We start from the raw sequence: 55,498 nt of genomic DNA on the forward strand, positions 1-55,498 counted from the left end.
TTCTGGCGGGCGGGGCGTTGGTTGTCCCCCCTGGGGCCCCCCGTCGACCACGTGTGCCCGCCCGGGCCGGGCCCCCCGGGGGGGGGGGGGGGGGGGGGGGCCCCCCCGCCCCCGCCCCTCCCCTTTCCCGGGCCTGATCAGGTGGTGTAGTCCGCGTTGATGCGGATGTACCCCTCCGTCAGGTCGCAGCCGTAGGCGGTGAACCCGCCCCCGGCGATCCCCAGGTCCACCGAGATCACCACCTCGTCGCCCTTCATGTGCTCGGCCGCCCGCGCCAGCACCTCGTCGGTCGACTCCGCGGGGTAGGTCTCCACGTCGCCGAAGAGGATGCGGGTGTTCTCCGGCAGGATGTCGGTCTCGTCCGAGCACTTGCCGACGGCCATCGCCACCCGGCCCCAGTTGGGGTCGGCGCCGTGCACGGCCGTCTTGACCAGGGGCGAGTTGACGACCGCCTTGGCGACCCGCTTGGCCTGCGCGTCGTCGCGGGCCCCGGTCACCCGCACCTCCAACAGCTTGCTCGCCCCCTCGCCGTCGGAGGCGATCATCCGGACCAGCCGCAGGGCCACCTCGAACAGCGCCGCCTCGAAGTCGGCGAGGTCCACCGGCCCCGCCAGGCCGTTGGCGAACAGCGCCGCGGAGTCGCTGGTGGAGGTGTCGCTGTCGATGCTCAGGGCGTTGAAGGTGCGGTCCACCACCCGGCGGAACACCTCGTCCAGCACCGGCCGCTCGATCTCGGCGTCGGTGAAGAACCACGCCAGCATCGTCGCCATGTCCGGCTCGATCATGCCCACGCCCTTGGCGATCCCGGTCAGGGTCGCGTTCCCCACCCGCGCCGAGGCGATCTTGGGGTGGGTGTCGGTGGTCATCATCGCCGCCGCCGCCCGGTCCAGGTCGGCGGGCGGGAACTCCTCGGGCAGCCCGTCCAGGTGGGCGCGGACCTTCTCCATCGGGTACGGGCGGCCGATCACGCCGGTGGACGCCACCAGGATCTCGTCGGCCGGCACCCCGGCCGCCGCCGCCACCCGCTCCTGGAGCTCGCGCGCGTTCTCCTCGCCCACGCCCCCGGTGGCCACGTTGGCGTTGCGGGCGATCACCGTGACGCCCCGCGCCCGCCCGTCGGCCGCCGCGCGACGGCTGAGCACCACGCTGGGCCCCGCGAACCGGGACCGCGTGAAAACGGCCGACACGTGCGCGGGCACCTCGGACACCACCGCGAAGAAGTCGTCGTTGGGGTCCTTGATCCCGATGTTCCCGGCGACACCGCGGAAACCGGCGGGAACGGGGGTCTTGCTGCTCAATCGTCCTCCTCGGGGTCGTGGGCGCCAGACTACTCCGCCCGGGAGCAAGGCCCTGATTACGGCCCTGACCTGCGAGGGTTTCGTCCTGCGCGGAGTCCGGAACGGTGTGACAACGAGCAGATAACGGGGTATCCGCGGGAGTGAGTGGAGAACATCGGGGGGAGGCGTGTGGTGCGTGACGGAGACTGGCTCACCGAGACGGGGGCGCGGATACGCGGTGTCCTGAAGGTGATGGTGGACGCGGGCTGGCTGCCCGGCGGCGCCGCCGTCATCGGCACCGGGGGCATGTGGGAGTTCGTCGCGGTCGGCCGGATCGACGAGGACAACGACACCGCCCCCGACGTCGCCTACGACGTCGCGAGCCTGACGAAGGTGATGGCGACGTGGCCGCTGGTCGGCCAGGCGGTCGTCGAGGGAATGCTGGATCTGGACGCCCCGATGTCCGAATACCTCCTCGCGGACGGGCTGCCAGGAGCGGCCGTCACCACCCGGCAGATCCTCACCCACACCAGCCGCCTCAACCAGGTGACCTGGCTGGAGAGGTACGTGGGCACCGACCAGGACCTGGCCGAGGCGATCCTGGCCGATCCGCTGGAGGAGCCCGGGTACCGGTACATCGACCGGGGGTTCATCCTGCTCGGCCTGGTGCTGGAGCGGCTGTACGGGACGGGGCTGGACCGGCTGGCCGCGGACCTGTGGGACGAGCTGGGCATGCGGTCCACGGCGTTCGGACCGCTGGCGCGCTCGCCCGGGGTGGCGCCCACCGAGCGCCGGCTGCCCGGCGCCGCCCCCGCCTGGGGTGTGGTGCACGACGAGGCGGCGGCGCTGATGGGCGGGGTGGCCGGTCACGCGGGCGCGTTCACGACCGCCATCGACCTGGGCGCTTTCGCCCGGGAGCTGCTGCGCATCCACGAGGGCGGGGACGGGCCGGTGCCCTCGCCGTTCGTGCGGGAGAGCTGGCGGCCCCACGTGGACGCTGGGCAGCGGCTGTGGCGCGGGCTGGGGTGGCTGGTGACCCTGGAGGGGGTGGTCTACCACAACGGGTTCACCGGGACGAGCCTGTTCATGCACCCCGAGACCAGCAGGTACGTGGGAGTGCTGACCAACGCGGTCTACTACGGCCGCGCCCGCACGGGCCTGGCGGACCTGCGCTCGGCGGCCCGGTCGGCGGTGTCGCCGCAGGCGCACGACTCCACCCCGTAGGCCGGGGCGGCCATCCGGTGCGCGGTGCGGCCCCGCTTCAGGGCCGGGCCAGGGCCCGGGCGAGCGACCCGAGGAACTCCGCCAGTCCGGCCGGGCCCGGCACCACCAGGTCGGCGGCCTCGACGACCCTGGCGGCCTCGCTGGAGGCCGCGCAGACGGTCAGCCCGGGGAGCCCGTCCGCGCGCAGCCGCGCCACGGCGTCGAAGGCGGGCAGGTCGCCCAGGTCGTCGCCCGCGTACAGGACGGAGCCGGCGGCACGCTCGGCCACCAGCGCGGACAGGGCCGCGCCCTTGTCCACGCCCGCGGGGCGCAGTTCGATGACCATGCGGCCGGGCTCCACCCGGAGCCCGGCCCGCTCCGCCAGCGCGGACAGGTGCGGGGCGAGCAGCGCCAGCGCGGCGTCCGGTTCGGCGGTGCGGCGGGTGTGCACCGCCAGCGAGCGGCCCTTGTCCTCGATCCAGGTGCCCTCGGGCGCGTGGAGGGAGTCGATCAGGCCGGGCAGTTCGGCGCGGACCAGGGCCACCCCCGGCGGCGGGTCGGCGGCCAGTACGCGGCCGTCCGCCCAGCGTTCGGCGCCGTAGTGGCCCAGCACGATGATGCCCGGGACGCGGTCCAGCCCGCCCAGGCCGACGGCGGTGGCGGCCGGGCGCCCGGTGACGACCGCGACCGTGCCCAGCCGCCCGGCCAGCTCCGCGAGCAGTTCCACGATCCCCGGCTGGGGGGCGGAGGTGCGCGGGTCGTCGACGATGGGGGCCAGGGTCCCGTCGAAGTCGAAGGCGACCAGGGCCTTGGCGGGGTCGGTCAGCAGGGCGTCGAGCGCGGTGCGCCCCTCGGCCGTGCTCGGTTCGGGCGGCTGCATGGCGGACCTTTCCGGACGGGCGGCGCCTCCAACCTACCCGGGACGGACAGGGGGAGTCCGAGGACGTCGCGGAACCGGCGTCCGATGTCCGTGCCGTGTTCGGCCGCCGTTCACCGGTGCCGGTGCACGATGGGGATTCGTGTGGGATGAGAGAGGCGGGTGCGCACCTGAGGGTGCGCACCCGCCTTGTTGTCTGGTTTCGGACCTGCGGTCGCGTCCGTGGTTCTTCGGGCAGAGAGCGACCGAAAAGGGGCCTCAGAGTCGGATGCCCAGCCGCCGCGCGTTGCGTTGGCGCTGGCGGTCGGCGCGCACCCGGCGCAGCCGCTTGACCGTCATGGGGTCGAAGGCCAGCGCCTCGGGGCGGTCGACCAGCCCGTTCAGCAACTGGTAGTACCGCGTGGCGGAGAACCCGAACTCGTCGCGGATCGCCTGCTCCTTGGAGCCCTCGAACTTCCACCACTGGCGCTCGAAGGCCAGGATGCGCTGATCGCGTTCGGCCAGTGCCGACTGACCGTCTTCGGTCCGACCGATATTCGGCATGGGACACCCCCTGGGCGGGAAATTGGTTTGTCCGGATCGGCCCGACTCATGCTAGCGACTCGACATGCCGGATGCGGAGCGGAAAACCCAGGACTGGCAGCGGGGATACAGTTACCTTTCCTACCCCCGCGGCCACTTGTCCACGCCGGAAACCTGTGCTCATGACAGAATTACGGTGGTACAGGGGAGCAACATTAGGGAGCCTGTCGTGCTCGGGGGCATCAGCCGTCACAGGGAACACACCGGGATCGTCGCCATCGCCGCGACCGTCGTCCTCGGTCTGGCCGCCGCCCCCGCGGCGGCCGACGGGGTCCCCGATTTCCGCCCCGAACAATGGGGACTCCAGTCGATCAACGCCCAGGAATTGTGGCCGGAAACACAGGGCCAGGGCATCACCGTGGCCCTGCCCGGGGCCTCCGTCCACGCCGACCACCCGGACCTGGTCGACAACCTGACCGTCGACGAGGAGTTCGGCGGCAACGACGGCGACGCCGATACGGGCACCGCCGCGGCCGCTTTGGTGGCGGGCCACGGGCACGGGATGGACGCCGACGGCGGCGTGCTGGGCGTGGCCCCCGACGCCGGGCTGCTGGTCCTCCCCACCGGGGACCGGCTGGCCGGCGCGGTGCGCCACGCGGTCGACGCCGGGGCGCAGGTCGTCCTGCTGCCCGAGATCCCCGACGGGACCGACCTCACCGGGGCCACCCGCGACGCCGTCGCCGCCGGGGTCCTGGTGGTCGGCCCGGCCGACAACCCGGCCGACCCCAACGTGCTGGCCGTCGGCGGGATGGACGAGAACGCCGAGCTGATCCCCGGATCGCCCGACGCCGGGGCGATCGAGCTGGTCGCACCCGGCGCCGACCTGGAGACGGCCGGGCCCGACATGGGGCAGGTCCAGGTCACCGGCACCGAGTACGCGGCGGCGATGGCCGCCGGGGCCGCCGCGCTGCTGCGCTCGGCCCACCCGCAGCTGCGCCCCGAGCAGATCCGCGAGGCACTGGTGGAGGGCGGTCAGCAGGGGCCGGACGGGCTGCCGAGCCTGCACCTGACCGGCGCCGAGGCGCTGGCCTCCGGGACCGCCCAGGACGTCCCGCTCTTCGACGAGGAGCTGGCCGACCGGGCCGACGAGGGCCCCGCGGTGCCGGTGTGGGTGTGGTTCGCGCTGGTCGGCCTGGTCCTGGTGCTGGGTGTGGCGCTGGTCGTGGTGTGGGTGCGCCGCTCCTCCGCCGACCCCTACGGGGTCAAGGCCGAACGCGCCCTGGAGGAGGCGGAGATCGCCGAGCAGCGCGCCGCCGAGGCGCCGCCCGCCTCCCGCCGGAAGAAGGGCGGCCGCCGCCGCAAGGGCTGACCGCGCCCGGGCGCCGGGCGGCGGGAACCGTCCGGCACCGGGCGGGCGCGGCCGCGCCGGGGGAGCGGTGGCGGGCGGGGCCGCGACGGGCTATACAGGGGGCCGGATTCCCGCGACCCCTGGAGGGACCGTGCCACGCATGTCCGACGGCAGTGCCGGTGACGCCGACTACGCCGTGATCTCCCGCTCCTACACCGACCACCGGGTTCCCGAACCCCGGATCGCGCGGATCGTGCACGAGGCCCTGGGCGGCGCCCGGACCGTTCTCAACGTCGGCGCCGGGGCGGGCTCCTACGAGCCCGCCGACCGCGAGGTGACCCCCGTGGAGCCCTCGGCGTCGATGCGCGCGGCGCGGCCGGCCCACCTGCCCGCGGCGGTGGACGCGGTCGCCGAGGACCTGCCGTTCGCCGACGGCGCGTTCGACGCCGCGATGACGACCTTCAGCGTCCACCAGTGGGGCGACCTCCCCGCCGGCCTGGCCGAGCTGCGGCGGGTGACCGCCGGACCGGTCGCGGTCCTCACCTGCGACCCCGGCCTGGTGCGCGACTTCTGGCTGTACGAGTACGCGCCCGAGGTCCTGGACACCGAGGCCCGCCGCTACCCGTCCCCGAAGTCCCTGGCGGAAGGGCTGGGCGGGAACGTGCGGACCATTCCCGTGCCCATTCCCCTGGACTGCTCCGACGGATTCAACGAGGCGTACTACGGCCGCCCGGAGCGGCTGCTGGACGAGGGGGCGCGGCTGTCCTGCTCGGCCTGGAGTTTCGTGGGGGAGGAGGTCGAGCGGCGTTTCGTCGAACACCTGTCCCGCGACCTCGCCGACGGCACCTGGGACCGGCGGCACGGGCGGCTGCGCGCACTGCCCGAGCTGGTCGGATCCCTGGTCCTGGTGGTCTCTTCGCCGGAGTGAGGGGTTTCGGAAGGAAAGATACGCGCAAAAGGGAGAATCCGAAGAAAAAGGAGCACGAATTCTCTCCATGTGTATCTGCGGTGTTGCTCTCCGTGGCGATTCGTCCCTTGGTGGTGTTACGAATACACGTGCATATGTAAGCGACGCCGGATGCTCTTGACGCGGGCGGGTCAACGGAGAAATCTTTGTGGAATGTCTCCCCTCGAAGCATCACCGTTGCCCTCCCGCGGGGAAACGCGGATCGATCCGGCCCCCCAGCACCGCAACCTCATCAACGGTCGGGTCCACATCCTGGACTACGACCCCAAGTGGCCCTACCTGTTCGAGCGCGAGGCCGACCGGGTGCGCGGCATCCTCGGCGACCGCGTCCTGCTCTTCGAGCACGTGGGCTCCACCGCGGTCCCCGGCCTGCCCGCCAAGGCCTGCGTCGACCTGCTGCTGGTCGTCGCGGACTCCGCGGACGAGGACTCCTACCTCCCCGACCTCGCCAGGGCGGGGTACACACTGGTCATCCGCGAACCCGACTGGTACGAGCACCGCGTGTTCAAGGGCCCCGACGTCAACCTCAACCTGCACGTCTTCAGCGAGGGCTGCGAGGAGATCGAGCGGATGCGCCGGTTCCGCGACCACCTCATCGCGAACCCCGGGGCCCGCGAACGCTACGTCAGGGTCAAGCGGGAGCTGGCCGAACGCACCTGGGAGAGGATCCAGGACTACGCCGACGCCAAGAGCGCGGTGGTGCGCGAGATCCTCGCGGAGGCCGGGGCGCCGCTGCCCGAGGACTGACCGGGGCCGCTCAGCCGCGGGCCCGGGCCAGGCCCACCAGCACCTTCGCGGACAGGGCCGCCCACACCAGGCAGTACAGGCCGAAGACGGTACCGCCGGACCCCTCGGCCAGGTCCCGGTAGACCATGCCGACCGCTCCCGCCAGCGCCATGAGCGCCACCGCCCCCAGCGGCGGCAGGGACAGCCACCGGGGCACCCGACGGGCGACGGGCAGGGCCGCCAGGAGGAAGAGCAGGGCCACGGCCAGCCCGACCCCGGCGTTGGCCCACTGGGCGGCGGCCACCCCGCCGGGGCCGAACCCGGCGTAGGAGTCGGCCGGGACCGCGGGGCCGCCGGTCACCCCCAGCCGGCCGGCCAGGGCGTACTGGACCTTGGAAGCGACGTAGAGCAGGGACCACAGCGCCGCGGCCACCGCCCAACGGGCGGTGTGGTGCGGTGGCCGGGCGGTGGAGGGGTGCGGGGTCCGGATGTCCATGGGCCCAGCATCGCGCACGGCGCGGCCGCGCCCCTCCCCCGTGCAGGGGAGCCGGCTCCCCCGGCGGTGGGGTTCCGCCGGGGGGAGGAGCGGGCCCCGGGCCGGGGCCAGGGATCAGCCCAGGGAGCGCAGCTGGTCCTGGAACCACCGGCGCGGCGGCAGCGCCACCGCCGCCTCCGCCAGGCGCTCCCGCCGGGCCCGGCGCTCGGCCGCGGGCATCGACAGCGCCCGGTGCAGCGCCTCCGCCGTCTCCACGGTGTCGTAGGGGTTGACGGTCAGGGCGTCCCCGCCCAGCTCGTCGGCGGCCCCCGCCTCCCGCGACAGCACCAGCACCGAGTCCCGCTCCGACAGCACCGGGCCCTCCTTGGCGACCAGGTTCATGCCGTCCCGGATGGGGTTCACCAGCAGCACGTCGGCCAGCTGGAACGAGGCCAGCGAACGCGGGTAGTCGTCGTTGACCTCCAGGACCAGCGGCGTCCAGTCGGCCGTCGCGAACTCCTCGTTGATCTCCTTGGCCACCCGCAGCACCGTGTCGGTGTACTCACGGTACTCGGGCACGTCGCCGCGGCTCGGGTAGGCGAACGCCAGGTGGGTCACCCGCCCGCGCCATTCGGGGTGCGCGTGCAGCAGCTCGCGGTACGCCTCCAGGCCCCGCACGATGTTCTTGGACAGCTCGGTCCGGTCCACCCGGACGATGAGCCTGGTGTCCCCGACCAGCTCCTCCAGGGTCTCCCGGCGGACCGCCACCAGCGGATCGGCGGCGCTCTCGCGCAGCCCCTCCTCGTCGGCGCCCAGCGCGTGCACGCCCACCCCGACCACCCGGCCGCCGTACTCCACGGTCCGGTTGCGGAAGTCCACGTCCGCGCGCAGGATCTCCGCGCAGCAGCGCAGGAAGGCATCGGCCCAGCGCGGGCTGAGGAAGCCCAGCCGGTCGGCGCCGAGCATCCCCGACAGCAGCTCCCGGGCGATGTCGTCGGGCAGCATCCGGAAGTACTCCGGCGGGGCCCACGGGGTGTGCGAGAAGTGCGCGATGCGCAGATCGGGACGGCGGGCCCGCAGGATGCGCGGCACCAGCGCCAGGTGGTAGTCCTGCACCGCCACCCGGGCGTTGTCCGCGGCACCCGCCACCAGCGCCTCGGCGAAGGCGTTGTTGTAGGCGGTGTAGTCCTCCCACCGCCGCCGGAACCCCGAGCCGAAGGACGGCTTGTTCGGGGTGTCGTACATCATGTGCTGGAGGAACCACAGCGTCGAGTTCGCGACCCCGGTGTAGGCCCCCTGGAAGGTCTCCTCGGGGATGTCCAGCATGTGCACACGCATGCCGCCCAGGTCGTGGTCGCGGTCCAGACGGGCCCCCGGGGCCTCGGCTGCGGCCCGCCGGTCCCCCTCGGACAGGGCGGCGCACACCCAGATGCTGTCGATCTCGGTGGCCACCGAGATCATGCCGGAGACCAGGCCGCCGCCGCCGCGGCGGTGTTCCAGGGAGCCGTCCTCGTTGATCGAGAAGGACACCGGTCCTCGGTTGGAGGCGATGAGGATCTGTGCCTTGTCCACGTGGTCTCGTCCTCTCGGGTGCGCGGGATCCGGTCGAGCGCAGGATACGGAAACGGCCCCCGTGGCCGGTGCCGACCCGGTGCGGAAGGGACGGAGGGCGGAGGGCGCACCCTAGGTCTCGCCGGTCGGCGTACGCCCCAAACCCGCCCCAGGTCACGGGCGCACGATGTCACGCGGTGGAAACAGGGCACACGCGCGCGGCCGCCCCCGACCTGTGCCGTCTCACCATGTGAGTCGGTTCGTGTTACCCGGATCACGCCCCGTGGAAAACCGGCCGACACGTCCGTTACAGTGACCTTGCCGGTTCCGGGAGGAGCCGGCGGCCACACCACGACAACTTCATATTGCTCATCCAGAGGGGTGGAGGGACCGGCCCTGCGAAGCCCCGGCAACCATCTCGGCGTACATCGCTCGCGGACACGCGAGGCGGCCGGGACAGGTGCCAACTCCGGCCTGGGGACAAGGTGTCCGCCAGGGAAGATGAGGGGAGACGCCTCGCCATGGCGATTGCCGCCACCGAACCCACCTCCGTCCGCGCCTTCGGCCCCGCCGCCGCGCTGTCCTGTCGCGAATGCGGTGAGCGCTACGACCTCACCCCCCGGTTCGCCTGCGAGTTCTGCTTCGGCCCGCTGGAAGTGGCCTACGACTTCGGCGCCGTCACCCGGGCCGACATCGAGAGCGGCCCCGCCAACATCTGGCGCTACCGGCACCTGCTCCCGGTCCCGGAGAACGTGGCCGAGCTGCCCAACATGAACCCCGGCCTCACCCCCCTGGTCAAGGCCGACCGCCTCGCCGCCGAACTGGGCCTGGCCTCCCTGCACATCAAGGACGACTCCGGCAACCCCACCCACTCCTTCAAGGACCGGGTGGTGGCCATCGCCGTCGAGGCGGCCCGCAACTTCGGCTTCACCACGCTCTCCTGCTCCTCTACCGGCAACCTGGCGGGCGCCGTCGGCGCCGCGGCGGCCCGCGCGGGGTTCCAGTCCTGCGTGTTCATCCCCGCCGGGCTGGAGGAGGCCAAGGTCGTCATGGCCGCGGTCTACGGCGGCCAGGTCGTGGCCATCGACGGCAACTACGACGACGTCAACCGGTTCTGCTCCGAGCTCATCGGGGACCCGGCGGGCGAGGGCTGGGGCTTCGTCAACGTCAACCTGCGCCCCTACTACGGCGAGGGCTCCAAGACGCTGGCCTACGAGATCGCCGAGCAGCTCGGCTGGCGGCTGCCCGAGCAGATCGTCATCCCGATCGCCTCCGGCTCCCAGCTCACCAAGATCGACAAGGGCTTCCAGGAGCTGATCAAGCTGGGGCTGGTCGAGGACCGGCCGTACAAGGTCTTCGGCGCGCAGGCCACCGGCTGCTCCCCGGTGGCGCAGGCGTGGGACAAGGGCCTGGACGTCATCCAGCCGGTCAAGCCCGACACCATCGCCAAGTCGCTGGCCATCGGCAACCCGGCGGACGGCCCCTACGTGCTCGACATCGCCCGCCGCACCGGCGGCTCGGTGGAGCACGTGGGGGACGACGAGGTCGTCGAGGCGATCTCGCTGCTGGCCCGGACCGAGGGGATCTTCGCCGAGACCGCGGGCGGCGTCACCACCGGCGTGCTGCGCAAGCTGGTCCGCGAGGGGCGGCTCGACCCCGGGGCCGAGACCGTCGTCCTCAACACCGGTGACGGGCTCAAGACCCTGAACGCCGTGAGCGCCGGGGTGACGGCCACCATCAAGCCGTCCCTGAAGGCGTTCGCCGAGGCCGGACTGGCCTGACCCCGCTCCCCGGGGCGGCGCCACGCCCCGGGGCCCACTCCCTCCACGACCACCACCACGGAAGAAGGACGCCATGAGCGCCAGCGTTCGCGTGCCCACCATCCTGCGCACCTACACCGACGACGCCGCGGAGGTCACCGCGCAGGGCGGTACCCTCGCCGAGATCCTCGACGACCTGGAGGCCAACCACCCGGGCATCCGGGCGCGCATCCTCGACGAGAACGGGAAGGTGCGGCGCTTCGTGAACGTGTACGTCGGCGACGAGGACGTGCGCTTCGCCCAGGGGCTGCAGACCGAGGTCGCCGAGGGTGCGCAGGTCTCGATCATCCCGGCGGTCGCGGGCGGCTGCTGACGGCCCCCGTACCGCACGACCCCCCGAACCCCGCCGGCCCACGAGGCCGGCGGCTCCCCGGCCCCGCGTCCACCGGACGCGGGGCCGCCCTCGTTCCCGCGCCGCCGCGGCCGCCCCGGGCCCACCGCGGGGGGCGGTAAAGCCTTTGTCCGGGCGCGGAGCGGCTGAGTACGGTTCCGGTATGGGTATCGAGATCAGGGATTTCCGGGACGGCGACCGCGAAGCGGTGCTGGAGCTGTCGCTGCGGGCCTGGGAGCCGGTGCACGCGTCGCTGCGGCGGGTGCTGGGCGGGCGCATCTACGACCGGATGATCCCGGATTGGCGGGAGAGCCAGCGGACGGAGGTCGGCGGCGCGCTCGACGACGCGGACACCACCGTGCGGGTGGCCGTCCGGGACGGCGCGGTCGCCGGGTTCTACGCCGTGGTGATCCGGCCCAAGGACGACACCGGCGAGGTCACTCTGCTGGCCGTGCACCCCGGCCACCAGCGGGCCGGGGTGGGGGAGGCGCTCACCCGGCACGCGGTGGACTGGATCCGCGGCCAGGGCATGGGCATGGCCGTCGTCGAGACCGGCGGGGACGAGGGGCACGCCCCGGCCCGGCGCACCTACGAGAAGGCGGGCCTGACCGAGCTGCCGGTCTCCCGCTACTTCCAGGCCCTGTGACGGCTGCGGCCGGGCCGGGTGCCGCGCGCCCGACACCCGGCCCCCGGCGGCGGCCGAGGGCGCGCGGACACGGGCCGTAACCTGGAGTCCCACCGGGGGCGGTCCCCGGGGAGCTCCGGATGAGGCGGCGATGTCGGCGACGCGGTTGTTGGTGCTGGGTGTGGTGCGCATCTCGGGGCGCGCCCACGGGTATCGGGTCGGCCGCGAGCTGATGGACTGGGGCGCCTCGGAGTGGGCCAACGTCAAGTGGGGGTCCATCTACCACGCGCTGCGCAAGCTCACCGCGGAGGGCAGGCTGCGGGAGGTGGAGGCCGAGGGCGACGATGTGGTGGAGCGCGTCTCCTACGAGATCACCGGGGAGGGCGAGGCCGAGTTCCACCGGCTGCTGCGCAAGGCGCTCTCCCACGCCGGCGACGACCACGCGCTGCTGTGCGCCGGGGTCACCCTGATGACGGCGCTGCCGCGGGCCGAGGTGGTCGAACTGCTCCGGAGCCGGATCGCCGACCTGGAGAAGAGCAGCGCCCAGGCGCTGGAGATCGCCCGGCTGAGCACCGAGGAGTGGGACAAGCCCGAGCACGTGCGCCCGCTCTTCACCCTGTGGGAGCTGACCGTGGGGGCGGCCGTCGAGTGGACCCGAAGGCTCATCCGCGAACTGGAGGAGGGGCGCTACACCATGGCCGACGACGGACCGCAGGCCTTCGGCCTGCCGCCCGCGGGGGCCCCGCGCGGGTAGGCGCGCGGAGCGGAGCCGGTGCCCGCACGCCCTCGTATTAAAACTTGAATATGAAGCGGAGGTGGGGCAGACTCTCCATATTCAACTTTGAATAAGGAGTCGCGGATGATCCGTACCCGGGATCTCACCAAGCACTTCCGCGTCGGCAGGGAGACCGTCGAGGCGGTCCGGGGCATCGACATCGACGTCGCCGCAGGCGAACTCGTCGCCCTGCTCGGTCCCAACGGCGCGGGCAAGTCCACCACCCTGCGCATGCTCACCACCCTGCTCGAACCCACCTCCGGCACCGCAGTGGTCGCCGGGCGCGACGTGCGCGCCGAGCCGGCCGAGGTGCGGCGCCGCATCGGGTTTGTCGGCCAGGGCCACGGCGCGGGCGAGGACCAGCGCGCCGGGGAGGAGCTCTACACCCAGGGCCTGCTCTACGGGCTGGACCGGGCGACGGCCGGGGCGCGCACCGCCGAGCTGCTCGACATGCTCGAACTGTCGGGGGCCGCGGACCGGGAGGTCACCAAGCTGTCCGGCGGGCAGCGGCGCCGCCTCGACATCGCGATGGGGCTCATCCACCGGCCGCCGCTGCTGTTCCTCGACGAGCCGTCCACCGGCCTGGACCCGCACAGCCGCGCCAACCTGTGGGACCACATCGCCCGCCTGCGGGCGGAGTTCGGCACCACCATCGTCCTGACCACCCACTACCTCGACGAGGCAGACGAGGCGGCCGAGCGGGTCCTGGTCATCGACCACGGGCGGGTCATCGCCGACGGCACCGCCGACGAGCTCAAGGGCGGGGTCTCCGGCGACCTCGTCACCTTCACCGTCGCCGACGCGGAGGCCGCGGCCGCCGGCGCCGCGATCGCGGAGAAGCTGCCCACCGCCCGGGAGGTCGAGGTCGTCCCCGGCCGCGAGGCCGGGGTGCGGCTGCGGATCGAGCGCGGCGACGCCGTCCTGCCCGAGCTGCTGCGCTCCCTGGACGGCTCCGGGATCGCCCTGACCACCGTGCGGGTGCAGCGCCCCACCCTCGACGACGTCTTCCTGACCCTCACCGGCCGCAGCCTGCGGGAGGAGAACCCGTGACCACCGAGACCACGACAGCCGACACCGCCGCCGACACGTACGGCACCGCCGCCGCGCGGCCCTCGTCCCTGGCCAGGGACACCTGGCTGATGTTCGTCCGCCAGTTCCGCCCGCTGCTGCACCGGCCGGCCTTCCTGCTGTTCGGCATGCTCCAGCCGGTCCTGTACCTGGTGCTGTTCGCGCCGCTGCTCACCGGGCTGGCCGGGGCCCAGGGGGAGAACCCCTGGCAGTGGTTCGTGCCGGGGCTGCTGGTCATGCTCGCCCTGTTCACCGCGGGCTTCGCCGGGTTCGGGCTGCTGCCGGAGATCTCCTCGGGGGCGCACGAGCGCCTGATGGCGACCCCGGCCTCCCGGGTGGCCCTGCTGCTGGGGCGGGTGCTGCGCGACGTGGCCGTCATGGCGCTGCAGATGGCGCTCATCGTCGTCCTGGTCGTGCCGTTCGGGTTCCGCCTCCCGGTGGCCGGCTTCGCCGCCGGCCTGCTGCTGCTCATCGTGCTGGGCGTCGGCCTGTCGTCGCTGTCGTACCTGGTCGCCCTCAAGGTCCGGCAGACCTACGTGTTCGCGCCCATCGTGCAGACCGCCGTGATGCCGCTGATGCTGCTGTCGGGCGTGCTGCTGCCGATGGACCTGGCGCCGGACTGGCTGTACGCGCTGTCCCGGGCCAACCCCGTCGCCTACGTGGTGGACGCGGAGCGGGCGCTGTTCGCGGGCGAGTGGAACGCGGCCGTGGGCATCGGCTGGGCGGTGGCCCTGGCGACCACCCTGCTGGTCCTGGGACTGGGGTCGCGGGCGATGCGCCGGATCTCCGCCTGACCCCCGCCCGCGCTCGGCCGGTCTCGTCTGCCGCGAGCGGAAAAACCCGTCACATGGGGGGTTTGCGCAGGTGAACGCGTGTCGAAGAGGTGGTGGAATCGTGACCGCATCGTTTGCACTCTCCCATGCCGAGTGCTAAAAAGGGATCTGGTTAGCACTCGCCCCGACTGAGTGCTAAACCGGATCGAGGCTGCGAGACCGCGGCCGCCGGCAACAGGGTCGCCGGCGGATCCGCGGTCGTCCGTCGCGGGCGCACGCCTCGTCCCACCGCGTATCAGCCCGGTCACGGGAGGACAAGAACTCAATGGCAGCCAAACTGATCGCGTTCGACGAGGAGGCCCGTCGCGGCCTCGAGCGCGGCATGAACCAGCTTGCGGACGCCGTCAAGGTGACGCTCGGCCCCAAGGGCCGCAACGTCGTCCTGGAGAAGAAGTGGGGCGCCCCCACCATCACCAACGATGGTGTCTCCATCGCCAAGGAGATCGAGCTCGAGGACCCGTGGGAGAAGATCGGGGCCGAGCTGGTCAAGGAGGTCGCCAAGAAGACCGACGACGTCGCGGGTGACGGCACCACCACCGCCACCGTCCTGGCCCAGGCGCTCGTGCGCGAGGGCCTGCGCAACGTCGCCGCCGGCGCCAACCCGATCAGCCTCAAGCGGGGCATCGAGGCCGCCGTCTCCCGCATCAGCGAGGAGCTGGGCAACCTCTCCAAGGAGATCGAGACCAAGGAGCAGATCGCCTCCACCGCCTCCATCTCCGCCGGCGACACCCAGATCGGCGAGACCATCGCCGAGGCGATGGACAAGGTCGGCAAGGAAGGCGTCATCACCGTCGAGGAGGGGCAGACCTTCGGGCTCGAGCTGGAGCTCGCCGAGGGCATGCGCTTCGACAAGGGCTACATCTCGCCCTACTTCGCCACCGACCTGGAGCGCATGGAGACGGTCCTGGAGGACCCGTACATCCTCATCGCGAACCAGAAGATCTCCAACAACAACGAGTTCCTCCCCATCGTGGAGAAGGTGCTCCAGGCCGGCCGTCCGCTGGTCGTCATCGCGGAGGACGTCGAGCAGGGCGCGCTGCAGACCCTGGTCGTCAACAAGATCCGCGGCACCTTCAAGTCCGTCGCCGTCAAGGCCCCGGGCTTCGGTGACCGCCGCAAGGCCCAGCTCGGCGACATCGCCGTGCTGACCGGCGGCCAGGTCATCACCGAGGAGGTCGGCCTCAAGCTGGAGAACACCGAGCTCGACATGCTCGGCCGCGCCCGCAAGATCGTCGTCACCAAGGACGAGACCACCATCGTCGACGGTGCCGGCGACGCCACCGCCATCGCCGGTCGCGTCAACGAGATCCGCAACGAGATCGAGCGCACCGACTCCGACTACGACCGCGAGAAGCTCCAGGAGCGCCTCGCCCGCCTGGCCGGCGGCGTCGCGGTCATCAAGGCCGGTGCCGCCACCGAGGTGGAGCTCAAGGAGCGCAAGCACCGCATCGAGGACGCCGTCCGCAACGCCAAGGCCGCGGTCGAGGAGGGCATCCTCCCCGGCGGTGGTGTGGCGCTGCTGCAGGCCAGCGTCCCGGCGTTCGAGAAGCTGGAGCTGGAGGGCGACGAGGCCATCGGTGCCGACATCGTCCGCCGCGCCATCGCCGAGCCGCTGAAGCAGATCGCCGTGAACGCCGGCCTCGAGGGCGGCGTCGTGGCGGACAAGGTCCGCAACCTGGAGCCCGGGTTCGGCCTCAACGCCGCCACCGGTGAGTACACCGACCTGTTCAAGGACGGCGTCATCGACCCGACCAAGGTCACCCGTTCCGCTCTGCAGAACGCGGCCTCCATCGCCGGTCTGTTCCTGACCACCGAGGCCGTCATCGCCGAGAAGCCGGAGAAGGCGGCCCCCGCGGCCGACCCGACCGGTGGCATGGGCGGCATGGACTTCTAGTCCCCAGGAGTTCGGGGTCGGGATACGCGACCTCAACCCGCGACGACCGGGCGGCCCCCTCGGGGCCGCCCGGTTCCGCTTTCCGGGCACCCGTTCCCGAACAGCCGGTCCCGAGGGCGTCAGTCCCAGGAGATGAGCGAGAGGTCGACCGCCGCGCGCACCGCCGCGGTGCGGGTCTCCACGCCGAGCTTGGCGTAGATGCGCTGCAGGTGGGTCTTGACCGTCGCCTCGGTGACGAACAGGGTCCGGGCGATCTCCCGGTTGCCCGCCCCCTTCGCCAGCAGGCGGAGGATCTCCAGCTCGCGCGGGGTCACCGCGGGCCGCGGGTCGCGCACCCGCCGCACCAGCCGGGCCGCCACGTGCGGCGACAGCACCGTCTCCCCGCGGGCCGCCGCCCGCACCGCCTCGAAGAGCCGCTCCGGCGGGCTGTCCTTGAGCAGGTACCCGGAGGCGCCCGCGTCCAGCGCCCGCATGATGTCCCCGTCGTTCTCGTAGGTGGTGAGCACCAGCACCCGCGGAGGGGCGGGCAGCGCCAGCACCCGCTCGGTCACGGCCACGCCGTCCAGGCCGCCCTCCAGGCGCAGGTCCATCAGCACCACGTCGGGCGAGCGCAGCCCGATCAGGCGCACCGCGTCGGTCCCGTCGGCGGCCTCGCCGACGATCTCGATGTCCTCCTCGCCCTCGAACAGGGCGGACAGCCCCGCCCGCACGATCGGGTGGTCGTCCACCAGGAACAGTTTCACGCGTCCTCCCGTACGGGGATCGAGACCGACAGCCCGGTGCCCTCGCCGGGCGCGCTCTCCACGGTCACCTCGCCGCCCAGCCCGGCCACCCGGGCGCGCACCGCCTCCAGGCCGAACCCGCGCCCGCCGCCCGGCCCCGGGGCGCCGGGGTCGAACCCGCGCCCGTCGTCGCGCACGTCCAGGGTGACCCGGTCGCCGATCCGGGCCAGGGACACCGCCGCCCGGTCCGCCCCCGAATGCTCGCGCACGTTGGCCAGAGCCCCCTGGGCGACCCGCAGCAGCGCGGCCTCCACCTCGCCCGGCAGGCCGTCCAGCTCGCCGTCGCAGGTCAGGGCGGCCTCGATCCCGGTCTCCTCGGACAGCGACCGGCACAGGTCCGCCAGCGCCCGGCGCAGCGTGCCCCGGCTCAGCGGGGCGGGCGCGCCGCCCTGCACGAAGGCCCGCGCCTCCGCCAGGTTCTCGTGCACCCCCTCGGCGGCCCGGCGCACCAGGTTGCGGGACCGCTCCGGGTCCGACTCCCACGACAGGTCGGCGGCGCGCAGCAGCATCCCGGTGCTGGACAGGCCCTGGGCCACGGTGTCGTGGATCTCCCGCGCCAGCCGCTCCCGCTCCTCCAGCACCCCGGTGCGGCGGTGGGACTCGGCCAGCGCGTCCCGGGTGCGCAGCAGGTCGGCGATGACCCGCTTGCGGCGGTCGCCCTCCCGGCGCAGCTCCACCACGGTGCCGACCACCATCGCCGCCAGCGCGGGCGGCACCACGAACGCCATCGGGTCGCCGAACCCGGTCAGCACGCCCCAGGCCGCCGCGGTGGCGGCGGTCAGCACCGCGGCGACCGCGACCACCGCCGCCACCGGCAGCAGCCGCAGCGCGACGAACAGCAGGGGGATTCCGGCGAACCCGAACGACGGGGCGGCCCACACCAGCGCGACCCAGCACACGATCACCCCGGCCAGCCAGCCGAAGAGCACCGGCCGGGGAGCCCGGTTCCACAGCAGCACGCCCGCGGAGTACAGCAGGCCGACCACGGCGGCCAGCTCCAGGGCGGCCACGGTCCCCTCGTCGAGTTCGTGCCGGATGAGCAGCCGCACGGCGGACGCGGCCAGCAGTACCAGGAAGCCGACGTGCATCACCGCGTTGAGCAGCGGTCCGCCCAGGCCGTCGTCGCGCGTTCGTGTCCCCATATCCCTCCCATGGTGCCCCCGCGCGCCCCGGCCGCCGTCATCCGATCGGATGACACGGCGCGTCGTCCCTTCGCATCCGCCGGTTCGTCCGGGAGCCCGACGCCGGGACGGGCCTTCCCGGCGAGAGTGGAGGACGTCGGAACGGACATCCACGAACGGAGTCGCACCATGAAGCGCAACCACCTCATCTCCACCATCGCCGGCGCCGGGCTGGGCCTGGCCGTGGTCGGCGGCGTCGCCGCCACCACCCTGCTGCCCGCCGACACCCCGGGCGGGCCGAGCACCGCCGCCGCGGCGGTCGCCCCGCAGGCCGTCGCCCAGCGCGACGTCCTGAGCGCCGACGCCCTGGTCGCCGCCGCAGAGGCGGGCCTGGCCGAGGCCCAGGACCAGGGCCAGCAGGTCACCATCGCGATCGTCGACCGCTCGGGCGCCACCCGCCTGGTCCTCAAGACCGACAACGCCGGCCCGCAGACCCAGGAGTCGGCGGAGCAGAAGGCCTACACCTCCGCGGCCATGGGGCAGCCCACCGGCGCCCTGGCCGAGAACGCCACCGGGGACGGGCCCACCATCGCGGACCTGCCGGGCACCCTCTTCCTCGCGGGCGGCGTCCCGGTCCTGTCGGGCGAGACCCCGATCGCGGGCATCGGCGTGGGCGGCGCGCCCTCCGGCGACATCGACGAGGAGATCGCCCAGGCCGCCCTGGAGGCCCTGGAGAACTTCGAGGAGTAGCCCGCCCCGCACCGGACCGGCCGGGCGCACCACAGGGAGCGGCCCGGCCGCCGCCGTTCCCGGGACCCGGGCCGGGTCAGGAGTCGCCGTGCCAGGCGTGCCAGAGGGCGGAGTAGGAGCCCCCGGCGGCGAGCAGTTCGTCGTGGGAGCCCAGCTCGGAGATGCGGCCGTCCTCGACCACCGCGACGCGGTCGGCGTCGTGGGCGGTGTGGAGGCGGTGGGCGATCGCGACCACCGTGCGCCCCGCGAGCACGCCCGCCAGGGAACGCTCCAGGTGGCGGGCCGAGCCCGGGTCCATCAGCGAGGTCGCCTCGTCCAGCACCAGCACCTCCGGGTCGGCGAGCACCACACGGGCCAGGGCCAGCTGCTGCACGTGGGCCGGGTCCAGGGCCAGGTGCCCCGAGCCGACCCTGGTGTCCAGGCCGTCGGGCAGGGAGCGCACCCAGTCGTCGGCGTCCACCGCGGCCAGCGCCCGCCACAGGGCGTCGTGGTCGACCTCGTCGCGGTCCAGGGCCAGCGCCAGGTTCTCGGCGACGGTCCCGCGGAACACGTGGCTCTCCTGGCTGAGCAGGATCGCCTTCTCCCGGCGGTCCTGCGGGGCGAGCCCCGTCAGGTCCTCGCCGCCCACCCGGACGGCACCGGAGGCGGGCGTGTGGATGCCCGCGATGAGCTTGCCCAGCGTGGACTTGCCCGCCCCGCTGGGGCCCACCACGGCCAGCCGCTCGCCCGGGGCCAGGGACAGGTCGACCCCGTGCAGGACCTCGGTGCCGGTGTAGCCGAAGCGCAGCCCGGAGATCTCCACGGTGCCCGGCGTCCCCGGGGCGTCGGACGGGGGCCTGTCGGCGGAGTCCTCGACCAGCTCCACGCCGATCAGGCGGCGCAGGCTCGTGAACCCCATCATCAGGCTGTCCACCTGGTCGATGAGCAGGTCCACCGGCCGCACCACCTGCACGGTCAGGAACACCGCCGTGGCGATCTGCCCGACCGTCAGCTCCCCCTGGGCGTGCAGGTACGCCGCGGTCAGGAACGTCACCGCGGTCGGCAGCAGGTAGGAGAACTCCAGGGTCGGGTACCACACGGTGCGCAGCCACAGCGTGTACCGCTCGGCCAGGTAGGCGCGACCGATCCGCTCGTCGGTGCGCCGCCGCTGGCGGTCCTGGCGGCCCAGCGCCTCCAGGGTGTGCGCCCCCTCGACGGTGTCGGTCACCCCCTGGGTGAGCTCGGAGTAGGTGTCCAGCTCGCGCAGGTAGCCGCCCGGAGCGCGGCGGGCGTACCAGCGGGTGGACAGCCAGACGATCGCCGCCGACGGAAGCCACGCGAGCAGCAGCACGGGGTGCAGCACGGTGAGCGCGCCGAAGATGACCACCACCGTCACCCCGCTCACCACCATCACCGGGATCGAGTGGCGCACCGTGTGGCTGAGGTGGCCGACGTCGCGGCCGGTGCGCGCCATCAGGTCGCCGCTGCCCGCGCGCTCCACGGTGCCCAGCGGCAGGCGCAGCACGGCCCGCACGAAGCCCTCGCGCAGCTCGGCCAGGACCGCCTCGCCGAACCGGATGGACAGCGCCACCGATACCAGGGTGAGCACGGCGTGGCAGACCAGGGCGCCGACCACGATGACCGCCATCGTGTCGATCCGCTCCGGGGCCGCCGACGCGCGCACCGCGTCGATGATCCGGCCCAGCATCCACGGCGGGGCCAGCGCCGCCAGCGCCGCCAGCCCGTACAGGCCGACCACCGCTGCCAGGACGCCGCCGTGGCTGCGCAGCAGGCCGGACAGCCGGTTCCACACCATCGGGGACGGGGCGACCGGCAGCAGGCCCCGGCGTTCGTCGGTCGGGATCACGGCTGTTCCTCCAGCACGGTGCGCAGAACGGTGGCGGCGTAACCGGGCTCGGACGCCAGAAGGTCGTGGTGGGAGCCCTCGGCGACCACCCGGCCGTCGCGGACGAACCGTACGTGGTCGGTGCGGTCCAGCAGCAGCGGGCTGGTGGTGACCAGCACCGTGGTGCGGCCCGAGCGCTCGGCCGCCAGCCGGGCGCCGATGGCGGCCTCGGAGTGGGCGTCCACGGCGGAGGCGGGCTCCACCAGCACCAGGACGTCGGGGTCGTGGGCCAGCGCCCGGGCCAGCCGCAGCCGCTGCTGCTGGCCGCCGGAGTACTCGCGGCCGCGCTCGGTGAGCAGCGCGTCCCATCCGTCCGGGGACTGGCGGACCACGTCCTCGGCGGCGGCGACCCGCACCACCTCGGCCAGCCGCTCCTCGGACAGGCCGCCGTCGGGCGAAAGCTCGTCGCGCAGCGGCCCGGAGAACAGGTGGGCGTCGTTGGCGGCGACCAGGACGCGGCGGCGCACCTCGCGCAGCGGCAGGTCGGACAGCGGGACCGAGCGGCCGGTGGCCTCCTCCACCAGGTGCCCGCCCTCGGCGTAGCGGCCCAGCCGGGCGGAGATCGCGGTGGCGTCCGCGGTGTCCGCGCACACCACGGCGGTGAGCAGCCCGGCCGGGACGCGTACCCCGCTGACCGGGTCGTGCAGGCCGCAGGGGCCGGTCGGCGCCTCGGCGGGCGACTCCGGGTCGGGGTGGTCGTGGGCCAGGGACAGCACCCGGGCCACCCGACCGGCGGCGACCCGCGCGGAGATGTACAGGGTCACGCTCTGCATCAGGTGGCGGACGGCCACCGCCAGGTTGGTGGTGAACCCGTAGAACGCCACCAGCTGTCCGACGGTGATCTCCCCGTTCAGGGCCAGGCGTGCGCCGTACCAGACGATCCCGACCAGCAGCAGTCCCGGGTACAGCTCGCGCAGGGCCTGGAGGGCGGCGTCCATCCAGCCCACCCGCACCCCGGCGGCCCGCACCTCCTGGGACTCCTCCCGGTAGCGCTCGCCGACGGTGCGCTCGCCGCCCACACCGCGCAGCACGCGCAGCCCCGCGACCAGGTCGGAGGCCCGGGTGGTGAGCTCCGCCTTGCGGGTGCGCTGGTGTTCCTGGCGCCGGGCCAGGGGGCGCAGCACCGGGGCGATGCCGAGCATGATGAGCGGGACCGCGACCAGCACGATGAGCCCGAAGGTCAGGTGGGAGGTGAGCATGAGGACGGCCACGACCACCATGGACACGAGGGAGGCGACGAGCATCGCCGACCGCTCCCAGAAGTCGCCGATCTGCTCGATGTCCTCGGTGCCCACCGCGATGACCTCGCCGGAGGGCAGCCGCCGCGTCAGGGTGGGGCCCAGGTCGGCCGCCCGCGAGCAGATGACCTGCACGGTGCGGTAGGCGGAGGCGTACCAGTTGAAGCATTCGGCCCGGTGCCCCAGCGGGATGAACACGGTGCAGGCGACGATGACGGCGGCCAGGACCCCGGCCCAGTACAGCACCGACCGGGTGTCCAGCCCGGAGTCCAGTGCCGCGCCGATGACGGCGGACAGCAGGACGGAACCGGCGCTGTACGCGCTCGCGAGGACCCCCGCCCACAGCAGTGGCCGCCACTCCTTCCGCGCCATCCACAGGAGGAAGCGGTCGGCGGAGCGGTGGTCGGGATCGCCCGGAGGCTGGGGAAGGTCGCGCACACACGGACTGTAATCACGAGCCCGGCGCCGGGGCCACTCATTTTTCGGCGGCGAACGCGCTGCTCAGCGCACCGCCCCGGCGGCGTGCAGCCGCTCGATCAGGCGCTGGGTCGCGGGTGCGCAGCGGCCCCGGTCGGCGTGGCCGACCCAGGCGATCTCGGAGACCTCGGCGCTGGGGCGCGGCTCGCCCTCGTGGTCGGCGGCGTAGCAGGCCATCCGCACACGGGTGCCGGGCGCCTGGTCGTGGGCGACCTCGTCGACGACGGTGACGAGGCGGAAGGTGCCGGGGACGAGGGTGACGCCGACCTCCTCGCGGGCCTCGCGGGCCACGGCCTGCTCGTCGGTCTCCCCGGGCTCGCGCTTGCCGCCGGGGGAGTAGAGGACGTCGCGCCCGCGGGAGCGGACGCACAGGACCCGGCCGTCGCGGACGTGGACCCAGGCCAGGGCGTCGATGACGGCGGGCGGTGTGGTGGAGGCGGACATGGGTCCCAGGGTAGGCGGACCGGGGAGCCGGCGACGCGGCGCGGGCCGGAACGGGGCGGGGACCAGGGCCGCGGGCCGCCGGGCGGGCGGGCGCCGGGGCGGGCCGAGGTAACCATTGGGAAACGCCGCCGTTGCACCCCTGTGCGGGCGCGGTGGCCCCGGGTTACGTTACGTCCGGACTGGGAGCGCTCCCAGGTGGTGGGGACCATCCGAAGAACGAGCCGTCCGAGGAACACACATGTCCCGCACAACCCGCTTGCGCGCGGCGCTGGGCGCCGCGGCCGGATCCGTCGCGGTCCTGGCCGCCGCGGTCGCGTTCGCCGCGGCCGGAACCGTCGCCCCGGCCGCCGCCGACACCGGCTTCTACGTCAACCCCGACACCTCCGCCGCCCGCTGGGCGGCCGACAACCCCTCCGACCCCCGGGCCGCCGTCATCGAGGAGCGCATCGCCTCGGTCGCCCAGGGGACCTGGTTCACCCGGCACAACCCCGCGACCGTCCGCGGCGAGGTGGACGCGCTGGTCGGCGCCGCCGACGCGGTGGGCCAGGTGCCCATCATGGTCGTCTACAACATCCCGGGCCGCGACTGCGGCAACCACAGCGGAGGCGGGGCGCCCTCGCACGAGGCGTACCGCCAGTGGGTGGACGAGGTCGCCGCCGGGCTCGGCGGCCGTCCCGCCTACATCATCCTCGAACCCGACGCCCTGCCCCTGGTGAGCGGGTGCAGCGAGCCGGAGGACACGCAGGCGCTGCTGGACTCCATGGCCTACGCCGGCAGGGCGCTCAAGGCCGGGTCCTCCCAGGCCCGGGTCTACTTCGACATCGGCCACTCGGACTGGCTCACCCCGTCCCGGGCCGCCGAGCTGCTCAACGGGGCCGACGTCGCCGGCAGCGCGGACGGGATCTCCACCAACACCTCCAACTACCGGCGCACCGAGGACGAGGCCGCCTTCGCCAGGTCCGTCATCGCCGCCACCGGGGTGCCGGGGCTGGGCGCCGTGATCGACACCAGCCGCAACGGCAACGGCCCCGCCCCCGACGACGAGTGGTGCGACCCGCCGGGGCGCGCACTGGGCACCCCGAGCACCACGGACACCGGCGACCCGGCCATCGACGCGTTCCTGTGGGTCAAGCTCCCCGGCGAGGCCGACGGCTGCGCCGGGCCCGCCGGGTCGTTCGTCCCCGACCTCGCCTACGAGATGGCCCTCAACGCCGGAGAGCCCTCGGAGGAGCCCACCGAGGGGCCGACCGAGGTGCCCTCGGGCGAGCCCTCCGAGCCGCCCGCCGACGGCGACTGCACCGCGGCCTACCGCGTCGACAACGACTGGGGCAGCGGGTTCCAGGCGACCGTCACCGTCACCGCGCACGTGCCGGTGGACGGCTGGCGGGTCGAGTGGGAGTTCGCCGACGGCCAGACCGTCACCCAGGCGTGGAACGCCCGGGTGACCTCCTCCGGGGGCGCGGTCACCGCGCTGAACCCGGAGTGGGGAGGCGCCCTCGGGCAGGGCGCCACCGCCGAGTTCGGGTTCACCGGATCCCGCACGGGCGCCAACACGGTGCCCGAGGTGACCTGCTCGGCGACCTGATCCCGCGGTCCGGGCGGACACCCCCCGCCGCCCGGCCCGCGGCCCCCTGAGGACACGGATCCCGAGGACACGGGTCCGTGAGGTTCCCGGGATCCGTGCGTCCCCTGAGGCGCACGGGTCTCCCGGGGCCGCACGGCGTCCGGTACCGGCCGCCGAAACCGCCCACCGGCTCCGCGGGGACGCACTACGATCACCCTGTGTCAGCGGTAGCGGGGCCGCCACGGGCCCCGGAAGGGTGACGACATGGCGACGGACACGACCCCGGCCCCCGGGGCGCTCGAACCCGGGGCGGCGGCCCCGGCCGCGGAGCCCCGCACGGCCTCCACGGCCTCTCCCCTCCTCGCGGAGAGCCCCACGGGAGGCGTCCCCCCGCAGACCGCGGACCTGCGGCTGGCCCGGGAACGCGCCTACAACCTGTTCAGCGCCGCCATCGGCGCCTGCACGGCCCGGGGCCTGCGCGACCGGGCCGCCGACCTGCTGGCGCGGGAGGCCCGGCTGCCCTTCCTCTCCCCGGACGAGCTCGAACGCACCGCCGACGAGCTCGCCCGGACCCTGGCCGGGCTGCGCGCCGACCCGGTCCCGGACACCGGCGACGAGGTGCGCCCGCTCTCCGGGGCCGACGCCGCCGACCTCTTCGACCTGGGGCTGCGCGACCGCCTCACCGGGAAGGCCCGCGAGCACCCGCGGCTGCTGCTGTTCGGCGGCCAGCCGGGATCGGGCAAGTCCACCCTCCAGCGGCTGCTGCTGCCGGTGCTGCCCGAGGGCACCGTGAGCTACGACGGCGACGACCTGATGCGGCTGTCCCCGGACTACGAGAGGGCGATGCGCCGCGACGACCGGGCGGCCTCGCACACGGTCGCCGCGCAGGTCGGGGTGCTGCACGCCCCCGCCATGGAGCACATCCGCTCCGGGCGGGCGGACGTGCTGTGCAGCCACCCGCTGGGGCGCGCCGACTGGGCGGCCGAATGGGTGCGGGGCTTCCGCGGGGCGGGCTACCGGGTGGAGGTCGCGTTCCTGGCCGTCCACGCCTCCGCCAGCGGGTTCGCGCTCGCGGACCGCTACCGCCGCTCCCGCGAACAGCAGGGGTTCGGCCGCTGGCTGCCCGAGCACCTGCACGACCGCTTCTACCAGGGCGTGCCCAACACGGTCGAGTTCCTGGAGACCCACCGGCTCGTGGACTCCCTCTACGTCCTCTCCCGCGAGGGAGAGGTCCTCTACGCCAACCACCTGGACGCCGGCGGCGACTGGCGCGCGGAGCCCTTCGGGCGGATCGCCCTGGAGGCGCAGCGCGGCCGCCGCGAGCTCTGGCACGAGGAGGACCCGGTGCCTCAGGGAGCCCCGTAGAGCCCGGCGAGCTCCGCGGCCAGCTCCGCGAGCCGCCGCCGGGCCGCCTCCGGGGCCAGGACCTCCACCCGGGCGCCCAGCCCGGCCAGCTGCGCCGCCACCACCTCGGGCGAGGGGCCGTCGGCCTCGAACCGCGTCCACCCGTCGCCGTCGCGCTCCCCCAGGCGCAGCCGGCCGCCGAGGAGCCGGTCCAGCAGGGCGGCCGTCCCCGGCGCGGCCCGGCCCCGGACGGTCGCCGCCGCCATGCGCTCCTCCATCGGCCTGGCCAGCCCGCGCCAGGCGGCGGCGAGGTCGAACCCGGCGGGGGGCTCGAAGGCCTCCCCGGTCCGCTCGACCGAGGTGACGCGGGAGACCCGGAAGGTGCGCAGCCCCCCGTCGGTGTCCGCCACGAGGTAGCGGGCGCCCGCCTTGGACACCAGCCCCAGCGGGTCCACCGCGCGCACGCGCGCCGCCCCGCCCGGGGAGGCGTACCCCAGCCGCAGCCGGGCCCGGTCCAGCACCGCCCGCTCCAGGTCGGCCAGGTGCGGACCGCCCTCCGCGGCGCGCGCCCAGTCCGTGCCGTCGTCCAGGCCCACCCGGGACGCGGCCTCGGCGTCCGTCCGCAGCGTCGAGGGCAGCGCCCGGACCAGTTTGCGCAGTGCCGTACGCATCCGCGGTGTGTCCGACACCGGCCCCAGCAGCACGAACAGGGAGCGGATCTCCTCGGCGGTCAGCCCGGTCAGGTTCGTCCGGGCCCCGCCGACCAGCGTCCAGCCGCCGCCCCGGCCCTGACGCGAGTACACGGGGACGCCGGCGGCCATGAGCGCCTCCAGGTCACGGCGCGCGGTGCGCTCGGACACCTCCAGTTCGGCGGCCACCTCGGCGGAGGTCACCCGCCCGCGCTCCTGGAGGAACAGAAGGGTCGCCACCAGGCGATCGGCTCTCATGTCTTCGATTCTCCTCCGGAAACCGGTCAGGAGGTGACCGGTTAGGCGACCACGATGGTCTTCGACCGCGGCGGCGCACTTGCGCCGGAGCCACCGGCCGGCCGCCGCGGAACAGGGGGGACACATCATGATCGTTGTGACGGGAGCCACCGGGAACGTCGGCCGTCCGCTGGTCCGGGCGCTGGTCCGTGAGGGCGAGCAGGTGACGGCGGTGGCCCGCCGCCTCCCCGGCGCCGACCGGGTGGCGGGCGCGCGGTACCTGTCGGCCGACCTGGCCGACCCGGAGGGGCTGGCCCCGGCCCTGGAGGGCGCTCACGCGCTGTACCTGCTGGTCTCGGGGGCCGGGGAGGGCCTCGACCCCGACCGGATCCTCAAGGCGGCGGCCGGGGCGGGGGTCGGCCGGGTGGTCCTCCAGTCCTCCCAGGCCGCCCGGACCCGGCCGGACTCGCCCTCACACGACCACCTCAGGGTGTTCGAGGAGGCGCTGCGGGGCTCGGGCCTGGAATGGACGGTCCTGCGGCCGGGCGGGTTCGCCTCCAACGCCTTCGCCTGGGCGGGCCCGGTCCGCGAACGCCGCGAGGTCCGCTCCCCGTTCGGGGACGTGGGGCTGCCGGTCGTCGACCCGGTGGACATCGCCGAGGTGGCGGCCCGGGTGCTGCGGGACGGCGCCCACTCCGGGCGGGCCCTGGAGCTGACCGGCCCGGCGGCGGTGACCCCGCGCGAGCGGGCCGCGGCCATCGCGGACGCCATCGGCGCACCGGTGCGCTTCGTGGAGCAGACCCGGGAGGAGGCCCGGGCGGCGCTGCTGGAGTTCATGCCCGAGGTGGTCGCCGACGGCACGCTCGCCATCCTGGGCGAGCCCTCGCAGGACGAGCGGAGGGTGAGCCCCGACGTGGAGCGGGTGCTCGGCCGCGCGCCGCGCGCCTTCGCCGAGTGGGCGCGGGACAACGCCGCCGCGTTCGGGGGCCCGGCGGGGGATTGACCGGTTCCGGTCCCGCCCGGACCGGGCGGGACCGGAACGTACGCCCTAAAGTGCCCGCATGGACTTCTTCTCCGCGAACCCCCTGCTGGTGAGGCAGCCGAAACGCTTCCTCGTCGACGAGTCCGAGTACCACTGCTTCGACGGGCACGGCCGGCAGCTGGCGCACGTCCGGGAGGAGGGCCTGGACACCGGCAGGCGGATCGCCCGCCACCTGGCCGCGTCCTACGGGGTCTCCTCCAACCGCCGGGTCGTCGTCCACGACGGCCGCGGCCCGCGCCTGGTCATCGAGAAGCAGTGGTCGTGGATGACCGCCACGACCACCGTGCAGTGGCCGGACGGGCGGCCGGTCGGCAGCATCGAGCAGGACGTGGCCTTCTTCAAGGCCAAGTTCGGCCTGCTGGACCCGTGGAAGCGGCCGCTGGGGTCGATCGAGGGGGACTTCTTCGCCCGCGACTTCCGGATCAACGACACCGGCGGCCACGAGGTGGCCCGGGTGGACCGGCGCGTCCCCGACCTGGGCGAGCTGTTCACCTCGGCCGACTCCTACGCCCTGCACCACCGCTACCCGGCGCTGCCCGAACCGCTGCGCACCATGGTGGTCGCCTCGGGCATCGCCATCGACCTGGTGCTGCTGGAGGGGCGCTGACCGCGGGGCCGGGCCCCCGCCCTCACAGCCTCTCCATCGCCGCCCGGTCCTCCTCGCCGAACTCCTCCTCCAGGCGTTCGGGGGAGGCGTCCAGGTCGATCCGCGCCACGGGCACTCCGCGGGCGGACTCGATGGCGCCCAGGCGTCGCAGCGCCCGGTCGGAGGCGTAGCGCACCAGCTCGCCCGGGGGCAGCTCGTACCTCGCGCTCTCGGGGGTGGCCTCCGATGCGCTCTCGCCCCGCTCGACGGTGGACATCACGTGCGGCAGCAGCTCCTCCAGGCGCTCGCTCACCACCGCCCAGTTGGAGTCGTCGGCGGCCACGTGCCGGCGGCAGGTGAACGTCCCCCACGCCATGTGGCGGCGCTCGTCGTCGCCGATCCGGCGCACGATCTCCCGCATCCCGGGGAAGATGTCGCGCACGGTGCAGATGTGGTTCCAGGCGTAGTACCCGGTGAGCGCCAGGGAGCCCTCGACGATGTGGTTGTAGGTGACCGAGGCGCGCACCTGGTTGCGCGGGCTCGGGTCGTCCAGCAGCGCCTCCAGGGAGGAGGGCAGCTCCTCGTAGAACAGCGCCCGGTAGCCCGGGTTCTCCTCCACGTACCCGTGCAGGTCGTCGTACACGCCGACGGCGTCCAGCCACAGCCGGAACGCCTGGACGTGCTTGGCCTCCTCGAACGCGAACTGGGTCAGGTACATCTCGTCGCCCAGCCGCCCCTCGGCGGCCATCGCGCGCAGGAACGGCTGGAGGTCCTCGGTGACGGCCTCCTCGCCCGCGGCGAAGAACGCGCACAGCCGCAGGATGCGCTTCTGGGCGGCCTCGCCGATGGTCTTCCAGTCCTCGGCGTCCCTGCTCAGGTCGATGGAGGCGGGGTCCCAGAACCTGGCGTTGCCCTTGACGAACAGCTTCAGGGGCAGCGAGTCCCAGTTCAGGCCGCCGTTGCTCAGGGAGTGGAAGCCGGTGCGGTCGGACACGGGTGGACCTCCGAGGGGGTGCCGGGGGGCTCTCCCGCCCATGATTGGACACGAAGCGGGTTCGTGTAAAGAGGGGTGGTGGTCCAGATCACGAAAATCGCGCACCCCGGATACGGTCGGCATGGACCGGTCTGGGGTCTCCGCCGAAACGGTACGGTCGGGGTGTCCCGTCCGCACTGAACGATCCGATCGGGGTACGACGTGTTCTGTGGTGATCCCGGCACCTCCGGCTACACCGCCTGTGCCGCCCAGACCCAGCTCTTCTCGCTGGCCTCCGCGATCCCCGCACTGCTCGGCCTGGCCCTGCTGGTCGCCGCCTTCGCCGCCCCGGGGGTGCGCGACGACCGCGCGCTGCGCACCCGGACCCTGACCTACTCCCTCATCGCCTGGGCCATCGCCGCCGGGACCTACGTCATCGGCGGCCTGCCCTCCTTCTAGGGAGGGTTCGGCGGACGCCCCCGTGCGGTCCGGCGCCCGCGCCGAAGGACGCGAACGGCCTCCGGCGGATCCCTCTCAGGACGGCGGGCGCGGGGCGGAATGGCCCGCCGGATGAGCCCTCGCCGGGCGGACCCCCGCTCCGGCCCGCCCTCGGAGGACGGCCCGGGACCCCGCCGGCGCCGCGCGAACCCCCGCGGCGCGGGGGAGCACCCGGGAACGGGCCCCGGACCCGGGCCGCCCCGCCCCCTCAGACCTCGCCGCCGGCCAGGATGTCGGCGGCGTCGGTGATCCGGTAGGCGTACCCCTGCTCGGCCAGGAACCGCTGCCGGTGCGCGGCGTAGTCCTGGTCCAGGGTGTCGCGCGCGATCACCGCGTAGAACCGCGCCGACCGGCCGTCGGACTTGGGCCGCAGCACCCGGCCCAGCCGCTGCGCCTCCTCCTGCCGGGACCCGAACGACCCCGACACCTGGATCGCCACACCCGCCTCGGGCAGGTCGATCGAGAAGTTGGCGACCTTGGACACCACCAGGGTCCGCAGCTCCCCGGACCGGAACGCGGCGAACAGCCGCTCCCGCTCCGCGGTGCGGGTCTCGCCCTTGATCACCGGGGCGCCCAGCGCCTCGCCCAGTTCGTCCAGCTGGTCGATGTAGGAGCCGATCACGAGCACCTGCCCGTCGGCGTGCCGCTCCACCAGCTCCCGCACCACCGCCGTCTTGGCCTCGGAGGACGCGCAGAACCGGTAGCGGTCCTCCGGCTCGGCCGTCGCGTACGCCAACCGCTCGGACTCCGACAGGTCCACCCGCACCTCGACGCAGTCCGCCGGGGCGATCCAGCCCTGGTTCTCCATGTCCTTCCACGGGGCGTCGTACCGCTTGGGCCCGATGAGGGAGAACACGTCGCCCTCGCGGCCGTCCTCGCGCACCAGCGTCGCGGTCAGCCCCAGCCGCCGCCGGGCCTGGAGGTCCGCGGTCATCCGGAAGATCGGCGCGGGCAGCAGGTGCACCTCGTCGTAGACCACCAGGCCCCAGTCGCGGGCGTCGAACAGCTCCAGGTGCGTGTACACGCCCTTCCGCTTGGCCGCCATGACCTGGTAGGTCGCGATGGTGACCGGCCGGATCTCCTTGCGGGTGCCCGAGTACTCGCCGATCTCGTCCTCGGTGAGCGTGGTCCGCCGCAGCAGCTCGGCCTTCCACTGGTGCACCGACACGGTGTTGGTGACCAGGATGAGCGTGGTCGCGCCGGTCATCGCCATCGCGGCGGCGCCCACCACGGTCTTGCCCGCCCCGCAGGGCAGGACCACCACGCCCGAACCGCCCGCGTGGAAGCCCTCGGCGGCGGCGCGCTGGTAGTCGCGCAGCTCCCAGCCGTCCTGGACCAGGTCGATCCTGTGCGCCTCGCCGTCGACGTACCCGGCCGCGTCCTCGGCGGGCCAGCCGATCTTGAGCAGAGCCTGCTTGAGGTTGCCGCGCTCGCTGGGGTGCACCGCCACGGAGTCGTCGCCGAGCCGTTCGCCCAGCATGCCCTTGAGCCGCTTGGAGCGGACCACCTCCTCCAGCACCGGCCGGTCGGAGGAGCGCAGGACCAGCCCGTGCGCCGGGTCGCCCTCCAGCCGCAGCCGCCCGTAGCGGTCCATGGTCTCGGCGATGTCCACCAGCAGCGAGTGCGGCACGGGGAACTTCGAGAAGCGGATCAGGGCGTCCACGACCTGCTCGGCGTCGTGCCCCGCGGCGCGCGCGTTCCACAGCGCCAGCGGGGTGATCCGGTAGGTGTGCACGTGCTCGGGGGCGCGCTCCAGCTCCGCGAAGGGGGCGATGGTGCGGCGGCACTCGTCCGCGGACTCGTGGTCGACCTCGAGCAGGAGGGTCTTGTCGGACTGGACGATCAGGCAGGACACACGGAACCTTCCGTCGGGAGGCGGGCGTCGGGAGGGGGCGGCCCCAGGTGCAACACCCCGGGGGCCCCGATCATGCCCGGGTCAGGCCGACGAGGCGATGGCGAACACCACCAGGGCGATGTAGCCCACGATGATGACGCCGAGGATTCCGAAGTTGATCCACACCGAGAGCCAGGCGTTCTTCGTCAGCCGCTCCCCGCGCTCGGGGTCGTACTTCTCGCCGAGGGCCAGGGCGCCGAACACGATGCCGGGGATCGCGGTGACGCCGCAGCACAGGACCAGCTGGACGCACGACAGGATCAGCGCCGTGATGGCCCGGCCCTCGTGCTCGGGCCTGGGCGGCGGGGGCGTGTAGCCGTAGCCGGGCGCAGGGCCGTAGGGGCCGCCGCCGTAGTGGCCGGAGGGCCGGCCGTAGGGGTCGTGTCCGGGGGCCGAGTAGCCCCCGGTCGCGTCCTTGTAGGGGTCGTACGGGTTGTCGCTCATGGGGATCCTTCGAGGGGGAGGGGGCCGTGGTGGCGGGACCGGCTCAGTAGCCGAGGGTCAGGGCCATCACGAAAACGAACAGGACGACGATGATCACGGGCACGCCCAGCAGGCCGTAGGCCAGGTTGCAGGCCCAGGTGTACCGCAGGTACCGCTCGACCTCGGGCGCGTCGGGGACCTTGGTCAGCGCCACGATGGCGAGCGCGATCCCCGGGATGTTGGCGCCCAGGAGCAGGAACCACAGGCCCAGGTAGGCGCCCAGCAGCGGCGGGGCCAGTGACAGGACCGCCACCACCAGGGCGGCGACCGTGCCGCCCACCCGGGCGGGCGGGCCCGTCGGGGCCGGGGCGGCGGCAGGGTGGGCGGGGGGAGGGGCGTACGCGGCGGGCGCGGCCGGGGCGGCGGCGCGCACGGGGGCGGCCGGGCGCAGGGCCCCGCCCTGCTCCCGCTCCCAGAAATCCCTGGGACCCCCGGATCTCCCCGGCATGCGCTCCCCCTCCCGCGGGCCCTCGGCCCTCCCGACCACAGGTGTACCCGCCCGTACCCGGTGGGACGCGGGGGACCCGGCGGAGGTTCCCCGCCCCGCGGTCACGGTGCGGTCCCGGCGCGCGGCCGGGTCAGTAGTTGGTCACCGGCACGATGCCCTGGATCCAGGACCCGCTCTGCGTGAACACCACGAAGGTCAGCACCAGCATGACGAACAGCATCACCCCGGCCGCCCCCAGGCAGTACCAGGAGTACCGGGTGAGCATCTCGGCCCGGCCGGGCAGCCCGCGGTCGCGGGCGTGGGCGGCCCGGATCGCGAACACGATGCCCGCGACGCCGAAGATCCAGTTGCCGCAGCACAGCAGCGTGAACGCGTGCAGGATCAGCGCCATCGTGGAGCTGTTAGCCGCGCCGGAGGCGGACGGGCCGGACGCGCCCCCCTCCCCGCGCGCCGGGGCGGCGTCCGCCGCCCGGCCGCGCCCGCCGTCGCGCCCGTCGTCGCGGCCGTGCTCACGGGGGGACGAGGCTCCGGGGGGCAGGGACGCATTGCTCATGGGGGTGTCTCTCGCTTGTCCGAGGGCCGACTGGCAACCGCGTCCCAGCCTACGGCGTGCCGCCCCGATCGTCCTCCTCCAGCTCGGCCACGGCGGTGATCCGGTGGACCGCGAAACGCTGCACCGCGCCCCGGGTCTCGTCGTGGGCGGTGACGAACCCGCCGTCGACCGACGAGGGGCCGATGATCCGGCCGCCCTGGCGGCCGTCGGTGTCGGTGTAGCCGATCCACAGGCGCCGCCCGGCCGCGGCGGCCCCGGACAGCGCCTCCAGCACCGCCGCCGCCCGGGAGCCGGGCGGGCCGTCCTCGGGCAGGGGGACCGCGCGGCGGGCCGCGGTGGCGGCCTGGTCGCCGGCCCGCACCGCCCGCACGATGTCGCGCAGCCGCTCGGCGTCGGGGGCGGCGGACGGCGGGTCGGGCGGGACCTCCACGGGTTCGGCGCGGCGCGCCTCGGGGCGGGAGAGCCGCATGGCCCCGTCCCCGCCCTCGGCGACGGGGTGGTGGCCGAGCCTGCGCAGCCCGTCCACCAGCGCCGCCCGGCCCACCCCGGCGGCCACCACGGTCGGCGCCAGCCGCACCAGTCCCAGCGCCTCGGTGCGCCGGTCGCCCATCACCTCGTCCAGCAGGGCGGGCTCGTCGCAGCGCAGGTAGGAGGAGGCCGTGCCGGCGCGCAGCCGCCCGTGCCGCCGCCCCACGTCGGACACCAGGTACCGCAGCGCCTGCGGCAGCGGGGTGCGCGAATGGCGTTCCAGCAGGGTGAGGATGTCGGCGATGCCGCGTCCGGCGTCCAGTCCGCGCCGCACCGAGTCCTCGGTGAACCGGTACACGGTGGCGCCGCCGGTGGACTCCACGTCCGCGACCAGCGCCAGCTCCCGGGCCAGCTCGGCGACCAGCGGGCCGGGGGCGACGGCGGTGAGGTCGCCCTGCACCAGGACGTGGTCCAGGGGCCGGGGCAGGTACCCGGCCAGCAGTCCGGCGGCCGCCTCGGGGTCGCCCTCCAGCAGCGGGCGGACGTACCCGGCCAGAGCGCCCCGGCCGGTGAACCCCAGCGCGGCGGCCTCCGTCCCGGCGGTCTCCACCAGTTCGGTGTACACGGGCGAGCGGCGGCGCGGCCGCCGCCAGGAGAGGCGCGCCGACAGCGACCCCGCCGCCGGGGAGAACCCGGGCTCGGCGGTGGCCAGCTCGGCGAGCAGGTCGCGGCGGGCCTGCGGGGCCGCGGGGCGGGCCAGCCCAGGGCCGAGCACGTTGCGCACCCGCCCGCCGGAGTCCCGGGAGCCGCTCAGCGCGGGCACCCGGTCGGTGTCCAGCCACGCCTGCGCCAGGCGCAGCCAGCGGCGCTCGGGCGGGCTCTCCCGCCACAGGTCGTACTCGCGGGTGGGCAGCCACTCGCCCTCCACGCGGTCGTCGGCGCCCAGCAGCCCGGCGGCGTGGGCGACCTCGACGAGCAGCGCGGCGGTGGTGTCGTCGGTGTCCATGGTGCGCGCGGCCCGGCGCAGGTCCCGCACGCCCAGGCCGCCGTTGCGCAGCACCGCGGCCGGCTCGCCGGACCAGGACTCCAGCAGCTCCTCGACGGCGCGCAGCACCGTGAACGCCTGCCCTGCGGCGAACCGGGTCACCCCCTCGGGGTCGTGGGACGTGCCCGCGAACTCCGGGGGAGCGGCCGCGACCTCGCGGAACAGCGTCCCCGAGCGCAGGTGCACCCCCACCTCCCGGGGCAGCGTGAGCGTGTCGTCGCCGCTGGGCAGCAGCAGGGCGCGGGCCAGCAGCTCCTCCACCGGCGACCCGGCGTCGGCCAGCCCGACGTCGCGGCGGGCGTCGGCGACGGTGCCGTGCGGCGGGCCCCAGGTCATCCCGTCCAGCAGGCGGCGGGCCTGTTCGCCGACCTGGGACAGCAGGGCGCCGAGCCCGGCGGGGTCGGACAGCAGGCGGGCCAGCGCCTCGACCGGCGCGGACGCGGGGGAGTCGGGGGCCAGGTCCCCGGCCAGCCGCTTGAGGCGGCCGTGCGGCAGCGCCGCCAGCAGCACCCGGGCGGGCGGCCCCAGCCGCGCCGGGGCCGGCAGCAGGTCGCGCAGCACCTGGACGGGGCGCAGGCGGTCCCGGTCGGGCCAGACCAGCGCCGAGCGCAACAGGACGTCCAGGGCGGCCGCGACGGCCTCCCGGACCTCCCCGTCGTCACCGGCGGGCGCCAGCGCTGCGGTGAGCCCGGCGGCGGTGACGCCCACGGGCTCGGACATCCGGTCGTCGCCCAGGGCGACGACGGCCTCCAGGACCTGGAGGGTGAAGGAGTCCAGCCCCTCCAGGGCCCGCAGGACGGTGTTGCGGGTGGTGGCCCGGGCGGCCAGCGAGCCGATGCCGTCGGGGACGGGGCGGCCCAGGTCGGGCCGGGCGGACAGCAGGGCGGCGAGCTCCTCGTCGGAACGCTCGCGCAGCCAGGAGGTGAAGGTCGGGGGGCGGCCCGGCCCGGCGGTCCCCGTGTCCGGTCCGTGCAGGTCGGGAGGTGCGTTCTCGGTCATCACCGTCAACGCTAGGCGATACCTGTGACGAGGTGGGAGACCCGGGGAACGAGAGAAGCGTCCCGGTTCCGCGGGCCGGTCCGGGAGCGGCCACGGGCACGGCTCGGGGAACCCCGGCCACGGACTCCTCCCGCGCCCCCGGTAGCGCGCCCGTTTCCGCGTGACAGGCCGTATACGGTCCGAATCAGACGACCGAAATAGGAAAGGGGGCTTAAAAGGCAGGTCATCCTCCGTCACTATGGAGGGCATGACCCAGCGCTCGGAACAATTGGTACTCGACTATCTGTCCGAGGTCGGCTTGGTCCTGCACGGTCGGCTGACCGCCAGGGAAAGGACCGCCTACCTCACCTCCGTGCGCGCCCGGATCGACGCGCTCCGGGCCGCGGCCCCCGACGACGGCGTGGACGCCGTCCGCGACATCCTGCTGGGCCTGGGGACCCCCGGGGACCTGGTGGAACGGGATCTCGCCGGCCGCGACCTCGACATCGAGGACGAGGAGCTCATCCCGCCCAGGCCCCGGCACGCCGACCGGCCGCCGCCGCCCTGGCGGGGCGGCCCCAGCCGCGGGATCATGGGCCTGCTGGAGGGGCCCGGCCGCACCGAGATGCGGCTGGAGAGCGGCGGCCGCCGGGGCGGGGCCGGCCGCGAGGCCGGCGCGCTGCGCGGGCTGGTGCTGTGCCTGCGCCACCACTCCGCCGAGATGGCCGCCCTGGCCCTGCTGCTGGCCACCGTGCCCTGGGGCTGGGGGCTGTCCTTCCTGTGGGTGCTCGGTGTCGCGTTCGTCGTGCTCAGCCGGGTGTGGAGCGCGAAGGACAAGTGGATCGCGGTGCTGGTGCCGCTGCTGGGCTGCCTGGCGGGCATGGCGCTGTGGAGCGGAGAGGCCGACTTCGTGGACCAGTACGTCCAGCACTCCCTGGCCGACTACGGCGTGATCGGGCTGGGCCTGGCCTCCCTCGTGTCGGTCGCCTACCTCTACCCCCGGGCCGCCCGGTCGGCGCGGGCGGCCGAACGGCAGCGCGCCTCCGCGGGGCCCGCCGGTCATCGGTAGGCAAAAGCAGGGGAATAACCTTTTCCGGTCGGCCCGTTACCGCGCGTTCCGGCATGTGATCTCGGGTACCCAAGGGTGTACACCGCCGTTCTCGCTTCGGCGGCGGCCATGTCGGTGGGTCGGCCCGGCGTCCAGCCCGGTCTCCACACCACGTTCCCGGCGGCCCGGCATCTCCGCCGAGTCCCGTCCCGTACTCCGCACCCGCGGGGAGGGGCCGCCGGAACACACGAGGCCCGGATGAGCCGCATCCGGGCCTCGTTCCGTGCGCCGGGGGCGGTTTTTTCCCTCGCCTTCCGTCACCACCGGGCATTAGCCTGGCATTCAGGCTGACGGCAACGAGTGAAAGCATGAGGTCCTACGTGCCCACCGGCAAGGTCAAGTGGTACGACGGCGGCAAGGGTTTCGGTTTTCTCACACGCGACGACGGTGGAGAGGTCTTCGTCCATTCCACCGCACTGCCCCCCGGCACCGAAGCGCTGCGCCCCGGCCAGCGGGTCGAGTTCGGGGTGGCCGAAGGACGCAAGGGCGCCCAGGCGCTCCAGGTCAAGCTGCTGGACGCCCAGCACTCGGTGGTCAAGGCCCGGCGCAAGAAGCCCGAGGAGATGGTGGTCATCACCGAGGACCTCATCAAGCTGCTCGAAGGACTCTCCAACGGGTACCGGCGCGACCGCCACCCCGACCGCCGCGAGGCCGCCCGTGTCGCGGCCGTGCTGCGGGTCGTCGCCGACGACCTGGAGGCCTGATCCCCCGGTGCGCGAGCGGCCCCGGCCCCCCGGCCGGGGCCGCTCCGCGTTCCCAAGGGCCGACCAAGAGGGTGTATCGGACGAACCTTGACCCGCGTTGTGGTCAAATCGGTGCCGTGGATCAGTGAGAATGGGGGACGTGAGCCCTTCTCGACGTTCTCCTGTACCCGACAAGGCGTGTATCGAGGCGGTGGACCTGGCCCGCTCGGTGGCCGCCGAGGTCGGGCGACCCGAGTGGGTGGGTGAGCACCTCGCTCCCCAGGTCGAGGACACCCGTCTGATCACCCACTACTTCACCTGCCTCGACCCGGCGTACCCCGGCTGGACCTACGCCGTCACCGTGGTCCGCGCATCGCGCGCCAAGGAGGTCACGGTCAACGAGGTCGTGCTGCTCCCCGGCGAGGGGGCCCTCGTCGCGCCCGAGTGGGTGCCCTGGAAGGAGCGGCTGCTCCCCGGCGACCTCGGCCCCGGCGACCTGCTGCCCACCGACGAGGACGACGAGCGCCTCGTGCCCGGCTACGCCCAGGTCGCCGACAGCGAGCTGGACGAGGAGGGCGTGGACCGGCAGATGGTCTGGGAGCTGGGCCTGGGCCGTAAGCACGTGCTCTCCGAGGCCGGCCGCGAACAGGCCGCCGAGCGCTGGTACAACGGCGAGGCCGGGCCCCGCGCGCCGATCGCCGAGGCCGCGCCCGCCCGCTGCATCACCTGCGGCTTCATGACCCCGCTCGCCGGGGAGCTGCGCCAGATGTTCGGTGTGTGCACCAACGGGTTCGCGCCCGACGACGGCCGCGTGGTCTCCCTGGACCACGGCTGCGGCGCCCACTCCGAGGTCCGCATGCCGCAGTCGCGCAACGAGCCGGTCGCCCCCGTCGTCGACGAGGTCGGCTACGACCACATCGTCTTCGACGACACCGCGGAGCTGGAACTGGTCTCCTCCGACTCCTGACGGCCCGGCCCGGGCACGTCCCGACACCCGCCCGGCGAAGGGTGGGCTAGGGTCTGATGTGCATCGTGCCGGGCCGTGCCGGCAGCCAGGAGGGACCGTCAATGGCCGAGCCGCTCGCCACCGGGATCGACCCCTACGACACCGCCGAACTGCGCCGCCGCGTACTCGCGGCGTGGGCGGACGCCCCCGCCCGGTTCCGCGAGGACGCCAACGCCGAGGAGGACTTCGCCCTCGGCGGGTACCGGGACCGGGTCGTGGTCGAACTGGCCCAGAACGCCGCCGACGCCGCCCGCCGCGCGGGCGTCCCCGGCCGGCTGCTGCTGTCGCTGGAGGGCCGCCGCCTCGTCGCCGCCAACACCGGGGCCCCGCTCACCGCGGAGGGCGTGGAGTCGCTGGCGACCCTGCGGGCCTCCACCAAACGCGGCGGGGACGACTCCGTCGGCCGGTTCGGGGTGGGGTTCTCCGCCGTGGCCGCCCTCAGCGACGACGTCACCGTGACCTCGGCCGGCGCCGCCGTCCGCTTCAGCGCCGACCTGGCCCGCGCGGCCGTGGCCGAGCTGCTGGCCGGGACCGGCCCCGACGGACTGGCCGCCGAGATCGAGCGCCGCCGCGGGCACGTGCCCATGCTGCGCCTGCCCTTCGCCGCCGAGGCGGCAACCGAAGGCGCGGCGGACGCCCGGGACTACGACACCGTCGTCTCGCTGGAGCTGCGCGACGACACCGCCCGGGAACGGGTGCGCGACCTGCTGTCCGGGACCGGCGAGGCCCTGCTGCTGGCCCTGCCCGGGCTGGCCGAGATCCGTGTCCTGGTCGACGGCGCCGAGCGCGTCGCCACCCGCCAGGCGAGCGGCGGGGACCCGGTCACGACCCTGCGCGACGCCGAGGGCACCCGCACCACCCGCTGGCACACCCTCACCCGCACCGGGGAGTTCGACCCGGCCCTGCTCGCCGACCGGCCCACCGAGGAGCGCGGGCGCACCGCGTGGTCGCTCACCTGGGCGGTGCCCGTGGACGACGGCGGCGGCGTGGCCCCGCTGCCGCCGGACGTGGAGCCGGTGGTGCACGCGCCCACCCCCACCGACACCGGGCTGGACCTGCCCGCCGTGCTCATCGGCACCTTCCCCCTGGGTAGCGACCGCCGCGCGGTGCAGCCCGGTCCGGCCACCGACCTGCTGCTGTCCGAGGCCGCCGAGGCCTACGCCGCCCTGCTGCGCCGGTTCGACGCGGCGGCCGCCCTGGACCTGGTGCCCGGCACCCGGGTGGGCGGCGGGCACGTCGACGCGGGGTTCCGCGCCCGGGTCGCCGAGCCCCTGCGCTCCACCCCGTTCCTGACCACCGAGACCGGGGCGCCGGTGGCCCCGCGCGACGCGGTGCTGCTGGACACCGGGGGGGCGGGGCTGTCCGCGGTCCTGGCCGAGCTGATCCCCGGGCTGCTGCCCGGCCGCCTCAACCCCCGCCACCCCGCGCTGGCGGCGCTGCGCGTCCACCGCCTGGGCGCCGCCGACATCGCCGACCTGCTCGCCGACACCGACCGGCCGCCGTCCTGGTGGGCGGGCCTGTACGCGGCGCTGGCCGCAGGGGCGGACACCGACGAGCTGGGCGCGCTGCCCGTGCCGCTGGCCGACGGTCGCCTGGTGCGCGGCCCCCGGTCCCTGCTGGTGCCCCAGGAGGGCCCGGATCCGATCGACGCCGAGGCCCTGGCCGCGCTGGGGGTGCGGCTGGTGCACCCCGAGGCCGTCCACCCGCTGCTGCTGCGCCTGGGCGCGGTGGAGGCGGGCCCGGCCGCGGTGCTGGCCGACGCGCGCACCGAGGCGGCGGTGCGCGGCTCCCTGGACGCCGACGACCCCGAGCCGCTGGCCGAGGCAGTGCTGGGCCTGGTCGCCGCCTCCGGGACCACCGCGGCCGATCTGCCCTGGCTGGCCGAGCTGGCGCTGCGCGACGACGAGGACGGCTACTCGGTGGCCGCCGAGCTGCTCGTCCCCGGGGCCCCGCTGGGCGAGGTGCTGGCCGACGACGCCCCCTTCGGCACCGTGCACGCCGACCTGGTGGACCGGTACGGCACCGACGTGCTGCGGGCGGTCGGCGCGCTGTGGGAGTTCACCCTGGTGCGCGCCGAGGAGGCCGCCCTGGGCGAGGACGTCCTCGACGTGTTCGAGGAGGCGCCCGACGCCCTGGACGAGTGGGCCGACGAGGTCCTGGAGCGGGTGGGCGACCCCGAGCTGCCGCCGGTGGTCCCCGAACTGGTCTGTGTGGCCGACCTCGACTACGTGGCCGACGACCGCTGGCCGCAGGCCCTGGAGATGCTCTCCCGGGGCGCGCTGCGCGGGGCCGTGACCGAACCGGCCCGGGTGCTCCTGCCCGACGGCCGGGTGGCGGACGTGCCGTCCTACACCGCCTGGTGGCTGCGCACCCGCGCGCTGGTGGGCGGCGCCGCCCCGAACGAGCTGCGCGCCGCCGAGGCCGAGGCCGCGCTGACGGGGCTCTACGACGAGGCGCCCGCCGACGTCGACCCGGAGTTCGCCCGGGCGCTGGGCGTGCGCACCACCCTGGCCGAACTGCTGGCGGACCCGGAGGGCCCGGACGACCTGCTGGCCCGGCTGGCCGACCCGGAGCGGCACGTGGACCGGTCGGCGCTGCTGCGGATCTGGACGGCGCTGGCGGGGGTGGACGCCGACCTGGTCACCCCGCCCACGCGGGTGCGCGCCGTGCTCGGCGGGGCGATCGTGGTGGCCGACGCCGAGGACGCCGTGGTGGTGGACTCCCCGGACCTGCTCCCGCTGTTCGCGGAGCGGCCGCTGATCCTGACCGCCGCTCCGGAGGAGCTGGCCGACGTGCTGGACCTGGAGCTGGCGAGCGAGTCGGTGGACGGGGAGGTCTCCGCGGGGGGCACGCTGCGCCAGGTGCCGGCGGTCGCCGACCTGTTCCTGGACCCCGAGGGGGAGCAGCCGGACCGCACCTACCTGCACCACGCGGAGCTCGTCGTGGACGGGGTCGAGGTGGAGTGGTACGCGGGGGACGGCGTCGTGCACGCCTCCACCAGCGACGGCCTGGCCCGCGCACTGTGCTGGCGCGCCGAGCAGTGGGACCGCCGCCACCTGCTCGCGGCCGCGCTGCGCGAGCCGGAGGCGGCCCCGCTCCTGCTCGCCGAGGCCGACCTGGAGCAGTAGGCCCGCACGGGGCGGTTAGAGGACGGCGGCCAGCCGGTCGCCCAGGCCGAGTTCGGCCTCGCCCCAGGCGGTGACCTCCAGCTCGTCGCCGACGGCCAGCACGCCCGGCCGGGTGACGGCGAACTTGGCGCCGAAGGAGACGCCGCCCCCGTCGGCCCGCCGGTACCCGGCCAGGGTGCGCAGCGGCTCCGGGCCGCGCTTCTCCCCCGTCTCCTGGTCCACGGTGGTGACCGCGCAGCGGATGCACACCTTGGCGTAGCCCAGCTCGGCCGTGCCCAGGCGCACGGCGCGGACGAGGTCCTCGGTGTGCGGCTCGGCCCAGCCGGACACCACGATGTTGGGGCGGAACCGGCGGATCGGCACGGGTTCGGCGCCGCGCTCCAGGATGCGCGCGTTGAGCAGGTCCAGCGAGGAGGCCGAGGCCATGAGCACGGCGGTGCTGTCGGCGAAGCCGCTGGTACCCGGGGTGAGCCCGCCGGTCTCCCGGCCGTGCTCCGCGGGCACCCGGACCAGGCGGCTGGGGGCGCCGAGCACCTCGGTCAGCCAGGCGGCGGCGGACGCGCCCTGGTCGACGCCGACGAACGGCTGCCTGTGCAGGGTGACGTCGAGGCGGGGGCCGTCGGGGTCGACCTCCAGCTCCAGCGGCTCGACCCCGTCGAACGACAGCCGCAGCGTGCCCTCGCCCGCCTCGGGGAGGATGCGGGCCATCCGCGGGTCCACGCGCTGGCTGCGGAAGCCGCCCGAGTCGTCCACGACCATGAAGGAGCGGTCGTGGCGGATCCCGGCCGGGGTGAGTTCCGCGGTGTCCAGGGAGATCCCCGCGCACCCCTTGACCGGGTAATGGACGAGTTCGGAGATTCGGGCCATGCCGAGCACGTTAGCGCATGGAAGGGGAGCCCCCGGTTTGCCCCCGGGCGCCGTACCCGCTGTACTTCTCATCGAGGCCTGGAAGGAACCGGGGCACGATCCGGTGCGTCCTCCCTGGCGTAACGAACCCCGCCGACATCCGAACCGACAGGACCCCTCCATGCGCACGATCCCCATCGCCCTGTTCGCGGCCGCCGCCCTCGTCGCGGTGGCGGGCTGCTCCTCCGACGACCCGGGCTCCTCCTCGGGCAACGGCGGAGTCGAGGAAGGCGCCCCGCCCGCGGGCAGTGAGCAGACCTTCGAGCCCGGCCGGCAGATCACGGTGGAGCTCACCATGGCCACCTCCGAGGACGGCGGCCGGAGCACCTCGTTCTTCTCGGGCTACCGCCCCACCGTCGAGTTCGAGTACCAGGAGCAGTCCACGACGTGCTACGCGCAGCTCCCGGTGGAGCTGCGCGAGTTCCCGCCGGGGGAGACGCACCGCATCGGCCTGGAGTGCGACGACGAGGTCGCCGCCCACCCGGACACGCCGGGCTTCCGGCTCGTCGAGGGCGACGCCGAGGTCGGGACGGGCGAGATCGTCTTCAGCGGCTGACCTCCGGGAGTTCCACGACACAACTAGATCAGCCTTGGCTTATATAGCCTGATGCTTATATGGTGGTCCCATGCACGCCTTCGACGTCCTGGGCGACCCCGTGCGGCGGCGTCTGCTGGAGCTGCTCAACGAGGGTGAGCGCGCCTCCGGCGAGCTGACGGAGGTCGTCCGGGCCGAGTTCGGCATCTCGCAGCCGGCCGTCTCCCAGCACCTGCGGGTGCTGCGTGAGAACGGCTTCGCCACCGTGCGCAGGGACGGCAACCGGCGGCTGTACGCCGTGGACGCCGCGCCCCTGCGCGACGTCGACGCCTGGCTGCGGCGCTTCGCCGCACGCTGGGAGCCGCACCTGATGGCGCTGGAGACCGAACTCGCCAGAGGCGCCCGCGAGCGCCGCGCCTCCGCGGACGAGGAGGACGGACGGCGTTCGCGGTGACCCGGTCCGGACGACGCCGGACCGGCAACCGACCCGACAGGGGAGTGGACCATGGATGTTCAGCGGCGGATCGACGAGGTCGGGCGCACGGTCACCATCAGCGGGGAAGGGGACGAGAGCACCGTCACCATCTCCCGCGACTACACCACCGGCGTCGACGACCTCTGGGACGCCTGCACCAACCCCGAACGCCTCCCGCGCTGGTTCGCCCCGGTCAGCGGGGACCTGGAACTCGGCGGCGCGTACCAGGTGGAGGGCAACGCGAGCGGTACCGTGCTGGCCTGCGACCCGCCCAAGTCGTTCCACATCAGCTGGGAGTTCGGCGGCGCGCGCAGCGACGTCCACGTCACGCTGACCCCGCTGCCCGCGGAGGGCGGCAGGGAGCGCACCCGGTTCGAGTTGGCGCACGTGGCCCCGCTGAGCGAGTTCTGGGAGCGGTTCGGCCCGGGCGCGGTGGGCGTGGGCTGGGACCTGTCCGTCCTGGGCCTGAGCCTGCACCTGGAGACCGGGTCCGACATCCCCGCGGAGCTCGAGGAGTGGGGCACCTCGCCCGAGGCGATCCGCTTCATGGAGTCGAGCGCCCGCGCCTGGGAGGCCGCGCACCTGGCCGCCGGGGCGGACCCGGAGGCGGTGCGAGCCTCGGCGGAGCGGACCATCGGGTTCTACACCCAGGCGCCGGACGAGGCGCCCGGGGACGCCCCCGAGTAGGACCCGGGCGGGCGCCCGGGCTCCGGGGCGGTGACGGGCGGGCGGTGTCCGGTCAGCGCGTGACGGTGAAGAAGCCCTCCGAGATGAGCGTCCTCAGGGCTTCGGGCACCCGTTCGCGCACCTGCACGGGGTCCTCGTTGATGAGCTGGGCGATGGCGTCCAGCAGCGGGCCCACCGGCATCGTCCCGTCGCAGACCCCGGCCAGCGCGGCCTCCACGGTGCCCACCCGGGCCACCCGGTGGAGCCCGCCGCGCTGGCGCAGCACGATCTTCTCCGGGTCCGGGGCGCCGGGGACGCCGATGCGCTCCTCCACCACGCCCGGGGCCAGCGCCACGTGCGCCGACAGCAGCGCGGCGTCGGTCAGCCGGTGCGCCGTCATCGCCCCGTCCACCACGGACGGGAGGTAGGGGCCCACCGGCTGCTCGATGTCGTGGCGCAACTCCTCCACGCGCACGGTCGCGTCCTGGGCGACGTCGTTGCGCAGGCTGATCCACCCGAACCCGATGCCCTTGATGCCCTCGCGCTCGAAGTAGTCCAGCCAGGCGTCGTAGCGGCGGGTGTACTCGGGGGTGCCGTGCTCGCAGGAGTCGCGCAGCCACAGCTCCACGTACTCCGCGGGGTCCTGCACGTCGCGCTGGACCACCCAGCCCGAGCAGCCGGTCCCGGTGACCCAGCCGCCGACGCGGTCCTCCCAGTCGTCGCCGTCGGAGTGCACCCAGTTGGCCAGGATCTGGCACCAGCCGCCCTCGGTGAGGTGGGCGGGCGCCCGGCGCACCAGCTCCGCGCAGACCGTGTCGCCCGGCAGGTCGGACTCCCGGTAGGTGTAGCGGGAGGCGTCGGGCGTGATGACGAACGGCGGGTTGGACACGATCAGGTCGAACCGCTCGCCCGCGACCGGCTCGTACAGCGACCCCGGGAGCAGGCGGACGTCGTGGACCCCGGACAGGGCCAGGCTGATCGCGGCCATCCGCAGGGCTCGCGGGTTGAGGTCGGTGGCGGTGATCTCCCGGGAGCGCGAGGCCAGGTGCAGGGCCTGCACGCCGCAGCCGGTGCCCACGTCGAGGGCGCGCTCGACCGGGCCGTCCACGATCAGCCGGGACAGGGTGGCGGAGGCGCCGCCCGCGCCCACCACGTGGTCGGGCCGGGGCACCTCCCCGCCGCCTGGGCGCACCTTGGGGTCGGAGACGACGAAGCCGGGGCGGCCCTCCTCCAGCTCCCAGGGGCCCAGGTGGACCAGGGAGCGCACGACGGCCCCGTCGGCGCGTTCGTCCACGGCGACCAGGCCCGCCTCGGCGAGCTCGTCCACGGGGAGGATGGCGCGGGCCGCGCGGGCGGGGATGGGGGTGCGCAGCCACCACAGGCGCAGCAGCAGCCCGAGGCGCTCCTCGCCGCCGGTGGCGCGCAGGGCGGGGACGAGCTCCTCGCGGGCCAGCGCGCGGGCCGCGGCGTCGCCCAACCGGTCGCGGACGCCGGACACCGTGTAGTCGGCGTCGATGAGGATGGCGCGCAGTCGTTCGGCGAGTCCGCGCGGGAAGGCTGTCTCTGGCACCCGTTCATTATCGGCCACCCGACCCACCAGGGCGTTCGGGGCGGGCCGTGCGCGGTGCCGGGTCAGGCGGCGGGCCGGTCGCGGTCCGCGCCCCGTTCGGAGGCCTCGGACCGCTTGCGCAGCAGGCGGGGGATGTACAGGAACCCGAAGACCCCCAGGCCCATGCCGGTCGCGCACACCCAGATCCACCAGCGCTCGGACTCGGGGAGCGCGTCGCCCATGAACAGCAGGACGACCAGCGCGACCGCCCAGGCGAGGGTGCCGAGCGCCGCGGGGACGCGGTAGTCGCTCTCGTGGACTTCGGGATCCGGCTGTCGGGGTTTGCGCACGCCTCCAGGCTAGCCGCACACCCCCGGCCGCTCCACGGACCGGTGGCGGTGAGCACGCTGATCAGGGAAACCTTCGTCACATCCGACCACCGGATCATCCGGGGAGATGGTGTTTTCTACGAAACCCGTGTGGAAGACGTGTCGGACGTTGTATGAAGATGCAACTAATCTGGCCCAGAATCCTAGTTGTCCGGTAACACGACCAGGTCAGGCTGACATCGTGAGCGCTACAAGCAAATCCCCCGTTACGAAGGGTCCCAGCGGACCCCTCGATCGCTACTTCCGCATCTCCGAGCGCGGTTCCACGCTCGGCACCGAGATCCGCGGCGGTCTGGCGACCTTCTTCGCCATGGCCTACATCGTCGTCCTCAACCCGCTGATCATCGGCACCGCCGAGGACGTCAACGGCGAGACCCTGGGCATCCCCCAGGTCGCGGCCGTGACCGCCCTGGTCGCGGCGATCTCCTCCATCCTCATGGGCGTGGTGAGCCGCTACCCGTTCGCCATCGCCGCGGGCATGGGCCTCAACGCCGTGGTCGCCTACGGTGTCGCACCGCTGATGCCGTGGTCCGATGTCTTCCTGCTGATCATCGTCGAGGGCCTGCTCCTGCTGGTCCTGGTGCTGACCGGCTTCCGCACCGCGGTCTTCGCCGCGATCCCGCCCGGCCTGAAGATGGCGATCGCGGTCGGCGTGGGCCTGTTCCTGGCCCTCATCGGCCTGGTCAACGCCGGCTTCGTCCAGGCGGGCGAGGGCACCCCGGTCCAGCTCGGCAACGGCGGCCTCCAGGGCTGGCCGATCCTGATCTTCGTCGTCGGCCTGCTCATCGCCATCGCCCTGTACGTCCGCAAGGTCCGCGGGGCGATGCTCCTGAGCATCGTCGTCGCCACCGTGCTCGCCATCGCCGTGGAGACGGCCCTGGGCGACGGCGGCGAGGGCCTCGGCTGGGGCCTGACCGTCCCCGCGCTGCCCACCGGTGTGGACGGCCTGGTCGCGCTGCCCGACTTCTCGCTCATCGGCCTGTTCGCCGACGGCGGCTTCAACGTGTTCGCCCGCTGGTCGGAGATCGGCTTCGCCACGGTGCTGATGCTGATCTTCACCCTGCTGCTGGCCGACTTCTTCGACACCATGGGCACCATGGTCGGTGTCGCCCACCAGGGCGGCCTGGCCGACGAGGACGGCAACATCGCGGGCACCCGCGAGGTCCTGGTCGCCGACTCCCTGGGCACCGTCTTCGGCGGTCTGGGCTCGGCCTCGGTGGCCACCCTCTACGCCGAGTCGGCCGCCGGCGTCGGTGAGGGCGCGCGGACCGGCATCGCCCCGATGGTCACCGGCCTGATGATGCTCCTCGCGACGTTCTTCACCCCGCTGGTGACCCTCGTCCCCTTCGAGGCGGCCACCCCGGTCCTGGTCATCGTGGGCTTCATGATGATGACCCAGGTCGTGAACATCGACTTCAAGGACCCGGCCATCGGCCTGGGCTCCTTCATGGCCATCATCATGATGCCCTTCACGTACTCGATCGCCAACGGCATCGGGTTCGGCCTGCTCACGTTCGCGTTCGTCAGCCTGGTCACGGGCAAGGGCCGCCAGGTCCACCCGCTGCTGTGGCTGATCTCCGTGGTGTTCCTCATCCACTTCGCCGAGGCGCCCATCTACGCGCTGATCGGCTAGCCCCTGTACGGCGGGAATTCCCGCCACCGTGAACGGCGTTGACCCGAATGATGAGTCAACGCCGTTTACCTTTTCTCGCCCGGAACGCTCCGATGACCGCATCAGTCCTTCTCCTCTCCCAGGGGAGGGACTGATGCGGCGTATCGCCATGTTCCGCTCACTGTCCGTGCGCAACTACCGCCTGTACGCGCTCGGCCAACTGCTCTCCAACCCCGGCACCTGGATGCAGCGCATCGCCCAGGACTGGCTGGTCCTCCAGCTCAGCGGCGGCAGCGGCATCGCACTCGGGATGACCACGGCGCTCCAGTTCCTGCCCATGCTGTTCCTCGGGCTGTGGGGCGGGGCCCTGGTGGACCGGCTGGACAAGCGCCGCCTGCTGGTGTTCACCCAGAGCACCATGGGCCTGCTCGCCGTCGCCCTCGGCGTGCTGGCCACCCTGGGGGCCGCCCAGGTCTGGCACGTGTACCTGTTCGCCTTCGGGCTCGGGCTGGTCACGGTGCTCGACAACCCCGGACGCCAGGCCTTCGTCCCCGAGATGGTCGACCGCGACCTGCTGACCAACGCGATCGCCCTCAACAGCGCCAGCTTCCAGCTCGGCCGGGTCACCGGGCCGGCCGTCGCCGGGCTGCTCATCGCCTGGATCGGCAGCGGGCCGGTCTTCCTCATCAACGGGGCCTCGTTCGGGTTCACCATCGTGGCGCTGCTGCTCATCCGCACCGCCGAGCTCAACCCCACCGAGCCGGTGCCGCGGGGCAAGGGGCAGATCCGCGAGGGCCTCGCCTACGTGAGCGGGCGCCGGGACCTCGTGCTGCTGCTCCTGCTGGCCGCGTGCACGCAGTTCTTCGGCGCCAACGGGCAGACGCAGATCGCCCTGATGGTCAACAACGTCTTCGAGACGGGGGCCGCCGCGTTCGGCGTGGCCGCCGCCTGCCTGGCCGTGGGCGCCCTCATCGGCGCGCTGCTGGCGGCGCGCCGCGAGCGCCCGCGGCTGCGCCTCATCCTGGTCGGGTCGATGGTGTTCGGCGCCGGCCAGGTCGCCGCCGGGCTGATGCCGGCCTACGCGGCGTTCGTGGTGGTGCTGGTGCCCATGGGCATCGCCTTCATGACCTACGTGACGACGCTCAACGCCACCTTCCAGCTCACCGTGGAACCGCACATGCGGGGGCGCGTCATGAGCATGTTCCTGCTGGTGTTCATGGGCGTGGCCCCGATCGGCGCCCCGGTGGTGGGCTTCCTCGCCGACGCCTTCGGGCCGCAGACCAGCATGGTCATCGGCGGCACGTTCACGATGCTCGTGGTCGCGGTGCTCGCCGTGCCGCTCTTCCGGGTCAAGGGCGTGCGCGTGCGCGACCTGCTGCCGCGCCGCCGCGGGGCACCGGTCGCGGCGGAATCCGCCTCGGAGGAACCGGACGCCGGCGGGCCGGTGTCCGCCGCCACCGCCGTCGCCGCCGTCGAGGAAGGCGCGGCCGGCGCCCCGGCCGCACCCGGACACCGCGAGGGGCTCACCGCCCACCGCTCCGGCTGACCCCGCGAACGGTCCGGACGCCGGGGCGGCCCCGTTCTCCCCGGCGCCCGGCCGCCCGGCGCGGATGCGAGGATGCCCGCATGAGACTGTTCGTCGCACTGACACCGCCCGCCGCGGTCGCCGACGCCGTCCTCGGCGCCCGCGAACCGGGACTGCGCCACACCCCCGACCTGCGCTGGACCCGGCCGGACGGGTGGCACCTCACCCTCGCCTTCTTCGGCGAGGTCCCCGACGACCTGCTGCCCGGCCTCACCGCAGCCCTGGGCGCGGCGGTCGGTGAACACGACCCCTTCGACCTCACCGTCGACGGCTGGGGCGTCTTCCCCCACCCCCACCGCGACCGCGCCGCCGTTCTGTGGGCCGGAATCGGCGGCGACACCGGCGCCCTCGCCGCCCTGAGCGCCGACCTGCGCGCCGCGGCGTCCGCCGCCGGCCTGCCCGGCGAGGACCGCGTCTACGTGCCGCATCTCACCGTCGCCCGCAGCCGCCCGCCCCGGGACCTCACCGGCCTGCTCTCCGAGCTGGGGAGCGGCCCGCGAGCGCCCTGGCCCGCCCGCGACGTGCACCTCGTGGAGAGCCGCCCCGGACGGGAGGACCGCTACCGAACCGCCCGGACCTGGGCGTTAGGCTGGAAAACCGACCCCGGACGACCGCCAGAGCGGAGCACGGCATGAGCATGCTCACCAACAACCACAAACAGCGGTGGCTGCTGCCCGTGGTGCTCGGCGCCATCATGCTGATCGTGCTGGTCGGCGCCCTCCTGGACTGAGCCGGCCGGACCGGCCGCCGGGCCGCCGCGCGGCCCACCTCAGGCGGCGGCGGACGCCAGCCGCACCGCGTGCGCGACCAGCGCCGCGTTGTCCTCCGCCTCCGACCCGTCCGGCATCCGCATGGTGTCCTCCAGGCCGATCCGGATGTCCAGCCCGGCGTCCAGGGCGTCCTCCAGCATCGGCCAGGCGGTCGCGTCCGAGCCGTGCAGCAGCCGCGGCGCCTCCACCCCGGCCCGCTCCAGCAGCGACAGGATCGACCGCGCGTTGCGCCGGGCGTCCTCCACCGCCACCTGGGTGGGTTCCACCAGCACCGCCGCCACCGGAACCCGCGTGGCGACCAAGATGCGGGCGGCGTCCACCGTCCACACCCCCGCCTCCACGGCCACGCGGCGGTCCTCCAGCAGGTGGATCAGGTCCACCGACCCCGCCTCGTGCAGGTTCACCGTCACCGCGTCGGGCAGCGCCGACGACGCCCAGCGCTGCACCAGGTCGTAGCGCCGCCAGGGGTCGGACTCGGCGGACAGGGCCGTGGTGAGCGACACCGGGACGCCGGGTCCCTCGGCGCGCAACCGCTCCATGAGCGGGCCGACCACCTGCGGCTCCAGCGATTCGGCGCCGCTCCGGTCGCGCGGGTGGACGTGCAGGTCGGTCGCCCCCGCGGCCACCGCGGCGTGGGCGTCGGCCAGCAGTTGGTCCACGGAGACGGGAAGGGCGGGGTGCGCTCCGGGACGGCGGTCCCCGTTCAGACAGGCGACGATCCTCATGGGTACTCCTCACGGCACTCCGTAAGCCGAATGTGCCCGTTCATCCCGGTCCGCAAAAGCCGTCCCGGCTGCGCGCCCGAATCCGCGCCCCCTGGCAGGATGTCCGTCATGAGACGACCGCTCGTGTGCGCCCTGGCCGCGCTGTCCGTGTTCCTCCCGGCGCCCGCCCTGGCGGAGCCGACGGTCCCCGACGGGGGCACCGGGCCCGACTACCCGCGCGGCGGCGAGGGGCCGGAGGGGTCGGAGGTCGCCTTCACCTTCCAGGACCCGCGGATCTCGGAGTCCAGCGGCCTGGCCCCCTCGCTGCGGCACGAGGGCGTGTGGTGGACCCACAACGACAGCGGGGAGCACCTCAGCGAGGTGTACGCGGTGGACGAGGAGGGGAACACGCTCGCCACCCTCACCCTGGCCCTGGAGCGGCGCGACTGGGAGGCCGTCTCCGTCGCCCCCGGGCCCGACGGGGAGCCCGCCGTCCACATCGGCGACATCGGCGACAACTTCGGCGGGGGCTGGACCGAGGTGCGGGTGTACCGGTTCGCCGAGCCGGAGGTGCTGGCGGACGCCGTCGTCGAGCCGACGGTGCTGACCTTCTCCTACGCGGACGGGGGCCGCGACGCCGAGTCGATGATGATCGACCCGCGCGACGGGCGGCTGTACGTGGTGTCCAAGGAGTTCTCGGGCGGGCTGTACGCCGCGCCGGAGGAGATCGACCCCGAGGGGGTCAACACCCTGGAGCGGATCGACTCGGCGCCGCTGTTCGCCACCGACGCCGCGTTCGGCCCGGACGGCACCCGCTACGTGATCCGCACCTACTGGGGTGTGACGGTCTACGACTCCACCGACGGGGTGCCGGGCAGGTCGCTGGGCGGGTTCGACCTGCCCGAGTCCGACCAGGGCGAGTCCATCGCCTTCACCCCCGACGGTACGGAGCTCATGGCCGGGACCGAGGGCCTGAACGCCCCGGTCTGGCGCATCCCGCTGGAGGAGCGCTACCGGTCCGGGCAGGCCGAGGCGGAGGAGGAGAGCGCGTTCCCCTCCCCGTCGGAGTCCGCCGGGGAATCCGCCGAGGACACCGGCGGGCGGGGGAGCGCGGTTCCCTTCCTCGTGGGCGGTGCCGCCGTGGCCGTCCTGCTCATCGGCGGCATCGTCCTGCTCGCCCGCCGCTCCTAGGGCGGGCACGGCCGGCGACCGCGGTCGCCGGGCCGCCTCCCGCCGCGCCGGGACGGTCGGGTCCGGGCCGCCCCGGCCGTGCGCCCCGCGGGAGACCGCCCGGCGGGCGCACGCCTTCCGGCGCGGGTGTGGACGAGGGCCGGTGAGGGGGTACGCCTCAGGCGGGGAGCAGAGCCGCCTCCACGGCGGCCGTGACGGCCTACCAGTGCCCGCGCCGGGCGGCGCGCTCCTCCGGGGGGCTCGGCTTCTCTTGGTGGAAGGTGAGCAGAGTGCGGGAGACGCCGACCCGGGTGAGACCGACTGGTCGATCGGTCATGGCGTCTCCTCCTCGTGTCGGCGGGACTCGCGCCGGGAGCGCAGTTCCCGGATCTTGTGTCGGTTGCCGCAGCGCCCCATGGCGCACCAGCGGCGCCGCCCGGGCCGGGAGCTGTCCACGAACACCCATCGGCAGTCCTCGGCGCCGCACTCGCGGATCCGGTCGGAGCGGGGCCGGTGAACAGGGGAAGAGTCCGGACGCCGCGCAGGGTCCGGGTGATCCTCGTTCGGCCCCCTCGGGGCGGTGCCGCGGCCGCTCAGCCGCTCTTCTGTGTCCTGCCTCGGCCGTTCTGCGGTCTCGTGGTGCTCCGGGGTGGCCGCAACCGGTCGTAGCGCCTCGGGGGCCCTGTTTTGTGCCGGTGGCCGGGCTGTCCATGCCGCGGGGTTCTGGTGCAGGATAGGGGCATGAGCGATGCCGAAGTGTCTTTGACAAAGGTGGAAGAGGACGTTCTGCTCTCCTTGGACGCCCTGGAGTATGAGAATAAGCCGATGACGAACTTCTTCGGTCCTGGAGATATAGCTGGTTATCCGGATCTGACAACCGATGTCGACGCGGTTCGCGATGCGCTGGTCACTCTGGTGGAGAAGAACCTGGTCAGTGAGTACGGGGGGCAGTATCAGCTCGGCTCTGAGTCCTCCGATGCGGTATGGAGGGTCAAGCGGAAGCGCGGAGAGATATAGCTTTACCGGGCCCGGGCTCATCTTCTGGGCGTCGGGCCCTTAGTGCTCAATCTCTCTCGATGGAGGGCTTCGAACTGTTATTTGGCGTTCGTCGAGGTGAGGTGGGGGGCGACTGGTGCGGGCTGTTGGTGTTCTGTCGGTTTTGTTTCAGGTGGGATCCCTGGATCGCGGTCGCCATGAACCCGGCCGCCACGTTCCCGCTTTCCGATGGGGCCTCTATCGCCCCCATGCGTTCGATCTCTTGTCCCTGTTTTGCCGAGAATATATCAGAAGGGAGCATGCGCGATGCGGCTCCGGTGACCAGGGTTTTTATTTCGCGCTCCTCGGTCCGGTAATTAAGTTCGTAGCCGAGGTATTGGCCAGTGTTGTTCGTGATGAGCCGCCCGGTGACTTCACCGCCGTTCTCACGGCACCAGTCGCGTACCGGGTCCAGGACCTTGGGCGCCCGCGCCACACGCCCTAGACAGGCGACGTAGGCGCCACCGGTGTGACCCGCTGCGTGAAAACGTAGAGAACCATCAGGGGCGTGAGACGTTTCCACCGCTTCAAGCCGAGCGTCGTGGACCGAGAGTCTGCCGTCTCCGCCGTGTTCCCGGTCGTGCTTCTGACGTAGCGTCAGGTACTGCGCGTCGTTCGACAACACCCAGGGAGCCTGACCGCCGACCATGGTGACCCGAGCGTTGGGGTTCGCCTCTAGGATGATCTCCGCATTGGCGATCGCTGCTCCTCCCGCCCCAGCGATTAGCCACTCATCGGTGATGTTCGGGTCATATCGGCCATCTCCCACATCGTCACCGATGAGGAGGCGTCCCGGGGCGTCCTGGGAGGCGCGGTCCCAGGTGTCCACGGCTTTCAAGGTCTTCATGGCCTCTGACATGTCCTTGCTGGAGTGAGACCCCACTCCGAACCGTTCCGCCGTTTCGAGGGCCTCCTGGGCGCTGCCCGGGGTGTCGGGGAGTTTCTTGAGGCGTTCCGCCGCGGTCAAGGACTCCGGGATTCCGCTCCTGCGGATCTCGTCCGCCAACACCTGTGTGGCTTCGGGGAGGGTCGGGATGCTGCGCGAAGCGCCGGGGATGATCTCAGGGGGCACCCCGGTCGCCACCACGGGTGTTCCCTTGACCTCGACGGTGACGGGGTCGCCCCGGTCGCCTGCCGGGGTGATGGTGGCGAGGAGTCTTCCCTGGTCGTCCACGGAGAGCGCGGCGTGTCCGTCGACGACCGGTCCCTTCACCGCCGCCTCGTTCTCCCAGAGCCGGATCGCGTCCAGCGGAACGCGGTCGTTCGGGCCGACGAATGCCGCCGGATCGCCCAAACCGCTCTTGGGCAGGTGCCTCACCTGCTCTGCGGACTGGACGATGCCCCTGATGGGGTCCACGTGCCAGCGTCCCTTCCCGTCGACGACCAGTTGGTCCGGGGAACGGCCGGCCAGTGCGGCACCGCCGCCGATCATGAGCGACACCTTCGGGTACGAGCCCTCCGGCAGGGCCTCGGCGTTCCTGCGCAGGGCCTCCACGGTCTGGTCGCTCTTCCGGGCGCGCACCTCACCCGATCGCCGGGCCATTTCCGCCAGGTCCCGTTTGTCCGGCCGCGAACCGGTGGGGTCGAGGAGGGCCGCTGACGACGTGGAGGGGGTGAGCAGTCGACCGGTGTCCTGCTCCCGGCTCTCCCGGAAGGCCCGCAGGGCCGCGGCGTCGCGCTCGGGAAGACCGCGCAGAGGGACACCCAGTTCCCGGTACATCGCGTGGGCCTGGGAGGACAGCGCGTGGCCGTTCGCGATCCGCTCCCACCCGGGGAAGGGGGCTCCGTTCCACGAGGGGGAGTCCTCGCGCAGGGCCAGTACGTCGAGCCGGTTCGAGAAGCCGTCCCGCGCCGCCCGGCGCAGGTCGGGGGATGCGTCGGGCAGGTGTGCGATGTGGGCGAGCCAGTTCAGCTCGCCGACGCGCCCTGCGTCCTCCGGTGACAGCCGGGTGTCCCGGGACCGGTCGAGGGCGAGGAAGAAGGAATCGCGGCGGGCCGACAGATCCGCCGCCGTGTCCTCCCTGACCTGGAAAAGCTCACCGGACTCGTAGGCGAGTGCCATGCCCACATCGTTCGGCCGCACGTCCTGGGCGATCTGTAGCACATGGTTCTGGGAGGAGGAGTTGACGTGTACACGTCCCACCTCTCCGGAAGGAAGCGGTACCGCCTCCGTTCGCAGGGTGAAGGGGATGCCGTTCCTGTCCTGGAACGCGAGAAGGATGTCGGCCGTTGGTCTACGAGCAACGGGGGGCACCGGAGCCGGTGTGCACCCGTGGAAGTCGCGGAGGATCACCGGAAGGGCGGCAGTGGCCTCCTGCAACACCCTTTCCCGGTCGGGGGTCGATTCCCTGCGTCCGCTGCTGAGGGGGTCGGGGAACAGGTCGGT

Annotated in this window: 52 protein-coding genes and 1 riboswitch (1 of these 53 cut by a window edge); of the genes, 29 read left to right on the forward strand and 23 right to left on the reverse strand. The window is 73.8% G+C overall.

What is annotated here, in order from left to right:
• Positions 1-137: 137 nt before the first annotated feature.
• Positions 138-1,298 carry a bifunctional glutamate N-acetyltransferase/amino-acid acetyltransferase ArgJ gene (gene argJ / locus ACFVNO_RS00895; RefSeq protein WP_355263923.1) on the reverse strand — a complete coding sequence of 387 codons (1,161 nt, stop codon included), beginning with the start codon at positions 1,296-1,298 and terminating at the stop codon, positions 138-140.
• Positions 1,299-1,469: 171 nt separating this feature from the next.
• On the opposite strand from argJ, the gene ACFVNO_RS00900 reads away from it, so the two are divergent.
• Positions 1,470-2,501 carry a serine hydrolase domain-containing protein gene (locus ACFVNO_RS00900; RefSeq protein WP_378888220.1) on the forward strand — a complete coding sequence of 344 codons (1,032 nt, stop codon included), beginning with the start codon at positions 1,470-1,472 and terminating at the stop codon, positions 2,499-2,501.
• A 37-nt stretch (positions 2,502-2,538) separates the two neighbouring features.
• Here the strand turns inward: ACFVNO_RS00900 and otsB are convergent, their stop codons facing one another.
• A complete protein-coding gene (otsB, locus tag ACFVNO_RS00905) occupies positions 2,539-3,360 on the reverse strand; it encodes a trehalose-phosphatase (RefSeq protein ID WP_355263917.1) in 822 nt (273 codons plus the stop codon).
• Positions 3,361-3,615: 255 nt separating this feature from the next.
• On the reverse strand, positions 3,616-3,900 hold the full coding sequence (locus ACFVNO_RS00910) for a DUF3263 domain-containing protein (protein ID WP_220564678.1): 285 nt from the start codon (positions 3,898-3,900) through the stop codon (positions 3,616-3,618).
• 208 nt (positions 3,901-4,108) lie between these two features.
• Here ACFVNO_RS00910 and ACFVNO_RS00915 point away from each other — a divergent pair, with 208 nt between their 5' ends.
• From ACFVNO_RS00915 to ACFVNO_RS00925, 3 genes are all read left to right on the forward strand, one after another.
• Complete coding sequence (locus ACFVNO_RS00915) at positions 4,109-5,248, forward strand: S8 family serine peptidase (protein ID WP_255647021.1); 1,140 nt, start codon at positions 4,109-4,111, stop codon at positions 5,246-5,248.
• 130 nt (positions 5,249-5,378) lie between these two features.
• A complete protein-coding gene (locus ACFVNO_RS00920; RefSeq protein WP_220564680.1) occupies positions 5,379-6,155 on the forward strand; it encodes a class I SAM-dependent methyltransferase in 777 nt (258 codons plus the stop codon).
• 192 nt (positions 6,156-6,347) lie between these two features.
• On the forward strand, positions 6,348-6,941 hold the full coding sequence (locus ACFVNO_RS00925) for a GrpB family protein (protein WP_220564681.1): 594 nt from the start codon (positions 6,348-6,350) through the stop codon (positions 6,939-6,941).
• A gap of 10 nt (positions 6,942-6,951) precedes the next feature.
• On the opposite strand, the gene ACFVNO_RS00930 is transcribed toward ACFVNO_RS00925, so the two are convergent.
• Positions 6,952-7,416 (reverse strand): hypothetical protein, encoded by a 465-nt coding sequence (locus ACFVNO_RS00930; protein WP_355263909.1) that lies wholly within the window; start codon positions 7,414-7,416, stop codon positions 6,952-6,954.
• 114 nt (positions 7,417-7,530) lie between these two features.
• The gene (locus ACFVNO_RS00935) at positions 7,531-8,967 is read right to left on the reverse strand and encodes a trehalose-6-phosphate synthase (RefSeq protein ID WP_355263906.1); all 1,437 of its coding nucleotides are present in this window, start codon (positions 8,965-8,967) and stop codon (positions 7,531-7,533) included.
• Between the two features lie 345 nt (positions 8,968-9,312).
• Positions 9,313-9,454, forward strand: a riboswitch (SAM riboswitch).
• Between the two features lie 13 nt (positions 9,455-9,467).
• On the opposite strand from ACFVNO_RS00935, the gene thrC reads away from it, so the two are divergent.
• The 7 genes from thrC to groL all read left to right on the forward strand — a co-directional run bounded on the left by thrC (position 9,468) and on the right by groL (position 16,292).
• Positions 9,468-10,727 carry a threonine synthase gene (thrC, locus tag ACFVNO_RS00940; protein WP_355263903.1) on the forward strand — a complete coding sequence of 420 codons (1,260 nt, stop codon included), beginning with the start codon at positions 9,468-9,470 and terminating at the stop codon, positions 10,725-10,727.
• 73 nt (positions 10,728-10,800) lie between these two features.
• Positions 10,801-11,079: a ubiquitin-like small modifier protein 1 gene (locus tag ACFVNO_RS00945; protein ID WP_220564685.1), complete on the forward strand. Its 279-nt coding sequence runs from the start codon at positions 10,801-10,803 to the stop codon at positions 11,077-11,079.
• A gap of 181 nt (positions 11,080-11,260) precedes the next feature.
• Positions 11,261-11,743, forward strand: a complete 483-nt coding sequence (locus tag ACFVNO_RS00950; RefSeq protein ID WP_355263900.1) for a GNAT family N-acetyltransferase — start codon at positions 11,261-11,263, stop codon at positions 11,741-11,743.
• Positions 11,744-11,873: 130 nt separating this feature from the next.
• A complete protein-coding gene (locus ACFVNO_RS00955) occupies positions 11,874-12,476 on the forward strand; it encodes a PadR family transcriptional regulator (RefSeq protein ID WP_355263897.1) in 603 nt (200 codons plus the stop codon).
• Between the two features lie 105 nt (positions 12,477-12,581).
• Entirely contained in the window at positions 12,582-13,547 is a 966-nt protein-coding gene (locus tag ACFVNO_RS00960; protein ID WP_355263894.1) for an ATP-binding cassette domain-containing protein, read from the forward strand.
• Positions 13,544-14,359, forward strand: coding sequence for an ABC transporter permease (locus ACFVNO_RS00965; RefSeq protein ID WP_378888232.1), 816 nt, complete (start codon positions 13,544-13,546; stop codon positions 14,357-14,359). Before ACFVNO_RS00960 ends, ACFVNO_RS00965 begins: the two co-directional genes overlap by 4 nt.
• Positions 14,360-14,663: 304 nt before the next feature.
• Positions 14,664-16,292 (forward strand): chaperonin GroEL, encoded by a 1,629-nt coding sequence (gene groL / locus ACFVNO_RS00970; protein ID WP_220564689.1) that lies wholly within the window; start codon positions 14,664-14,666, stop codon positions 16,290-16,292.
• Between the two features lie 119 nt (positions 16,293-16,411).
• Here the strand turns inward: groL and ACFVNO_RS00975 are convergent, their stop codons facing one another.
• Both ACFVNO_RS00975 and ACFVNO_RS00980 read right to left on the reverse strand, forming a co-directional pair.
• Positions 16,412-17,035 carry a response regulator transcription factor gene (locus ACFVNO_RS00975; RefSeq protein WP_355263891.1) on the reverse strand — a complete coding sequence of 208 codons (624 nt, stop codon included), beginning with the start codon at positions 17,033-17,035 and terminating at the stop codon, positions 16,412-16,414.
• On the reverse strand, positions 17,032-18,216 hold the full coding sequence (locus ACFVNO_RS00980; protein ID WP_355263888.1) for a sensor histidine kinase: 1,185 nt from the start codon (positions 18,214-18,216) through the stop codon (positions 17,032-17,034). Before ACFVNO_RS00980 ends, ACFVNO_RS00975 begins: the two co-directional genes overlap by 4 nt.
• 168 nt (positions 18,217-18,384) lie before the next feature.
• Here ACFVNO_RS00980 and ACFVNO_RS00985 point away from each other — a divergent pair, with 168 nt between their 5' ends.
• Positions 18,385-18,945 carry a heme-binding protein gene (locus ACFVNO_RS00985; RefSeq protein WP_220564691.1) on the forward strand — a complete coding sequence of 187 codons (561 nt, stop codon included), beginning with the start codon at positions 18,385-18,387 and terminating at the stop codon, positions 18,943-18,945.
• Between the two features lie 76 nt (positions 18,946-19,021).
• Here ACFVNO_RS00985 and ACFVNO_RS00990 read toward each other — a convergent pair whose 3' ends face one another.
• The 3 genes from ACFVNO_RS00990 to ACFVNO_RS01000 all read right to left on the reverse strand — a co-directional run bounded on the left by ACFVNO_RS00990 (position 19,022) and on the right by ACFVNO_RS01000 (position 22,989).
• A complete protein-coding gene (locus ACFVNO_RS00990) occupies positions 19,022-20,740 on the reverse strand; it encodes an ABC transporter ATP-binding protein (protein WP_378889163.1) in 1,719 nt (572 codons plus the stop codon).
• A 47-nt stretch (positions 20,741-20,787) separates the two neighbouring features.
• On the reverse strand, positions 20,788-22,506 hold the full coding sequence (locus ACFVNO_RS00995) for an ABC transporter ATP-binding protein (RefSeq protein ID WP_378888238.1): 1,719 nt from the start codon (positions 22,504-22,506) through the stop codon (positions 20,788-20,790).
• Between the two features lie 63 nt (positions 22,507-22,569).
• Positions 22,570-22,989 (reverse strand): NUDIX domain-containing protein, encoded by a 420-nt coding sequence (locus tag ACFVNO_RS01000; protein WP_355263879.1) that lies wholly within the window; start codon positions 22,987-22,989, stop codon positions 22,570-22,572.
• A gap of 238 nt (positions 22,990-23,227) precedes the next feature.
• Here ACFVNO_RS01000 and ACFVNO_RS01005 point away from each other — a divergent pair, with 238 nt between their 5' ends.
• Positions 23,228-24,574, forward strand: a complete 1,347-nt coding sequence (locus tag ACFVNO_RS01005) for a glycoside hydrolase family 6 protein (protein WP_355263876.1) — start codon at positions 23,228-23,230, stop codon at positions 24,572-24,574.
• Positions 24,575-24,817: 243 nt separating this feature from the next.
• Positions 24,818-25,918 carry a zeta toxin family protein gene (locus ACFVNO_RS01010; RefSeq protein WP_355263873.1) on the forward strand — a complete coding sequence of 367 codons (1,101 nt, stop codon included), beginning with the start codon at positions 24,818-24,820 and terminating at the stop codon, positions 25,916-25,918.
• On the opposite strand, the gene ACFVNO_RS01015 is transcribed toward ACFVNO_RS01010, so the two are convergent.
• On the reverse strand, positions 25,903-26,844 hold the full coding sequence (locus ACFVNO_RS01015) for a helix-turn-helix transcriptional regulator (protein WP_378888243.1): 942 nt from the start codon (positions 26,842-26,844) through the stop codon (positions 25,903-25,905). The genes ACFVNO_RS01010 and ACFVNO_RS01015 overlap by 16 nt on opposite strands.
• 127 nt (positions 26,845-26,971) lie before the next feature.
• Between ACFVNO_RS01015 and ACFVNO_RS01020 the strand changes: the two genes are divergently transcribed.
• Entirely contained in the window at positions 26,972-27,826 is an 855-nt protein-coding gene (locus tag ACFVNO_RS01020; RefSeq protein WP_378888246.1) for an SDR family oxidoreductase, read from the forward strand.
• A gap of 58 nt (positions 27,827-27,884) precedes the next feature.
• Positions 27,885-28,472 (forward strand): LURP-one-related/scramblase family protein, encoded by a 588-nt coding sequence (locus ACFVNO_RS01025; RefSeq protein ID WP_355263864.1) that lies wholly within the window; start codon positions 27,885-27,887, stop codon positions 28,470-28,472.
• Positions 28,473-28,494: 22 nt separating this feature from the next.
• Here ACFVNO_RS01025 and ACFVNO_RS01030 read toward each other — a convergent pair whose 3' ends face one another.
• Entirely contained in the window at positions 28,495-29,487 is a 993-nt protein-coding gene (locus tag ACFVNO_RS01030; protein WP_378888249.1) for a R2-like ligand-binding oxidase, read from the reverse strand.
• Between the two features lie 159 nt (positions 29,488-29,646).
• Between ACFVNO_RS01030 and ACFVNO_RS01035 the strand changes: the two genes are divergently transcribed.
• On the forward strand, positions 29,647-29,883 hold the full coding sequence (locus tag ACFVNO_RS01035; RefSeq protein ID WP_220564700.1) for a hypothetical protein: 237 nt from the start codon (positions 29,647-29,649) through the stop codon (positions 29,881-29,883).
• Positions 29,884-30,130: 247 nt separating this feature from the next.
• Here the strand turns inward: ACFVNO_RS01035 and ACFVNO_RS01040 are convergent, their stop codons facing one another.
• The 5 genes from ACFVNO_RS01040 to ACFVNO_RS01060 all read right to left on the reverse strand — a co-directional run bounded on the left by ACFVNO_RS01040 (position 30,131) and on the right by ACFVNO_RS01060 (position 35,812).
• A complete protein-coding gene (locus tag ACFVNO_RS01040) occupies positions 30,131-31,777 on the reverse strand; it encodes a DNA repair helicase XPB (RefSeq protein ID WP_378888253.1) in 1,647 nt (548 codons plus the stop codon).
• An 81-nt stretch (positions 31,778-31,858) separates the two neighbouring features.
• On the reverse strand, positions 31,859-32,260 hold the full coding sequence (locus ACFVNO_RS01045; protein ID WP_220564702.1) for a DUF4190 domain-containing protein: 402 nt from the start codon (positions 32,258-32,260) through the stop codon (positions 31,859-31,861).
• Positions 32,261-32,303: 43 nt separating this feature from the next.
• On the reverse strand, positions 32,304-32,747 hold the full coding sequence (locus tag ACFVNO_RS01050) for a hypothetical protein (protein WP_355263851.1): 444 nt from the start codon (positions 32,745-32,747) through the stop codon (positions 32,304-32,306).
• 130 nt (positions 32,748-32,877) lie between these two features.
• On the reverse strand, positions 32,878-33,300 hold the full coding sequence (locus ACFVNO_RS01055; RefSeq protein ID WP_355263848.1) for a hypothetical protein: 423 nt from the start codon (positions 33,298-33,300) through the stop codon (positions 32,878-32,880).
• A gap of 49 nt (positions 33,301-33,349) precedes the next feature.
• Complete coding sequence (locus ACFVNO_RS01060; protein ID WP_378888258.1) at positions 33,350-35,812, reverse strand: helicase-associated domain-containing protein; 2,463 nt, start codon at positions 35,810-35,812, stop codon at positions 33,350-33,352.
• A 247-nt stretch (positions 35,813-36,059) separates the two neighbouring features.
• Here ACFVNO_RS01060 and ACFVNO_RS01065 point away from each other — a divergent pair, with 247 nt between their 5' ends.
• From ACFVNO_RS01065 to ACFVNO_RS01080, 4 genes are all read left to right on the forward strand, one after another.
• Positions 36,060-36,860, forward strand: a complete 801-nt coding sequence (locus ACFVNO_RS01065; protein WP_355263842.1) for a hypothetical protein — start codon at positions 36,060-36,062, stop codon at positions 36,858-36,860.
• A gap of 359 nt (positions 36,861-37,219) precedes the next feature.
• Positions 37,220-37,603 (forward strand): cold-shock protein, encoded by a 384-nt coding sequence (locus ACFVNO_RS01070; RefSeq protein WP_220565502.1) that lies wholly within the window; start codon positions 37,220-37,222, stop codon positions 37,601-37,603.
• Positions 37,604-37,793: 190 nt separating this feature from the next.
• Positions 37,794-38,549 carry a DUF3027 domain-containing protein gene (locus tag ACFVNO_RS01075; RefSeq protein WP_355264101.1) on the forward strand — a complete coding sequence of 252 codons (756 nt, stop codon included), beginning with the start codon at positions 37,794-37,796 and terminating at the stop codon, positions 38,547-38,549.
• 101 nt (positions 38,550-38,650) lie between these two features.
• Positions 38,651-41,716, forward strand: a complete 3,066-nt coding sequence (locus ACFVNO_RS01080; RefSeq protein WP_378888261.1) for a sacsin N-terminal ATP-binding-like domain-containing protein — start codon at positions 38,651-38,653, stop codon at positions 41,714-41,716.
• A 15-nt stretch (positions 41,717-41,731) separates the two neighbouring features.
• Here ACFVNO_RS01080 and ACFVNO_RS01085 read toward each other — a convergent pair whose 3' ends face one another.
• Complete coding sequence (locus ACFVNO_RS01085; protein ID WP_220564708.1) at positions 41,732-42,583, reverse strand: MOSC domain-containing protein; 852 nt, start codon at positions 42,581-42,583, stop codon at positions 41,732-41,734.
• Positions 42,584-42,743: 160 nt separating this feature from the next.
• On the opposite strand from ACFVNO_RS01085, the gene ACFVNO_RS01090 reads away from it, so the two are divergent.
• The 3 genes from ACFVNO_RS01090 to ACFVNO_RS01100 all read left to right on the forward strand — a co-directional run bounded on the left by ACFVNO_RS01090 (position 42,744) and on the right by ACFVNO_RS01100 (position 44,319).
• Positions 42,744-43,178 (forward strand): hypothetical protein, encoded by a 435-nt coding sequence (locus tag ACFVNO_RS01090; protein WP_355263833.1) that lies wholly within the window; start codon positions 42,744-42,746, stop codon positions 43,176-43,178.
• A 70-nt stretch (positions 43,179-43,248) separates the two neighbouring features.
• Positions 43,249-43,611: a helix-turn-helix transcriptional regulator gene (locus tag ACFVNO_RS01095; protein ID WP_220564710.1), complete on the forward strand. Its 363-nt coding sequence runs from the start codon at positions 43,249-43,251 to the stop codon at positions 43,609-43,611.
• A gap of 51 nt (positions 43,612-43,662) precedes the next feature.
• Positions 43,663-44,319, forward strand: a complete 657-nt coding sequence (locus tag ACFVNO_RS01100) for an SRPBCC family protein (protein ID WP_355263829.1) — start codon at positions 43,663-43,665, stop codon at positions 44,317-44,319.
• Positions 44,320-44,371: 52 nt separating this feature from the next.
• On the opposite strand, the gene ACFVNO_RS01105 is transcribed toward ACFVNO_RS01100, so the two are convergent.
• Positions 44,372-45,868, reverse strand: a complete 1,497-nt coding sequence (locus ACFVNO_RS01105; RefSeq protein WP_355263827.1) for a class I SAM-dependent methyltransferase — start codon at positions 45,866-45,868, stop codon at positions 44,372-44,374.
• Positions 45,869-45,930: 62 nt separating this feature from the next.
• Positions 45,931-46,197, reverse strand: coding sequence for a DUF2530 domain-containing protein (locus ACFVNO_RS01110; protein ID WP_355263824.1), 267 nt, complete (start codon positions 46,195-46,197; stop codon positions 45,931-45,933).
• A gap of 106 nt (positions 46,198-46,303) precedes the next feature.
• On the opposite strand from ACFVNO_RS01110, the gene ACFVNO_RS01115 reads away from it, so the two are divergent.
• The 3 genes from ACFVNO_RS01115 to thpR all read left to right on the forward strand — a co-directional run bounded on the left by ACFVNO_RS01115 (position 46,304) and on the right by thpR (position 50,068).
• Positions 46,304-47,869, forward strand: a complete 1,566-nt coding sequence (locus ACFVNO_RS01115) for an NCS2 family permease (RefSeq protein ID WP_355263821.1) — start codon at positions 46,304-46,306, stop codon at positions 47,867-47,869.
• A 133-nt stretch (positions 47,870-48,002) separates the two neighbouring features.
• Positions 48,003-49,394, forward strand: coding sequence for an MFS transporter (locus tag ACFVNO_RS01120; RefSeq protein WP_378888270.1), 1,392 nt, complete (start codon positions 48,003-48,005; stop codon positions 49,392-49,394).
• An 80-nt stretch (positions 49,395-49,474) separates the two neighbouring features.
• Complete coding sequence (gene thpR / locus ACFVNO_RS01125; RefSeq protein ID WP_378888273.1) at positions 49,475-50,068, forward strand: RNA 2',3'-cyclic phosphodiesterase; 594 nt, start codon at positions 49,475-49,477, stop codon at positions 50,066-50,068.
• A 134-nt stretch (positions 50,069-50,202) separates the two neighbouring features.
• On the opposite strand, the gene ACFVNO_RS01130 is transcribed toward thpR, so the two are convergent.
• Positions 50,203-50,928, reverse strand: coding sequence for a 3-keto-5-aminohexanoate cleavage protein (locus ACFVNO_RS01130; protein ID WP_355263806.1), 726 nt, complete (start codon positions 50,926-50,928; stop codon positions 50,203-50,205).
• 108 nt (positions 50,929-51,036) lie between these two features.
• Here ACFVNO_RS01130 and ACFVNO_RS01135 point away from each other — a divergent pair, with 108 nt between their 5' ends.
• On the forward strand, positions 51,037-52,098 hold the full coding sequence (locus ACFVNO_RS01135; RefSeq protein WP_355263803.1) for a hypothetical protein: 1,062 nt from the start codon (positions 51,037-51,039) through the stop codon (positions 52,096-52,098).
• A gap of 312 nt (positions 52,099-52,410) precedes the next feature.
• On the opposite strand, the gene ACFVNO_RS01140 is transcribed toward ACFVNO_RS01135, so the two are convergent.
• Entirely contained in the window at positions 52,411-52,929 is a 519-nt protein-coding gene (locus ACFVNO_RS01140) for a CGNR zinc finger domain-containing protein (protein ID WP_378889167.1), read from the reverse strand.
• Here ACFVNO_RS01140 and ACFVNO_RS01145 point away from each other — a divergent pair.
• Entirely contained in the window at positions 52,819-53,094 is a 276-nt protein-coding gene (locus tag ACFVNO_RS01145) for a hypothetical protein (RefSeq protein WP_355263800.1), read from the forward strand. The genes ACFVNO_RS01140 and ACFVNO_RS01145 overlap by 111 nt on opposite strands.
• A 46-nt stretch (positions 53,095-53,140) precedes the next feature.
• Here ACFVNO_RS01145 and ACFVNO_RS01150 read toward each other — a convergent pair whose 3' ends face one another.
• Positions 53,141-55,498 carry the 3' portion of a hypothetical protein gene (locus tag ACFVNO_RS01150; protein WP_378888278.1) on the reverse strand. It continues 3 nt past the right edge of the window, so only the last 2,358 of its 2,361 coding nucleotides appear in the window; its start codon lies beyond the right edge, outside the window — the gene reads right to left on this strand; its stop codon occupies positions 53,141-53,143.

This window comes from Nocardiopsis sp. NPDC057823 (genome assembly GCF_042797335.1).
In the GTDB taxonomy this organism is placed as follows: Bacteria; Actinomycetota; Actinomycetes; order Streptosporangiales; family Streptosporangiaceae; genus Nocardiopsis; species Nocardiopsis changdeensis.

Bases quoted from the DNA above. Each gene is read 5' to 3' on its own strand.
- ACFVNO_RS01020 (WP_378888246.1), top strand. From the start codon at position 26,972: ATGATCGTTGTGACGGGAGCCACCGGGAACGTCGGCCGTCCGCTGGTC.
- ACFVNO_RS01045 (WP_220564702.1), bottom strand. From the start codon at position 32,260: ATGAGCGACAACCCGTACGACCCCTACAAGGACGCGACCGGGGGCTAC.
- ACFVNO_RS01025 (WP_355263864.1), top strand. From the start codon at position 27,885: ATGGACTTCTTCTCCGCGAACCCCCTGCTGGTGAGGCAGCCGAAACGC.
- ACFVNO_RS01010 (WP_355263873.1), top strand. From the start codon at position 24,818: ATGGCGACGGACACGACCCCGGCCCCCGGGGCGCTCGAACCCGGGGCG.
- ACFVNO_RS01060 (WP_378888258.1), bottom strand. From the start codon at position 35,812: ATGACCGAGAACGCACCTCCCGACCTGCACGGACCGGACACGGGGACC.
- thpR (WP_378888273.1), top strand. From the start codon at position 49,475: ATGAGACTGTTCGTCGCACTGACACCGCCCGCCGCGGTCGCCGACGCC.
- ACFVNO_RS01015 (WP_378888243.1), bottom strand. From the start codon at position 26,844: ATGAGAGCCGATCGCCTGGTGGCGACCCTTCTGTTCCTCCAGGAGCGC.
- thrC (WP_355263903.1), top strand. From the start codon at position 9,468: ATGGCGATTGCCGCCACCGAACCCACCTCCGTCCGCGCCTTCGGCCCC.
- ACFVNO_RS00955 (WP_355263897.1), top strand. From the start codon at position 11,874: ATGTCGGCGACGCGGTTGTTGGTGCTGGGTGTGGTGCGCATCTCGGGG.
- ACFVNO_RS00985 (WP_220564691.1), top strand. From the start codon at position 18,385: ATGAAGCGCAACCACCTCATCTCCACCATCGCCGGCGCCGGGCTGGGC.
- ACFVNO_RS01030 (WP_378888249.1), bottom strand. From the start codon at position 29,487: ATGGGCGGGAGAGCCCCCCGGCACCCCCTCGGAGGTCCACCCGTGTCC.
- ACFVNO_RS00990 (WP_378889163.1), bottom strand. From the start codon at position 20,740: ATGGTGTGGAACCGGCTGTCCGGCCTGCTGCGCAGCCACGGCGGCGTC.
- ACFVNO_RS01115 (WP_355263821.1), top strand. From the start codon at position 46,304: ATGGTGTTTTCTACGAAACCCGTGTGGAAGACGTGTCGGACGTTGTAT.
- groL (WP_220564689.1), top strand. From the start codon at position 14,664: ATGGCAGCCAAACTGATCGCGTTCGACGAGGAGGCCCGTCGCGGCCTC.
- ACFVNO_RS01090 (WP_355263833.1), top strand. From the start codon at position 42,744: ATGCGCACGATCCCCATCGCCCTGTTCGCGGCCGCCGCCCTCGTCGCG.
- ACFVNO_RS00945 (WP_220564685.1), top strand. From the start codon at position 10,801: ATGAGCGCCAGCGTTCGCGTGCCCACCATCCTGCGCACCTACACCGAC.
- ACFVNO_RS01050 (WP_355263851.1), bottom strand. From the start codon at position 32,747: ATGCCGGGGAGATCCGGGGGTCCCAGGGATTTCTGGGAGCGGGAGCAG.
- ACFVNO_RS01145 (WP_355263800.1), top strand. From the start codon at position 52,819: ATGAGCGATGCCGAAGTGTCTTTGACAAAGGTGGAAGAGGACGTTCTG.
- ACFVNO_RS01095 (WP_220564710.1), top strand. From the start codon at position 43,249: ATGCACGCCTTCGACGTCCTGGGCGACCCCGTGCGGCGGCGTCTGCTG.
- ACFVNO_RS00950 (WP_355263900.1), top strand. From the start codon at position 11,261: ATGGGTATCGAGATCAGGGATTTCCGGGACGGCGACCGCGAAGCGGTG.
- ACFVNO_RS00925 (WP_220564681.1), top strand. From the start codon at position 6,348: ATGTCTCCCCTCGAAGCATCACCGTTGCCCTCCCGCGGGGAAACGCGG.
- ACFVNO_RS01135 (WP_355263803.1), top strand. From the start codon at position 51,037: ATGAGACGACCGCTCGTGTGCGCCCTGGCCGCGCTGTCCGTGTTCCTC.
- ACFVNO_RS01085 (WP_220564708.1), bottom strand. From the start codon at position 42,583: ATGGCCCGAATCTCCGAACTCGTCCATTACCCGGTCAAGGGGTGCGCG.
- ACFVNO_RS01130 (WP_355263806.1), bottom strand. From the start codon at position 50,928: ATGAGGATCGTCGCCTGTCTGAACGGGGACCGCCGTCCCGGAGCGCAC.
- ACFVNO_RS01065 (WP_355263842.1), top strand. From the start codon at position 36,060: ATGACCCAGCGCTCGGAACAATTGGTACTCGACTATCTGTCCGAGGTC.
- ACFVNO_RS01100 (WP_355263829.1), top strand. From the start codon at position 43,663: ATGGATGTTCAGCGGCGGATCGACGAGGTCGGGCGCACGGTCACCATC.
- ACFVNO_RS00930 (WP_355263909.1), bottom strand. From the start codon at position 7,416: ATGGACATCCGGACCCCGCACCCCTCCACCGCCCGGCCACCGCACCAC.
- ACFVNO_RS01120 (WP_378888270.1), top strand. From the start codon at position 48,003: ATGCGGCGTATCGCCATGTTCCGCTCACTGTCCGTGCGCAACTACCGC.
- ACFVNO_RS01080 (WP_378888261.1), top strand. From the start codon at position 38,651: ATGGCCGAGCCGCTCGCCACCGGGATCGACCCCTACGACACCGCCGAA.
- ACFVNO_RS00980 (WP_355263888.1), bottom strand. From the start codon at position 18,216: ATGGGGACACGAACGCGCGACGACGGCCTGGGCGGACCGCTGCTCAAC.
- ACFVNO_RS01055 (WP_355263848.1), bottom strand. From the start codon at position 33,300: ATGAGCAATGCGTCCCTGCCCCCCGGAGCCTCGTCCCCCCGTGAGCAC.
- otsB (WP_355263917.1), bottom strand. From the start codon at position 3,360: ATGCAGCCGCCCGAACCGAGCACGGCCGAGGGGCGCACCGCGCTCGAC.
- ACFVNO_RS01000 (WP_355263879.1), bottom strand. From the start codon at position 22,989: ATGTCCGCCTCCACCACACCGCCCGCCGTCATCGACGCCCTGGCCTGG.
- ACFVNO_RS01005 (WP_355263876.1), top strand. From the start codon at position 23,228: ATGTCCCGCACAACCCGCTTGCGCGCGGCGCTGGGCGCCGCGGCCGGA.
- ACFVNO_RS00910 (WP_220564678.1), bottom strand. From the start codon at position 3,900: ATGCCGAATATCGGTCGGACCGAAGACGGTCAGTCGGCACTGGCCGAA.
- ACFVNO_RS00960 (WP_355263894.1), top strand. From the start codon at position 12,582: ATGATCCGTACCCGGGATCTCACCAAGCACTTCCGCGTCGGCAGGGAG.